At 64.4% G+C, this 57,671-nt stretch carries 39 protein-coding genes, 1 tRNA gene and 1 pseudogene (1 of these 41 running past the window's edge); 11 read left to right on the top strand and 30 right to left on the bottom strand.

Going from position 1 to position 57,671, the window contains the following annotated elements; translation table 11 throughout:
- The 5 genes from LLH00_12090 to LLH00_12070 all read right to left on the bottom strand — a co-directional run.
- On the bottom strand, window positions 1-353 hold the 5' portion of the coding sequence (locus LLH00_12090) for a PqiC family protein (GenBank protein MCE5272006.1). The gene continues 280 nt to the left of window position 1, outside the view; the window shows 353 of its 633 coding nt (coding positions 1-353); its start codon is at window positions 351-353; its stop codon lies beyond the left edge, outside the window.
- A 61-nt stretch (window positions 354-414) separates the two neighbouring features.
- On the bottom strand, window positions 415-1,680 hold the full coding sequence (clpX, locus tag LLH00_12085; GenBank protein ID MCE5272005.1) for an ATP-dependent Clp protease ATP-binding subunit ClpX: 1,266 nt from the start codon (window positions 1,678-1,680) through the stop codon (window positions 415-417).
- A gap of 36 nt (window positions 1,681-1,716) precedes the next feature.
- A complete protein-coding gene (clpP, locus tag LLH00_12080) occupies window positions 1,717-2,301 on the bottom strand; it encodes an ATP-dependent Clp endopeptidase proteolytic subunit ClpP (protein ID MCE5272004.1) in 585 nt (194 codons plus the stop codon).
- 19 nt (window positions 2,302-2,320) lie between these two features.
- On the bottom strand, window positions 2,321-3,601 hold the full coding sequence (tig, locus tag LLH00_12075; GenBank protein ID MCE5272003.1) for a trigger factor: 1,281 nt from the start codon (window positions 3,599-3,601) through the stop codon (window positions 2,321-2,323).
- A gap of 34 nt (window positions 3,602-3,635) precedes the next feature.
- Window positions 3,636-3,720, bottom strand: a tRNA-Leu gene (locus LLH00_12070).
- Between the two features lie 186 nt (window positions 3,721-3,906).
- Between LLH00_12070 and LLH00_12065 the strand changes: the two genes are divergently transcribed.
- The 5 genes from LLH00_12065 (at window position 3,907) to LLH00_12045 (ending at window position 10,497) form a co-directional block, all read left to right on the top strand.
- Entirely contained in the window at window positions 3,907-5,598 is a 1,692-nt protein-coding gene (locus LLH00_12065; protein MCE5272002.1) for a LamG domain-containing protein, read from the top strand.
- A 163-nt stretch (window positions 5,599-5,761) separates the two neighbouring features.
- Complete coding sequence (locus LLH00_12060; GenBank protein ID MCE5272001.1) at window positions 5,762-6,196, top strand: arsenate reductase ArsC; 435 nt, start codon at window positions 5,762-5,764, stop codon at window positions 6,194-6,196.
- 398 nt (window positions 6,197-6,594) lie between these two features.
- Window positions 6,595-7,203 carry a hypothetical protein gene (locus tag LLH00_12055; protein MCE5272000.1) on the top strand — a complete coding sequence of 203 codons (609 nt, stop codon included), beginning with the start codon at window positions 6,595-6,597 and terminating at the stop codon, window positions 7,201-7,203.
- A gap of 7 nt (window positions 7,204-7,210) precedes the next feature.
- Window positions 7,211-8,374: a hypothetical protein gene (locus LLH00_12050; protein ID MCE5271999.1), complete on the top strand. Its 1,164-nt coding sequence runs from the start codon at window positions 7,211-7,213 to the stop codon at window positions 8,372-8,374.
- 65 nt (window positions 8,375-8,439) lie between these two features.
- A complete protein-coding gene (locus LLH00_12045; GenBank protein ID MCE5271998.1) occupies window positions 8,440-10,497 on the top strand; it encodes a PEGA domain-containing protein in 2,058 nt (685 codons plus the stop codon).
- Window positions 10,498-10,586: 89 nt separating this feature from the next.
- Here LLH00_12045 and LLH00_12040 read toward each other — a convergent pair whose 3' ends face one another.
- Window positions 10,587-11,000 (bottom strand): Ig-like domain-containing protein, encoded by a 414-nt coding sequence (locus LLH00_12040; GenBank protein MCE5271997.1) that lies wholly within the window; start codon window positions 10,998-11,000, stop codon window positions 10,587-10,589.
- 377 nt (window positions 11,001-11,377) lie between these two features.
- Here LLH00_12040 and LLH00_12035 point away from each other — a divergent pair, with 377 nt between their 5' ends.
- Window positions 11,378-13,141 carry a CocE/NonD family hydrolase gene (locus LLH00_12035; protein ID MCE5271996.1) on the top strand — a complete coding sequence of 588 codons (1,764 nt, stop codon included), beginning with the start codon at window positions 11,378-11,380 and terminating at the stop codon, window positions 13,139-13,141.
- A 337-nt stretch (window positions 13,142-13,478) separates the two neighbouring features.
- On the top strand, window positions 13,479-15,296 hold the full coding sequence (locus tag LLH00_12030) for a dockerin type I domain-containing protein (protein ID MCE5271995.1): 1,818 nt from the start codon (window positions 13,479-13,481) through the stop codon (window positions 15,294-15,296).
- Window positions 15,297-15,564: 268 nt separating this feature from the next.
- Here LLH00_12030 and LLH00_12025 read toward each other — a convergent pair whose 3' ends face one another.
- From LLH00_12025 to sprA, 12 genes are all read right to left on the bottom strand, one after another.
- Window positions 15,565-16,635: a class I mannose-6-phosphate isomerase gene (locus tag LLH00_12025; GenBank protein MCE5271994.1), complete on the bottom strand. Its 1,071-nt coding sequence runs from the start codon at window positions 16,633-16,635 to the stop codon at window positions 15,565-15,567.
- Complete coding sequence (gene yihA, locus LLH00_12020; GenBank protein ID MCE5271993.1) at window positions 16,632-17,309, bottom strand: ribosome biogenesis GTP-binding protein YihA/YsxC; 678 nt, start codon at window positions 17,307-17,309, stop codon at window positions 16,632-16,634. The genes LLH00_12025 and yihA overlap by 4 nt, the downstream gene beginning before the upstream one ends.
- Before the next feature lie 183 nt (window positions 17,310-17,492).
- On the bottom strand, window positions 17,493-19,934 hold the full coding sequence (lon, locus tag LLH00_12015; protein ID MCE5271992.1) for an endopeptidase La: 2,442 nt from the start codon (window positions 19,932-19,934) through the stop codon (window positions 17,493-17,495).
- A 149-nt stretch (window positions 19,935-20,083) separates the two neighbouring features.
- A complete protein-coding gene (locus tag LLH00_12010; GenBank protein MCE5271991.1) occupies window positions 20,084-20,992 on the bottom strand; it encodes an MlaD family protein in 909 nt (302 codons plus the stop codon).
- Between the two features lie 46 nt (window positions 20,993-21,038).
- Entirely contained in the window at window positions 21,039-21,857 is an 819-nt protein-coding gene (locus LLH00_12005; protein ID MCE5271990.1) for an ABC transporter ATP-binding protein, read from the bottom strand.
- Between the two features lie 2 nt (window positions 21,858-21,859).
- Complete coding sequence (locus tag LLH00_12000) at window positions 21,860-22,687, bottom strand: ABC transporter permease (protein ID MCE5271989.1); 828 nt, start codon at window positions 22,685-22,687, stop codon at window positions 21,860-21,862.
- A 57-nt stretch (window positions 22,688-22,744) separates the two neighbouring features.
- The gene (locus LLH00_11995; GenBank protein ID MCE5271988.1) at window positions 22,745-23,077 is read right to left on the bottom strand and encodes an STAS domain-containing protein; all 333 of its coding nucleotides are present in this window, start codon (window positions 23,075-23,077) and stop codon (window positions 22,745-22,747) included.
- Between the two features lie 2 nt (window positions 23,078-23,079).
- Window positions 23,080-23,532: an ATP-binding protein gene (locus LLH00_11990; protein MCE5271987.1), complete on the bottom strand. Its 453-nt coding sequence runs from the start codon at window positions 23,530-23,532 to the stop codon at window positions 23,080-23,082.
- Window positions 23,532-24,854 carry a SpoIIE family protein phosphatase gene (locus LLH00_11985; GenBank protein ID MCE5271986.1) on the bottom strand — a complete coding sequence of 441 codons (1,323 nt, stop codon included), beginning with the start codon at window positions 24,852-24,854 and terminating at the stop codon, window positions 23,532-23,534. Before LLH00_11985 ends, LLH00_11990 begins: the two co-directional genes overlap by 1 nt.
- 144 nt (window positions 24,855-24,998) lie before the next feature.
- A complete protein-coding gene (locus LLH00_11980; GenBank protein MCE5271985.1) occupies window positions 24,999-26,363 on the bottom strand; it encodes a sigma-54 dependent transcriptional regulator in 1,365 nt (454 codons plus the stop codon).
- A complete protein-coding gene (locus tag LLH00_11975) occupies window positions 26,360-26,767 on the bottom strand; it encodes a helix-hairpin-helix domain-containing protein (protein ID MCE5271984.1) in 408 nt (135 codons plus the stop codon). The genes LLH00_11980 and LLH00_11975 overlap by 4 nt, the downstream gene beginning before the upstream one ends.
- A 15-nt stretch (window positions 26,768-26,782) precedes the next feature.
- Window positions 26,783-33,019, bottom strand: a complete 6,237-nt coding sequence (sprA, locus tag LLH00_11970) for a cell surface protein SprA (protein MCE5271983.1) — start codon at window positions 33,017-33,019, stop codon at window positions 26,783-26,785.
- A gap of 604 nt (window positions 33,020-33,623) precedes the next feature.
- Between sprA and LLH00_11965 the strand changes: the two genes are divergently transcribed.
- From LLH00_11965 to glgX, 3 genes are read left to right on the top strand one after another with little or no spacing between them, the layout of a single operon-like run.
- Window positions 33,624-35,123 (top strand): LptF/LptG family permease, encoded by a 1,500-nt coding sequence (locus LLH00_11965; GenBank protein MCE5271982.1) that lies wholly within the window; start codon window positions 33,624-33,626, stop codon window positions 35,121-35,123.
- Window positions 35,120-36,223, top strand: coding sequence for an LptF/LptG family permease (locus LLH00_11960; protein ID MCE5271981.1), 1,104 nt, complete (start codon window positions 35,120-35,122; stop codon window positions 36,221-36,223). Before LLH00_11965 ends, LLH00_11960 begins: the two co-directional genes overlap by 4 nt.
- Before the next feature lie 49 nt (window positions 36,224-36,272).
- Window positions 36,273-38,369 carry a glycogen debranching protein GlgX gene (gene glgX / locus LLH00_11955; protein ID MCE5271980.1) on the top strand — a complete coding sequence of 699 codons (2,097 nt, stop codon included), beginning with the start codon at window positions 36,273-36,275 and terminating at the stop codon, window positions 38,367-38,369.
- A gap of 298 nt (window positions 38,370-38,667) precedes the next feature.
- On the opposite strand, the gene LLH00_11950 is transcribed toward glgX, so the two are convergent.
- Entirely contained in the window at window positions 38,668-39,903 is a 1,236-nt protein-coding gene (locus LLH00_11950; protein ID MCE5271979.1) for a hypothetical protein, read from the bottom strand.
- Between the two features lie 211 nt (window positions 39,904-40,114).
- Here LLH00_11950 and LLH00_11945 point away from each other — a divergent pair, with 211 nt between their 5' ends.
- Entirely contained in the window at window positions 40,115-40,969 is an 855-nt protein-coding gene (locus LLH00_11945; protein ID MCE5271978.1) for a DMT family transporter, read from the top strand.
- An 8-nt stretch (window positions 40,970-40,977) separates the two neighbouring features.
- Here the strand turns inward: LLH00_11945 and LLH00_11940 are convergent, their stop codons facing one another.
- From LLH00_11940 to LLH00_11890, 11 genes and pseudogenes are all read right to left on the bottom strand, one after another.
- Window positions 40,978-42,048 (bottom strand): hypothetical protein, encoded by a 1,071-nt coding sequence (locus tag LLH00_11940; GenBank protein MCE5271977.1) that lies wholly within the window; start codon window positions 42,046-42,048, stop codon window positions 40,978-40,980.
- Window positions 42,049-42,711: 663 nt separating this feature from the next.
- Window positions 42,712-43,941 carry a Gfo/Idh/MocA family oxidoreductase gene (locus LLH00_11935; GenBank protein MCE5271976.1) on the bottom strand — a complete coding sequence of 410 codons (1,230 nt, stop codon included), beginning with the start codon at window positions 43,939-43,941 and terminating at the stop codon, window positions 42,712-42,714.
- 212 nt (window positions 43,942-44,153) lie between these two features.
- Window positions 44,154-46,637, bottom strand: coding sequence for a methyl-accepting chemotaxis protein (locus LLH00_11930; protein MCE5271975.1), 2,484 nt, complete (start codon window positions 46,635-46,637; stop codon window positions 44,154-44,156).
- 105 nt (window positions 46,638-46,742) lie between these two features.
- Window positions 46,743-47,239, bottom strand: a pseudogene (locus LLH00_11925) (chemotaxis protein CheW).
- A 504-nt stretch (window positions 47,240-47,743) separates the two neighbouring features.
- Window positions 47,744-50,233: a methyl-accepting chemotaxis protein gene (locus tag LLH00_11920; protein ID MCE5271974.1), complete on the bottom strand. Its 2,490-nt coding sequence runs from the start codon at window positions 50,231-50,233 to the stop codon at window positions 47,744-47,746.
- Window positions 50,234-50,353: 120 nt separating this feature from the next.
- Entirely contained in the window at window positions 50,354-50,857 is a 504-nt protein-coding gene (locus LLH00_11915; protein MCE5271973.1) for a chemotaxis protein CheW, read from the bottom strand.
- A 492-nt stretch (window positions 50,858-51,349) separates the two neighbouring features.
- Window positions 51,350-53,485: a hypothetical protein gene (locus LLH00_11910; protein MCE5271972.1), complete on the bottom strand. Its 2,136-nt coding sequence runs from the start codon at window positions 53,483-53,485 to the stop codon at window positions 51,350-51,352.
- Between the two features lie 83 nt (window positions 53,486-53,568).
- Window positions 53,569-54,999, bottom strand: coding sequence for a glutamate--tRNA ligase (gene gltX / locus LLH00_11905; protein MCE5271971.1), 1,431 nt, complete (start codon window positions 54,997-54,999; stop codon window positions 53,569-53,571).
- 2 nt (window positions 55,000-55,001) lie between these two features.
- Window positions 55,002-55,658 (bottom strand): DedA family protein, encoded by a 657-nt coding sequence (locus LLH00_11900; protein MCE5271970.1) that lies wholly within the window; start codon window positions 55,656-55,658, stop codon window positions 55,002-55,004.
- 33 nt (window positions 55,659-55,691) lie between these two features.
- Complete coding sequence (gene ispF / locus LLH00_11895) at window positions 55,692-56,903, bottom strand: 2-C-methyl-D-erythritol 2,4-cyclodiphosphate synthase (protein MCE5271969.1); 1,212 nt, start codon at window positions 56,901-56,903, stop codon at window positions 55,692-55,694.
- A partial coding sequence (locus tag LLH00_11890; GenBank protein MCE5271968.1) for a DNA repair protein RadA occupies window positions 56,903-57,671 on the bottom strand: 769 nt, incomplete at its 5' end. The genes ispF and LLH00_11890, both read right to left, overlap by 1 nt.

Genomic DNA, 57,671 nt, shown 5'->3' with positions numbered 1-57,671 from the left:
ACCCGTCCCAGGTAGGGCAGACGGTAGACCTCGCGGAAAAGGCCCAGCGCCCGGACATAGTCCGTGGCCAGGTCGGCCAGCAGCTTGTGCGGGGGAAGGCTCCAGCGGCGGTAGTAATCCGGCAGAATCTCGTATCCGCCCTGACGGTAGAGGAAATTGTCCCGCGCGTAAAGCCCCTCGGCCGTCAAATCCTCCACCCCCACGCTGAGAGCGCTGCGGGCGGCCTCGGACGCGGCCTCGGCGGGCACTATCCTGCCCAGGGAATAGTAATGCGTGGGCGGCACCGAGCCACAGGCGGTAAGGCCCAGACAGACCACTGTCAGCAGCAGCGTAACCACTCTGGACATGGGCATGGGATTTCTCCGGTTTCGGTTGCCGCTCCGGAACCCGTCGCAACGGGCGCCGCGGGCCGGCTCAGGCCTGTCTTTTCTGCGCCCGGCCCTTGAGGCTGAATATCGGCTCTTCCCGGTTCTCGATCACCTTGCGCGTGATCACCACTTCCTCGATGTCCTTGCGCGAGGGGGCGTCGTACATAAGGTCGAGCATGGCCTCCTCCAGCACGGCGCGCAGGCCGCGCGCCCCGCTGCCGCGCTTCAGGGCGGTGTCCGCCACCGCCTCCAGGGCCTCGGGGTCGAATTTGAGGTTGATCCCCTCCAACTCGAACATCTTGGCGTACTGCTTGATCAGGGCGTTTTTCGGCTCGCGCAGGATACGGATCAGGGCTTCGCGGTCCAGGTCGGACAGTGGGCTCACCACCGGCAGACGGCCCACCAACTCGGGGATCAGACCGTAGTTGATCAGGTCCTCCGGCTCCACCCGCCGGAAAATATGGTACTTGCTGTCCTCACCGGTCGAGGCCGCGGTGGCCTTGGCCCCGAACCCGATCGCCTGCTGGCCGATACGGCGCTTGATTATGCGTTCCAGGCCGGCGAACGCACCGCCGCAGATGAACAGGATGTGGCGGGTGTTGATCTGGATGTACTCCTGCTGCGGGTGCTTGCGCCCGCCCTGGGGCGGCACCGAGGCCACCGTGCCCTCCAGGATTTTGAGCAGGGCCTGCTGCACGCCCTCTCCGCTCACATCGCGGGTGATCGAGGGGTTCTCGCTCTTGCGGCTGATCTTGTCCAGCTCGTCGATGTAGACAATGCCGCGCTCGGCCTCGCGCACGTTGTAGTCGCTGGCCTGAAGCAGGCGCACCAGGATGTTCTCCACGTCCTCGCCCACGTAGCCCGCCTCGGTCAGCGTGGTGGCGTCCGCAATGGCGAACGGCACGTGCAGAAGGCGGGCCAGGGTCTGGGCCAGAAGAGTCTTGCCCACGCCGGTCGGGCCGATCAGCAGGATATTGCTCTTCTCCAGCTCCACATCCCCGGTGGCGACCTCGTTCTCGGTGCGCTTGTAATGGTTGTAAACCGCCACGGACAGGGTTTTCTTGGCGTGGTCCTGCCCGATCACGTACTGGTCAAGGATCGCCTTGATCTCCTGCGGGCTGGGCAGACGGTGCGGCTTCTCGCGGGCCTGCCGCGACTCGTCCTCCACCAGGATTTCGTTGCACAGGTGGATGCACTCATCGCAGATGAACACGTTCGGCCCGGAAATCAGCTTGCGCACCTGTTTCTGGCTCTTGCCGCAGAACGAGCAGAACAACCCGGTTTTGGTGGGTCCATTCGGGCGGTTTTTCATAAAGTCTCACTTGTCTTTCGGGTTTGGATCCATCACCTACCGGTCACGGTGGTGTTCCATAATTTCATCGATCAGCCCGTATTTCTTGGCCTCTTCCGCGCTCATGAAATAGTCGCGGTCCGTGTCCTTCTCCACCCTCTTCAGGTCCTGGCCGGTGTTGTCGGCCAGCACCTGGTTGATCAGCTTACGGGTCTTGAGGATCTCCTGGGTGTAGATTTCCAAGTCCGAGGCCTGCCCCTGTGTGCCGCCCGCGGGCTGATGGATCATCACCCGGGCGTGCGGCAGGGCGAAACGCTTGCCCTTGGTGCCGCCAGACAGAAGGAACGCACCCATGCTGGCGGCCTGACCCACGCACATCGTGCTCACGTCCGGCTTGACAAAGCGCATGGTGTCGTAGATCGCCAGGCCGCTGGAGACCACGCCGCCGGGGCTGTTGATGTAGATGAAAATATCCTTCTCCGCATCCTCGGCCGCCAGGAACAGAAGCTGGGCGATCACCAGGTTGGCCACCTGGTCGTCGATCGCCGTGCCAATGAAAATAATACGGTCACGCAGAAGGCGCGAGTAGATGTCGTAAGCCCGTTCGACCGAGCCGCTCTTTTCGACCACTATCGGGATCAGAGTCATCGTGGCGTCTCCATTATTCCGTGGTCACGGTCTGGAGGACCGTGTTGTTGCTCTTCAGAAAGTCCAGCACCTTGTCCTCGAGCAGCATCGAGCGCAACTGGTTCATCGAGCGGGCCGAGCGGAAATCCTTCTGCACCTCGGCCACCGGCTTGCCCAGCTGGCTGGCGTACTCCTCGATCTTGGCGCTGATATCCTCCGGGCTGACCTCGATCTTCTCGCGGTGGCTCAGCTCGTGGAAGATGAACTCGCGCTTGAGGCTGGTGATCGCGCCCGGACGGACCGCCTTGCGCAGCTCGGCCTCCTCGAAATCCTGGCCGCGGTTCTGCTGCTTGATGTACTCGGCGCGGCGTGAGACCGCGTCCTCAATCAGCGAGCCGGGCAGCTCGAAATCGTTGGCCGCGATGATCTGGGCCAGCAGGTCATCCTCCACCTGGTGCGCGGCGCGGTGCTCGATCTCGTGCTCCATGTTGTGGCGGATGATCCCGCGCAGCTTATCCAGCGTATCGGCGTGGCTCACCTGGGCGGCGAAACTGTCATCCAGCTCGGGCAGCACTTTCTGGCGCACGCTCTGCACATCCACCCGGTAGCGCACCCGGCGGCCCTTGAGCGATTCCTCGGAGTAGTCGGGCGGGAAATCAACCGTGAGCTCCTGGCCCTCGCCCGGGGTCAGCCCGACCAAGGCGTGGCTGAACAGGGCCGCGGGATCCTCATGGCCGGCCATGACCAACTGGTTCTCGCGCCTGGTGCCCTCCTCAGGCTCGCTCTCGTCGTTCAGGACGCAGAAAGTCATTACCAGGTAATCACCTTTTTCCGCCGCGCCCTCCTTGGGGGCGAAATGCGCGTTCTGCTCCCGGACATCCGCCAGCGCCCGCTCCACATCCTCATCCGTCACCTGGCGCAGCTTCTTCTCCACCTCGAAACCGGTGTACTTCTCGAGTTTCAGCTCGGGGAAGACCTCCACCGTGGCGTCGAAGCTGATACTGTTGTCCTCGCCCACGTTGAGGTTTTCCACCCGCGGCTGGCCCAGCGGATTGATCTTTTCCTGTTCCAGGGCCTCGCGGAAACTGTTGGAGACCAGGTTCTGGACAGTCTCTTCCTTTATGGAATCCTTGAAGCGGCTCTCGATCATGCCCAGCGGGACTTTGCCCGGACGGAACCCCGGAATGCGGGCCTCTTTCCGGAACTGACGGAGCACTTTTTCCCGCTCGGAATTGAACTCCTCGGCCGCGATCTGCACGCTCAGGGTGCGCTCGCACGGCCCGCCGTTCTTGACTTCAACCTTGATGTTTCCCAAAGCTGCCTTATCCTGTCTTGGAGAGTGTGATCATTGGTGCGAAAGGGGGGACTCGAACCCCCACGGGTCGCCCCACAGGATCCTAAGTCCTGCGCGTCTTCCAGTTTCGCCACTTTCGCCAACTCGGCATTATCAGTTTAATAGCAAAAGATACCAGATTGCGGCGATGGTGTCAAGCCGGAAGACTTGAGCCCCTCCCGAACTTCCGCATTATGTCATGGTTTTTCTACCTCTTCGTGAGGCGGCACTATATTATTACGATCTACGTTCCCTGAGATAAACCAACCGCCACCGGGAGAGAGGCGATGCCGCTGAGACAATTCTCCGGGATAAGCTGTCTGTTCGTCTTTCTTTCCGCGTCACTGTCGCTGCGCGCGGCCACGCCCGCCGCAGGGGTGGATTTCTCCAGTCCCGCGCAGCGCGGCTGGAGCGTGGAGGACCCCGCCCGCTGGGAGACAGCCGACAGTACGCTCCGAATGACCGCCCCCGGCGATTCCACCGGCCGCTGGCTCAACCACTGGCTCCGCCTGGACTCCGCCCGCACGCGGGGGGATTTCACGCTCCACACCACGGCCGGGTTCAGCGGCGCGGCCTACCCGATGGAGAACGACAGCACCTATAGCTGGAAAATTTACTACCGGGCCCTGGCGTTCGGCATCGTGGCCGACAGCGCCAACGCCCTGCTGGCCACATTCTGCCGCACCAACGGCGACCTGAACGGCATCCTGCGGCTCAAGGACGGGAAAGAAATCTGGCTCTGCCGCCCCTACTCCGGCCAGGGCGTGGGCCTGGATGTTCACGACCAGCGCTATTACCGGATGACCCGCGAGGGCCGGAAAATAATTGTCTGGGCCGGACACGCGATTGTCTACATGGCTCTGGACACCCTGGACGGAGCGTTGCCGGAGGGCCTCCCGACAGTCTGCGGCCCGGGGCCGGTCGGCCTGGCCGTGTCGAACCTCTCCGTTTCCCCGGACTGGCACGGCCCCATGGCGAGCCACGTCCGGCCGCTGCCGGAAGTCGGAGGCCCGCCCGAGATAAGCAACCTTACCCTGCATTTCGAGCAGGGCTGGCGCGGCCTGTACCTGGGTCCGCTCAACACCGCTTTCTCGGTCGAGGAAGGCGCTATCGCCGGACTGCGGCTGAGCGAGGTGGTGGAGGGTGGCGCCGCGCCCGGGGCGCATTCCTGGGCCGCGATGGGCGGCCAGCTCAACGTACAGAACTACATGATGGGACCCGAGGCCACAATCGAAACCTGGTTCAAGCTGGTCGAGGCGCCGGAAGCCGGGCTGCCCCTGGTACAGCTCATATTCGACGGCTCGACTCAGGACAGCAGCCTGGGCAGCCGCGAGCGCGGCGGGCCGATGGTGTTCCATTACCCCGACAGCTCGCTGGGCCTGCATTTCCACGAGTTCGGCGACATCACGTTCGACCTGCCGGATGTGTTCCGGCTTAACGAGTGGACCCACCTGGCCTGGGTCCGCCGGGGCAAGCGGCACACGATCTACGTGAACGGACGGAGCGTGATCTCGTTCGAGATGCCGCGCTACGGTGAGCGCGCCCTGCACGGCATCCAGCTCACCCTGGGCCAGAACGCCGACCACGATTGGATTACCACTCCTGGGCGGGTCTACGCCCTGTTCGACTGCCTGCAAGTGACAGACAGGGCCCTGACTCCGGAGGAGTTTGTCGACCCGCAGGCGCTGGCCGCGCCGTTTGTCCGGCCATATGGCACCAACCCGTTCAGTCCCTCCGAACTGATACTCCTCTTCAAGGTCGAGGCCGGTAAAAGCCGGCGGGTGGCAGTGAAATGCTTCGACAAGGAGGGCCGGGAGCTTTTCACCTCCTACGAGGGGGCCCTGAAACCCGGCAACTACAATTTCGTTCTGACACCACAGGAGTTACAAGAGCGATTCAAGAGATCCGGGACTTATTTTTTCCGCTGCTATGCGGACGGCGATATGATCCTCGAGCGCAAGTGGATACTGCTGAGATAGCGCTGAGAGGCTGGACGTCGCCGTACCTGATGATCTGGAATAAATCCCCCTCGATCCCCCTGAAAAAGGGGGAGGCGCTTGCCCCGCCCGCTTGCCGAGCCCTTAACTCCCTCCTTTCCCAAAGCCGGGCTGGGGGGATTCAACAAATTCACCGGGAACCGCAATGAGCGACATACTCCGTATCCTGTTCCTCTGCACTGGCAACGCCTGCCGCTCGCAGATGGCCGAGGCCTGGGCGCGCAATCTTCTGGCCGACCGGGTGGAACCGTTCTCGGCCGGGGTGATCGCCGCGGGCCTGAGCGGCAAGACCGTGGCCGTGATGGCCGAGGCCGGGGTGGACATCTCGAAGGCCCGCTCCAAGAGCTTCTCAGAGTTCGAGCATCAGCCGTTCGACTGCGTGGTGGTGCTCTGTCCGAATGTCTGGCGGCTGAACCCCACGTTCCACCGGGCGCGGCGGACTGTCTACGTCCCGTTCGATGACCCGGTGGCGCTCAAGCACACGGTGGACACGCCGGAGAAAGTGCTGGACATCTACCGCCGTGTGCGGGATGAGATCCGCGCCTTCGTGGAGCGCCTGCCGGAGACCCTGCAGTGTTAATAATTCGGCTTCACACGGCTTTTTAGCCTTTTGGGACGACCGGCCGGTACCCTTTCACCTAACTCATTCCGTTCGACTGACCTTCTGGCCAGCACAGAGCCAAGGAATTTCGTAGGGGTGAGATATATCTCGCCCCTACGACAATCCCGGCTTCATCCTTATTCACAATCTTGCATTGAGGGCTCAGACATGCGCGGCCCCCAAAAGCAACTGCGGCGGCCCGAAGGCCGCTCTGGAGTTTCCTTTATACCATTCCCATAAATCCTGCCACGTCTACTCCTCTCTGCTGACCGGCAGCCTCCCATCAAACTCCCTTGTCAATATCCCAACTGGCACGTGATTTGCTCCCTCCGTAAGGCAACAACCGGATATTCCATCCACCCGCCGCAGGAGGACAAATGTATATCAGAAGCCTGCTTTTAACGCTGACACTGGCCGTGGCCGCGCTGGCCGGCTGCTCCGCCCACAAGATGAGCGCCCTGGGCAGCGAGCGGATCATCGAAAAAAGTGGCGACAAGCCCGACTGGGTCAACAAGGTGCCCAAGGAGAACAAGGAATTTTTCTTCTTCCGCGGGTTCAAGACCAGCGCGCTGTCGCTGGAGGACGGGCTCACCGACGCCCGCTCGAACGCCACGCGCCAGGTGCTGGAGATGATCCAGAGCCAGGGCCTGGTCGACTACAAGAAAGCCCGCGTGGAGCACGGCCTGGCCACCAGCCGCGAGGACGTGGGCAGCGTGACCGAGGACGGCCTGAAAATCCTGAGCCGCACCGTGGCCAACGGGGTCAAGGAGCTGGAGACCTACACCGAGAAAACCGAGCGGGTCACGCCCGAGGGCATCCGCTATTTCTACAATGTCTACACCCTGGTGCGCTACCCCAGGCAGGAGTACGAACGCGCCGTGGCCCTGGCCGCCAGCGCGCAGAACAGCCTTCAGCGCTCGGTGAACGACGCGCAGGCGCAGGAGGTTATCGACAGCCTGGACAAGGGTCTGCCCACCAGCAAATGAGGTGGACATGCTCTACTGCCCGAAACGCACCAGGCGCAGCCGGAGAGTGGCGCTCTACGCCGCTTTGCTGACGGCGGTACTTTTCTGCCTGCCCTGGGCAAAGAATGCCCTCTGCGCGCAGACCGTGAAAGTCGAGCGCTCCGCGCGTTCCCGTCCCGACTGGGTGACCCGGGTGCCGGAATCGGACCGACGCTGGATGTATTTCGTGGGCCGCGCCAGCGGTGAGGCGAGCCTGGAGGCGGCCGAGCAGGACGCCGCCGCGGATGCGGTGGCCCAGGCCGTGGCCGCCGCGGGACTCAGCGCCGCATTCTCCTACGAGAGGCTGCGCAGCGAGGCCGGCTTTCTGCTCCAGGACCGTCTCGTCTTAAGCGGTGTGGCCCGCCTCGAGGGCCTCAAAAGGCTCGAAACCTGGTACGAGAAGACCACCCGTCAGGATGCCGGGGGCCGGAAAACAGCTTACGAGGCGCACCTCCTGGTCCGTCTCCCGCAGGATGCATTGGAGAAAGCGCGAATGAAACTGGAACAGGAATCGTCCGAAAGGATAAGCCGGGCGGAAAGCCTGTTGGACCAGGGCAAGCGGATGGAGCACGAGGGTGATATCCACAGCGCCTTAAGCCTCTACCGCGAGGCCTTGGAGCACCTGGGCGGACCGTCGCAGGCCTACCTGCCCGAGCCCTCCCGCCGCGATGAGCTGGCCCGCGAGCTGGGCGGGGCCGCGTTCCACAGCGGCCTGGAGCTGCGCACGCTTGTTCTGCGTTTCGACAGCTCGGACAGCGGGCCGTTCCCGGAAGTGTTGCGGCAGACACTCTATTCGTCTATACTTCTGGAGGGGTTCTCCCCGCTGACCGATTCCGCGGCCGGGGCCGCGGCTCTTCCCCGCCTGCGCGCCGAATGTGTCCGTGCGGGAGTGACCGCGCTGGAGGACGGGTTCAAGGTCTGCCTGTGGAACCTCTCGCTGCAGCTTTCCAGCCCGGTCAGCGGGGAAATGGTCGCCTCTTTCGACTACACGGCCAAGGGTTTCGGGCCGGATGAGACCCGGGCGACGCAGGACGGCCTGCGGAAAATCCGCCTGGAGACCCTGCCCCGTTTCGCCCGCGAGCTGCGCGAGCGCCTTGACCTCACCCTTGGACCCGCACCCGCGGCCGGGGACAAATTCTTTTTCGCCCGATGACCATGACTCTGTGCCGGATCAAAAACACTGCCCCCATCTCGGCCCTCATCCTTGCATGGGGGCTTTTGGCTTTCTGTCCCGACGGAACGCTGCGGGCGCAACAGTCCAGGGACGAGGGACTTCTGCTCTCCGTGCAGGAGTTCCAGGCCCTGGGGGTGGACCCCAGCCTGGCCGCCAGCGTGAGTGACATGCTGCGCTCGGAGCTGGCCCGCTCCGGACGGCTGACTCTCCTCGAGGAAACCGGACGCCTGTACAAAATGCAGCGCCAGTCGGCGCGGTTTCGCGACCTGGTGGATGAGCGCAGCCTGCGCCGTCTGGGAGAGCTGCTCGAGAGCCGCTATGTCCTGACCGGCAGCGTCTCGCGCCTGGACAGCCTGTTCATCCTCACCGCGCGGGTGGTGGATTCCGAGACCGGCGAGGTGCGCGCCTCCGAAAGCGTGCAGCAGAGCGGGGGCGTGGCGGGGGTCGCCTCGGCGGTGCGTAGCCTGGCCCGCGCCGTGCTGGCCCATTTCCCGCTCACCGCGCGCATAAGCGGCGTGCACGGCGACACCCTGACCGCGGAGGCGGGCTTGGAGGACGGCCTCCTGCCCGGACAGGAACTGACCGTGGCCGAGCTCGACCCGGCCGAGCGCTCCCTTCCCGCCTGGGCGCAGCGACCGGCGCGCTCGGCGCGCTACCGGGTGGCGGATGCCGCAGCCCGCACTTGCAGCCTCACCCCACTGATGAAAGTTGCCGGCGGCCCGCTGGGCCAGGGCGCCTGGCTGGTGCTGGAGGGCGCGGGACTGAACGCGCAGAAATCCTCGGGCAGTAGATTGCCTGCGCCGCCTTCCCTGGGGGCCTCGAGCGGCCCCACCGGCGGAGTTCTGATCGAGAGCGAGCCGGCCGGGGCCCTGGTCTGGATCTCGGGGCTGGATGCCGGCCGCACCCCGGTGCGCATGGAGGACCTGGCCGCGGGCCGTCACCCCCTGCTGATCGGCCTGGAGGGCTACAAGGAGATCGACGACTCGGTGAACGTGGTCCCGGATGTGCTCACAAAGTACAAGTTCAGCCTGGAGCGCCGCACCGGGCGGCTGACCATAATCACCAGCCAGCCGGATGTCAGCGTGCGGGTGGACACCCTCACTTTTCAGGTGCAGGGCACGGGACGGATCACATTGCAGGATTTCGCCGAGGGCCCGCACCGTGTCGTGGCCACCTGCCCGGGCTTCGAGACCTGGCAGAAAACCGTGGAGGTCGCGTTCGACCGCGACAGCACGCTCTCGATCGAGCTGACCCCCTATCCGGGCAGCCTGCTCGTACGCTCCAACCCCGCGGGCGCGGACATATTCCTGGACGGGGTGCGGCTGGGGCCGGTCACGCCCTGGAGCCTGACCCGCCTTCCCGCCGGCGCCCACACGCTCAGCCTGCGCCTGACCGGCTACGGCTCGGCGAGCAAGGCGGTGACCGTGGAACCGGGTAAGGACATAGAGGTGAGCCTCACGCTGGAGCGCGGCAATTTCGACCTTCCGACCGAGGGCATGGCCCTGATCCCGGCTGGCAGCCTCACCACCGAAAGCGGTGAAAGCCTGCCCGTGGACTCGTTCTACCTCGACCTGCACGAGGTGACCAACCGTCAGTACGCCTACTTTGTCTCATCGACCAAGCGCAAGGCCCCCGCGCTCTGGAAAGGCGGCTCGGCTCCCGCGGGCGAGGAGGAATTCCCGGTGACCGGGGTGAGCTGGGAGGATGCCGCCGCTTTCGCCCTCTGGAGCGGCAAGCGCCTTCCGACTGAAACCGAGTGGGAGCGCGCCGGCATGGATACTCGCGAGCGGGCTTTCCCCTGGGGCGAGAGCTACATCCCCGGCTCGGCCAATATCTGGAGCGAGGGCCACGGCGGCCCGCAGCCCGCGGGTTCTTTCCCCAAGGACCGCAGCCGTTTCGGAGTGCTGGATCTGGTGGGCAACGTGGCCGAGTGGGTCGAGGCCTGGACCGACAGCACACGGCTGTACCGGGTTTTCCGCGGCGGCAGCTACTACGTGAACCAGGAGGACCCCTCGCTGCTCAGCCGGGATGGCCTCTACCCGGTGAGCTCCAACCGATACGTGGGTTTCCGCTGCGCCCGCGACCTTCACCCGGCGGATTGACTTCCTGCCAGTAAAAAGGGGAGAGCCCTGTACGGCCCTCCCCTTCTCGCATTCACCCGGTTCAATCCGGGTAACTTCAAACTGCAAATCTACTTGGTCTTGAACACCAGCAGGTACGGGATCGCGCTCTTGCCGGAGGCATCCTTGAACCCGGCGAATTTCTGGCTGTTGACCCAGATCACGTAGGTTTTCCCCGGCTCCAGCGTCACCGCCGCCTCGCAGGTCAGGCCATCCGCATTGAATTTCGGCTGTCCCTCCAGCTTCGGGAACGACTCCGGCGACATCTGCACCAGCGAGAAACTGTTGGCATTCATTTGCTTGCTGAACGTGATGCGGACAGTCTTCACAGTCGCGGCATCCACCGCCGTGTCCCCGGACTGCGGCACGGTGCGCACCACCACCGGGGGAAGGTTCTCCACCGAGAGTTCCTGGGCTTGCAGACTGACCGAAGCAGTACCTGTTAACAGCACCACAGCCGCGACCGCCAGAAGCTTGCCAAGCATGGGGCCTCCAGTTTCGGAAACAGAGATTGTCATTCTGTTACAGAACGTAATACTGATATTTTTATGCATTGCCTCAAAAGATGTTGCATCCAAATTACAATTCTTTTATTGCATTCAGGATATTGTATTCATTTAATTCGATAAAAATCCAACAAACACCCCCAACTTGCGCAACGTTTGCATCGCTTCAAGCGCTATGTTCAGCTTGTCCCGACCCTCCCGCGGACGCGCACGCCGAACACGGGTCGGGAAAGCCCACACACTGTCCTTGCCCCGGCCCGCTTTCGCGTCTATAATTGTGCTTTGAACTGCATCCATTCGACAAAAATCCACGCACACCGTTACAAAGCAGTCCGGCCTTTGGGAAGGAGCAGCCCATGCGTTCAGCCAGGATTCTCGCCCCGGTTCTTGCCGTTCTCTTCCTTGTCTGCCTCTGCGCCGCGGCGCACGCCGCGGACACCCCACAGTACCGGGTGAAAGCCGAGTTCGACGTGAAAGTGCCGATGCGCGACGGCGTGCTGCTGTCGGCGGATGTCTACCGCCCGGACACTGCCGGCACTTTCCCCGTGATTCTCGAGCGCACCCCCTACAACAATTTCGACCCGCAGGGGGGCTACATGTGGGCCAGGCGCGGCTATGTCTGCGTGCTGATGGACGTGCGGGGCAAGTACGACAGCGACGGCGCGTTCGTCCCGTTCGTCAACGAGATAACGGATGGCTACGACTCGCAGCAGTGGTGCGGCGCCCAGAGTTGGTCCAACGGCAAGGTCGGCACCCAGGGCGGCAGCTACGTGGGCGCGACCCAGTGGCTCCCGGCGCGCCTGGCCAACGAGCACCTGGCCTGCATGTTCACCGTGGTGGCGGCCAGCGATTACTACCGTCACTGGATATACGAGGGCGGGGCCTACGCCCTGAGCTTCAACAGCATGTGGGGCGCTCTGAGCGTCCCGGCCCGCGTGGGCCAGGACATGACCGCCCAGCCCATCGACTGGGACGCGCTGTTCCGCACCCTGCCGCTTTCGGACATCCCCAAGGCCCTGGGGCGCAACGTCCCCTGGTACGGCGAGTGGCTGGCCCATCCGACCTACGACGACTACTGGAAAAAGCTCAGCATCGCCGCCACCTACGACAAGATACGCGTGCCCGCGTTCAATATGGGCGGCTGGTACGACGTGTTCCTGCAGGGGACGCTCCAGAATTTCAACGGCCTGCGCGCCAAGGGCGCCACCGAGGCGGCCCGCTCCGGCAGCCGTCTGGTGATCGGCCCCTGGTTCCACGGCTCCACCGGAATGCGCAGGTCGGGCCAGGTGGATTTCGGCGCGGAGGCGTCGTACGACGAGACGCCCGTGGCCGCGCGCTGGTTCGACTACTGGCTCAAGGGTGAGCAGAACGGCCTGGACAAGGACAAACCGGTGCGCCTGTACGTGATGGGCGAGGGCGCCTGGCACGATTACGACGCCTGGCCGCCGGCGGAAGCCGCGCCGGGGGAGTTCTTCCTTCATGCGAAGAAAGGGGCCAACAGCCTCATGGGGGATGGCCGGCTGGACCGTCGCGCCCCGGCGGCCAAGGAGCGCCCCGACACCTACACCTACAATCCGGATGACCCCGTGCCCACCCTGGGCGGCAATGACTGCTGCAACGTGTCCATCGTAACCGAGGGTCCCTACGACCAGCGCCCGGTGGAACTGCGCAACGATGTGCTTGTCTACACCAGCGCCCCGCTGGAAAAGCCCCTGACCGTGATCGGCCCGGTGAGCCTGGAGCTCTGGGTCGCCTCCAGCGCCACCAACACCGATTTCACCGCCAAGCTGGTGGATGTCGACCCCGCGGGCAAGGCGATCAACATCAGCTCCGGCATCCTGCGCGCCCCGTTCAGGGGCGGCTTTGACCGCTGGGAAGAACTGGTCCCCGGCCAGAGCACAAAGCTCACCATCGAGCTGACTCCCACGGCCAACATGTTCCAGGCTGGGCACTGCCTGCGCGTGGAGGTTTCGAGCAGCAATTTCCCGCGCTATGACCGCAACCTCAACACCCCCGGGCCGGATTTCGCGGGCAAGACCGAGTTCAAGCTTGCGGACCAGACCGTATTCCACGACAAGGAGCACCCCTCGCGGCTGATCCTGTCGCTGATGCCCAACTGAGCGGGAAAGAGGGAGGCCGGCCCCAGGCGCTCACCGCCTTCCGGGGTCCTTAGATTGCACGCAGAGAACCTTATCGTAAAAACATTGCTGCGATATGCCGGAGCGGACACGTCTCACCGCTCCGGCTTTTTTCCGCCCCGGCCCTCCACAGCTGGGGCTTTTTTACAAATATGAGAAAGCAATAATAAAGAATGAGAATTCGGCAAAACGCATCAATTGTGTCTTGCTTGTCCTTCAATAAGTTATCTCGTCTTCTCCGCCAGGCACGTTTCTTGACTCCCATCCGGACAGCCTGCTTCAAAGCCCCGCCACTAACGACCCCATAAGGAGCCAGTATATGTCCGCTGTCCGTAACCTGATTGCACTGCTCATCCTGTCAAGCCTTGTCTGCCTTACCGTCGCCCTCGCCGCGCCCGCGGTCCCGAAAGTCGAGCGGGTCAAGCCGCTGGAATCGGTGCGCCTGGACTCGCTGCCCGGCGTATTCTTCACCGAGGACCTGGAAAAGATCACCCGGCTTTCGGAGCGTTTCCAGGACGTGAGCACCAACAACGGCCATTTCGACATCTCCACGCGCGACCCGCTGAGCGGAAAGCACTCGATCCAGCAGGAGTACCTGCCCCTGACCGAATACGGCGCGGGCGAGGACCCGGGCAGCGCGGGCTGGGCCATGCGCTTCTTCGGTGACTCGCCAATGTTCACCTCCAGCATTCCGGACGACCAGAAAAAACCCTGCACCACCCTGGTGGCGCGCTGGTACCACAAGTACGAGGAGGGCTTCCAGCCGCGGGACGGCTACTGGCCGAACAAGAACGCCCGGATGCGCTGCTACGGCTACGGCGATTACAACTCCATCTACGCGGTCTATTTCTGGACCGACGGGCTGGACGGGCACCTCTCGATGGAGGCCAGCACCAAGGCCCCCGGCGCGCACCGCGACTGGGTGCCCAACCACTACACGGACTTTTTCTACTCAGAGGCGCAGAACGTGGGCCGCTGGGTGCACTATGAGATGCGGCTCAGCCTGGGCGAGGGCCGTAACTCCGACCGTCTGCAGGCCTGGGCGGATGGCCTCCTGATCTGCGACGTGGCCGGGCACGACATTGCCTCCGGCTATCGCGAACAAACGATCAACGCCATGATGTGGGACTGCTACTGGAACGGCGGCAGCCCCAGGCGCCAGAGCCGTTTCTATGATGACCTGGTGATGAGCACCGAGCCGGTGGGGCCGCTGCGCACCGGGCCGAACCCGGTGATAGTAAAAAGCGGGTTCACCGGGGATGCGATGGATGCCGTCCAGGCGGGCTGGGAGGTGGAGGTCGCCGAGGGCCGTCAGCTGCCCATGCGCGCAATCCAGACCATTGACGGGGTGGTGACGCGCTACGACAATCCCAAGCTCGACTGCACCGTGGTCTGGCGCGGAGCGGTTGAGGGCGCGGCCAACCAGGTTACAGTAGACACGCTCTCCGGCGCGTTCAGCGGGCCGCGCGCGGGACAGAACGGGCTGGCCCCCAACACGCTGCATTTCGTGCGGGTGCGCCAGCGCGACAGCTCCGGCGCCTGGTCCGACTGGTCCGGCTGGCACTCGGGTTTCGCCACGGTCTGGGCCGAGGGCACTGCGCCTCAGGACCGCTCCCTCCCGGCCGGCTACATGCGCGAAACCTCCGCCGCGATCATCGACCCCGATTCAACCGCGCCCTCGATCCAGGGCGCCGCCGGCCCGGCCAGCAGCGCGGACACCCACGGCCCCTACACAGTTAACGCGCAGGTGAGCGATGAGCATCTGATGGACGTTTATCTCTACTATCGCGCCGCGACTGACACAATCTACCAGCGCGTGACGATGACCGCCGGGGCGGACAGCCGCTACAGCGGCGGTATTCCGGGGTTCCCCGCCGGGACGCAGGTTTTCTACTACATGCGCGTCCGCGACCTTAAGTGGAACACCACCTACTGGCCCGCCGATTACGCCAGCGCCCCGGCCTCGTTCAACGTGCTGAACGGGGATGTGAACGGGGACGGTAAAGTGGGGCTGCTGGACATACTCAGCCTGTTGTTGAAAAGCCTTACCGAGCCCTACAACGCAGCGCTTGATTTCAACGCGGACGGCCATTGCAGCGCGGCGGACGCCGTGGCCCTGGCCAGAGGCCTACTATAACCAAAGCTTTGAATTGATTGCAGGGGCACGGCGCGCCGTGCCCCTATTTATTGAGATAAATCCCCCTCGCTCCCCCTTGGTCAAAGGGGGAGGCACTTACCCCGGCATGCGGCCTGGCTCATAAATCCCCCCCTATCCCACAACCGCTGTGTGCGGGTCTCCCCTTTTCCGCAGCCGGGACGGGGGGATTCTATGGAATAAAAAAGGGCGAACGTGAGGTTCGCCCTTTCGGATGTATCAAACTTCCCGGATATTTCATCCCCGCGCCTCAGCGCTGGATGTAGCGCTCGATCTGCTCCAGCGGGAAACCCTTGCGCAACAGCGGCTCGATGAAGCGGCGGTGGGTCGGGTCGATGTAGGCCTTTACGATCCGGCAGCCGTGCCCAGGCGTTATTGTTGCACCCTGGGGCTGCGCCGGCAGGAACACCGTGTCCCCGGTGCGCGCCTCCACTTTCTCCCCGTTCTCCCCGCAAATTTCCGCCGTGCCCCGCACCAGGGTGAGCACGAAGAACGTGCCGCCACCGGTGTCCAGGCGCAGCGTGCTCTCCAGGTCCAGCACCTCGGCGCTGAAATAACGGCAGGAGCAGTAGTGCGTAAAGCTGTTGCCGGCCTCGTGGTAGCTCAGGCCCGCGGCCTTGGCCTCGGTGCGGTCCTCGAAATCGGTCACGTCCAGGCCCTTGCCCAGGTGCAGCGGCCGCGGGCGGCCATCCGCACCCAGGCGTCCCCAGTCGCTCAGACGGTAGGTCATGTCGGAGTTCTGCTCGATCTCCAGGATGATCGTGCCCTCGCCTATGGCGTGCACCACCCCGGTGGGCATGAACAGGAAATCACCCTCCGCCACCGGATGGCTGACCAGCATCTCTTCCAGCCCCGCGCCGGTTTCGAGCGCCCGGCGGAACGCCTCCCGCGTCACCCCCGCGGTCAGGCCGCGCACCACCGTGGCCCCGGGCTTGGCGTACACCACGTACCAACACTCGGTCTTCCCGTACTCGCCGTCATGCTCCAGGGCGTAGGAGTCACTGGGGTGCACCTGCAGCGAGAGGAGCTGGTTCGAGTCGATGAACTTGGTCAACAGCGGAAACACCTCCCCCGGCGCTGGCACCCGGCCCAGAATCTCCTGCGGGTATTTGAGGTACAGCTCGTGGAACGGCGCCCCGGCCAGGGGGCCGTTGACCGGTGCGGTGATATCACCCCGGTAGTCCGAGAGCTCCCAGCTCTCGCCGATCATCTTCCCATCCGGCAGGTCCTTGTTCAGCACGCTCTGCATCAGACGGCCGCCCCAGATTTTCTCCTTGAAAATGGGGGCGAGCAGAAACGGGTACAGTTTCTCTTTGGTCATTCTCGATCATCCCTCTGAATTTGTTGTCCCACGGATGTGCCGCCCGGCGTCTCGTCAGCCTGCGGAGCGACCAGCTCCAGCACGGCCTGCTCCAGCTCCGTCATCCCCAGGCCGCTGGTGGAGGAGGTGAGCAGCACCTGTCCGCGCTCCAGCGCACCGCCCATTTCCTTGAGCAGAGTTGCCACAGCCTGGGACTGCTGCGCGCGTTTCAGCTTGTCGGCCTTGGTCAGGGCGACCAGCGTGGGAATGCCCTTCCCGGCCAGGTAGTGCAGCATCTTACGGTCGCTGTCCATCAGGATATGGCGGCTGTCGACCAGGCAGACCACTCCGCGCAGGCCGCGGCTGCGCTCCAGGTAGCCCTCGATCAGGCGCTGCCACTTCTCGCGCACCTCGACCGGCAGCTTGGTGAAACCGTAGCCCGGCAGGTCGACCAGGTAGAATACACTGTTGGCCAGAAAGAAATGCAGCTTACGGGTCTTGCCCGGAGTGCCGCTCGCCGCGGCCAGCTTGTGACGGCCGCACAGCTTGTTGATGAGCGTGGACTTGCCCACATTGCTGCGCCCGGCGAACGCCACCTGGGGCAGGTCGTCCGGCGGATTGTCTCCCGGCCGCCAGAAAGCCCCGGCCGGCTCGACGGATTTGATTTTCTGGCCGCTGGCCTTCTTCGAGTCCATCCGGGTCCCCACAGGAAATGTGTAATCGAACGGGCGAACAGTGGTCCGCCCGTAAGCACCGCGAACGAATGACTCAACTCGACAAAATAAAGTAAAACGGGCTGTTCCAAAAGACAAAAATACAGGGGCACGGCGCACCGTGCCCCTTCGCAACGATCCTCATTGCAATGGATTACATTCCACTCAATGCTGGTACTGGCTGCCCGGGGCGCTTTCCTGCACCTCACGCGCCGTGGTCGTCGGGCCCAGGCCCGTGGCCGGGGGCAGCGGAGCGGCCAGGGCGATAGCCAGGGCCTCATCCACCGACTCCACGAAACGGATGTCGGCGCGCTCGCGCACCTCGCGCGGCAGCTCCTCCTGGTCCTTGCGGTTGGCCGCCGGCCAGATTATCACGTTCACGCCCGCGCGCAGGGCGGCCACGGTCTTCTCGTTCAGCCCGCCCACCGGCAGCACCCGTCCACGCAGGGTCACCTCGCCGGTCATGGAGACATCCCGCCGCACCGGCACGCCGCTCAGGGCGCTCACTATGGCCGTGGCGATCGCCACCCCGGCCGAGGGACCGTCCTTGGGCGTGGCCCCCTCCGGCACGTGGATATGGATGTCCAGCTTGCGGTAAAAATCCGCCTCCAGCCCGAAATCGCGCCAACGCGAGCGCACGTAGGTCAGCGCCGCCTCGGCCGACTCTTTCATCACATCGCCCAGCTTGCCGGTCAGGGTCAGCTTGCCCTTGCCGTCCAGAGTCGCCACCTCGATCTGCAGCAGCGCCCCGCCCGCGCCGGTCCAGGCCATGCCGTTGGCCAGGCCCACCCGGTCGGCGCCCTCCAGTTCGGTGTCCAGGAACTTGGGCGCGCCCAGGAACTCACCCAGCACGCCGGGGGTGACCCGGATCGGCTTGCGGCGCTTGCGGCCCTCGGCCAGCTTGCGCGCGCTCTTTCGGCAGATCGCCTCGATGGAGCGCTCCAGGGTGCGCACCCCGGCCTCACGGGTGTAGTGCTCGATCACCGAGTCGATGGTCCGGTCGGTGATCTCCACCTGCTCCGGCTTGATCCCGTGGGCCTTGATCTGCTTGGGCACCAGGAACCGGCGGGCGATCTCGCGCTTCTCATCGTGAAGGTAGCCCGGCAAGGTGATCAGCTCCATGCGGTCGCGCAGCGGGTCGGGTATCTGGTGCGCGTAGTTGGCCGTGGTGATGAACATGACCTTGGAAAGGTCGTAGTCCACCTCCATGTAATGGTCCACGAACTGGGTATTCTGCTCCGGATCCAGCACCTCGAGCAGGGCCGAGGAGGGATCGCCCCGGTAGTCGGTGCTCAGCTTGTCGATCTCGTCGATCAGGATCACGGGGTTTATCACCCCGACCCGCTTCATCGACTGGATGATCTTGCCCGGCATGGCCCCGATGTAAGTGCGGCGGTGGCCGCGTATCTCGGCCTCGTCCCGCACGCCGCCCACGGACAGGCGGGTCATCTTGCGTCCCAGCGCCCGGGCGATGGACTGGCCGAGCGAGGTCTTGCCCACGCCCGGAGGCCCGACAAAGCAGAGGATCGGGCCGCGCAGCTCGCCGGCCAGCTTGGCCACGGCGATATACTCCACGATGCGGTCCTTGATCTTCTGCAGGCCGTAATGGTCCTCGTCCAGGATACGGGCCACCTCGTCCACCTCCAGGCGGCTCTTGGTGGCCTCGTGCCAGGGCAGCGAGACGATCCAGTCCAGATAGTTGCGCACCACGGTGGCCTCGGGGCTCATCGCGCTCATGCGCGCGAGCTTGGTGACTTCCTTCTCGGCCTTGGCCAGCACCTCGGCGGGCAGCTTTTTTTTCTGCAACTGGGCGCGCAGCTCCTCGATCTCATCGTAGCCCTCCTCATCGTGGCCCAGCTCGCGGTGGATCGCCTTGAGCTGCTCCTGGAGGTAGAACTCGCGCTGGTTCTTCATGATCTGGCGCTTGACGTTGTCGTCGATCTTGCGCTCCAGGCGCAGGATCTCCATCTCCGCGTTCAGGTACTGGCAGACCAGGGCGAAATGCCGCTCCAGGGATTCGGCCTCCAGGATACGCTGCTTGTCGGTCATGCGGATCAGAAGGTGGCCGGCGATGATGTAGCCCTGGCGCAGAAGGTTGTCCACGTTCTGGGTCGCGGTGAGCAGCTCATCCGGCAGACGGCTGTTGAGCTTGACGTATTCCTCGAACAGGCGCATGGCCTTACGGCTCAGGGCCTGCAGTTCCTTGCCGCCAGCCAGGTCGAACGGCAGCACCTCGAAACGGGCGCGCAGGTATTCCTGGCCCGGCAGGTAACGGCGGATGCGCGCCTTTTCCAGCCCCTCGACCAGCACCTTCAGGGTGCCGTCCGGCAGGCGCACCGATTGCAGAATCCGGCCGACCACCCCCACGCGGTTGAGGTCTTTCCCGGAGGGCTCCTCGTTCTCGCCGTCCAGCTGCGACACCAGCAGGATCAGGCGCTCGGCCAGCATGGCCGACTCGATCCCGGCCACGGAGTTGGGCCGGCCGACCATCAGCGGGATAACCATGTAGGGGAACACCACCACGTCCCTGAGCGGCAGCACCGGCAGGATGTCGGCGGTCTCGAACTCTTCCCCGTCCTTACTGAACTGTAGTCTCGTTTCCGGCATAGCTTTAAAAACCTTCCTACTTGTTGTATGGATACCAGAAGAGCCGCATGCCCTCGCGCCAGCGACAGCGGCCCTGTGCAATACCGAGGCTGTAAAGTGGACCTTTCGGTCGCTTAACCTTGATACCCCGGCCGGGGCCTGAGGTTCGTCTACTCCTGTAACTTGCGTTCTTTCTTGGGGATAGCCCGGATGAGCAGGAACGGGTTGTCCTTGACCGCATCGCTGAGCAGGTGCAGGTCATAGCTGGCCTGGCGGATGTTCTCCAGGGCCTGGGTCAGGCTGCCGGAGTTGGTCGTGAGCAGGGCGTTGGCGCCCTGGGCCGTGGTGTCGATCCGGGCCAGGGTTGTCCCGGCCTGGGCGATCAGCACCTGGGCGCTGCCGGCCAGGCGCTGGAACGAGGTGTCGGCCCCGTCCACGAACCGGCTGATGTTACGCAGCAGGGAATCCATCGAGGCGGCGGCCTCGTTCATGTTGGTCAGCACCTCGCTGACCCGCGGGTTGACCGTGCGCAGCACCGAGTTGGTCTGCTCGATGATCGAGTCGATCCGGGCCGTGTTCTGCGGGCTGAGCAGACTGTGCACCGAGTGCAGGATCGCCTGGACCGTGTCACCCACCGTGTCGAATTTCTCCAGCACGTCCGACAGTTCCAGCATCTCCTTGCTCTGGATCAGGTCGCCGGGCGTCAGCAACTCGGCGCCGCCCGCGCCGGGGTTCAGCTCCAGGTGCTGCTCGCTGGTGATCGAGACGAAGCTGAGGTAGGCGGTCGTGCCGGCCTTGACCGGCAGTCCCTGCGGCACCTCGACAGTCAGCTCCAGGGCGTCACCGCCCTCCAGGAGGCTCACGTCGCTTATTTTACCCACCAGCATCCCGCCCATGCGCACCGGCGAACCGGTCTCCAGCCCTCCGATGTAGGACAGGTGCACCCGGTAATGGTCCACCGGCTTCCAGAACTTGGCCCCGCTGATCCCGACCAGGAATGCGGACAGGATCAGTACTGAGATCAGGATCCAGACACCGGCCTTGATCTCGGAGGAGCGGTAGCGCGCGTTTCTTCCCATGTAGTCGGTCCCGTGGCTGGCGGACAGAGTGGAGCGCCGTAAGGCTTCAGAATCGGTTCTCGGTCAGGGCGCGCACGTAGCGCCCGGTGTCCTGGTCGTCGCGGACCTCGGGCTGGCGCTCGATGAACTGTCGCACCCGCTCGTTGCCGCTGGCGCGGAACTCGGCCAGGGTGCCCGCGAAAATGATGTCCCCGCGGTTCAGCATGATAAGCCTGTCGGCGATGGTGTAGACCGATTCCATCTCGTGGGTCACCACCACGATAGTCATCTTGAGCGCCCGCTTGAGCTTCAGGATAAGCTGGTCCAGGCCGGCGCCGATGATCGGGTCGAGCCCGGCCGAGGGCTCGTCGCAGAACAGTATCTCCGGGTCCATGGCGATGGCCCGGGCGAACGCGGCGCGCTTGCGCATGCCGCCCGACAGCTCCGAGGGCATGTAGTTCTCGAACCCGCTCAGCCCCACCATCTCCAGCTTGATCCGGGTCATGATCTGGATTGTCGATTCCTCCAGGCGGGTGTGCTCCCGGAGCGGCAGGGCCACATTGTCACCCACGCTCATCGAGTTGAACATCGCCGCGCTCTGGAACACCACCCCCACCTTGCGCAGGATGTCGTACAGCTCCGCCTCGCCCATGCGCGTGATGTCCTGGCCCTTGATCAGTATCTGTCCGCCGGCGGGCCGCTCCAGGCCGATGATGTGGCGCAGCAGGGTGCTCTTGCCGCTGCCGCTGCCGCCCAGGATCACCATCGTCTCGCCCCGGCGCACGTCCATGCTCACCCCGTCCAGCACCGGGCGGTCGTTGTAGGCCACGCTCAGGTCGCGCACTTCCAGGATCTTCTCGTCCAGGGCCGGCTCGTGGTTTTCCATGCTCACCACAGGTAGTAGAAAACAGCGGTGAAAAAGGCGTCCGCAAGGATGATCAGAAAAATGGAGACCACCACCGACAGCGTGGTGCGCCGTCCCACCCCCTCGGCCCCGCCCTCGACCGCAAAGCCCATGTAGCAGCCGGTCAGCCCGATCAGCAGGGCGAAGACCCAACTCTTGATCAGGCCGGTCACGATATCCTTGAGCACCAGCGCCTGGATCGTGCGGTTGAGGTAGCGCACAAAACCCAGGTCCAGGTTCAGCACGCCCATGGTGAACCCGCCGCCGATGCCGATGAAATCGGACAGCACAGTCAGGCAGGGGACCATGATCGCCAGGGCCAGCAGCTTGGGCACCACCAGGAACTTGACCGGGTTGAACCCCATCGACCTGAGCGCGTCGATCTCCTCGCCCACCTTCATCGAGCCGATCTCGGCGGCGATCCCGCTGCCCGAGCGCCCGGCCACGATGATCGCGGTCATCAGGGGGCCCAGCTCGCGGGTCTGGGCCACGGCCACCAGGTTGGCGGTGAAAATGGTGGCGCCGAACTGCTGGAGCTGGTAGGCGCTCTGCATGGCCAGGATCAGGCCGATGGAGAACGAGATCAGCGCCACGATGGGCACCGCGCTCACCCCCACCTTGACCATCTCGTCGAACGTGCTGCCCACGCGCAGGCCCTTGCCGGTCAGCGGGGCGACAAAAGTCCAGTAGAGGCTGTCCCGGAGGAGCCGGCGGATGAGCCGCACCTGCTCGAACAGGCCGAAACCCCAACGGCCGATCCGGCCGACAACCGAGACGACCAAGCCCTGTCCGGCCTGTTCCGACTCCGCCATGAAAACATGCTCCGTGTGGGCTTATAGTTTTACGCCGGTCCTCGCCGCGGCATGCTCTCAGCCGGCCGTGGAGGCCTCTTCCCTGGAGGCGAAGATCGAGAAGACCTTGTCCAGGCGTGACAGCTCGAACACCTCGCGCACCGAGGGTTTCAGCCCGGCGATACGGAAACGTCCGCCGTAGCGCCCGGACAGCTGCAAGCCCTCGACCAGGGTGGCCACACCGCTGGAGTCCATGTAGTCCACGCCTTCGAGGTCGATCACTATCAGCGGGACCTTTTTCTTGGCCTGCGCGGTGATCGCCTTGCGCATGCCGGGACTGCTGTAGAGGTCGACATCCCCGCTGACCGAGATTACCGCAAGCTCGCCCTCCCTGTTGACCGAAACTTCCAAGCTCAGTCCCCTTTCCTCTTGCCCAGGTACTTGACCAGGCGCAGCACCGTGCCGCGGTCCTGGTTCGTGCGGTAACGGACCCGGTCCATCACCGAATGGATGAGCATAACTCCCAGCCCCCCGGGACGCACGCTGCGCTGGTCCTGCAGCTCGCGACGGTGCTGCTCCAGGCAATCGTTAAGGCGGGCCAGGTCGATCGCTCCGCCGTAGTCGCGGATCGTGACCACCAGGCGGTCGGGCAGCATGCGCAGACGCACCAGGATATCGCCGTGGTACCCGCCGCCGCCGCAATGACGGATGATGTTGGTGCAGCTCTCATCCACCGCCAGGGTGATCGCGTTGATCTCGCGCGGATCGAACCCCATCACCTCGCAGGCCGCGGCCACGGTCCGCCGGACCAGACGCAGCAGCTTGGGGTTGGAGGGGACCTTGAGGTCGAGATATTCCTGCGGCATTATCCCAGCCACCTCAGGACAAGGACCGTGATGTCGTCGAACTGCTTTTCCGTTCCGCAATGCTCGAGCACCGCAGCGATGATCCGGTCGACCAGCGCGGAGGCCGACCCGTGGAACCCACCGAGCAGCCGCTCGATGCCCTCCAGGGTGAAAACCTCCCCCACGGTGTTCTTGGCGTCCATCACCCCGTCGGAGAACATCACCAGCGTGTCCCCCCGCTCGAGCGTCACCCTGCCCTCGCTGAACTCGGCCGGGTCCTGGATGCCCAGCGGGATACCCTCGCCGCCGGTGAGCCGCCGCAGCCCCGAGCCGCTGCCCTGGCAGAGGTAGGGTGGCAGGTGGCCGGCGTTGACATACGACAGTGTACCGCTGTCCGTGTCCAGGGTCAGGTAGACCATGGTCACGAACATGCCCTGCTGGCTGCGCTCGGTCAGCATCTCGTTCAGGATGTGCATCGTGGGCACCGGTTCCTCGGCCTGGTGGGCATAGAACCGGAAATCGCTCAGCAGGCGCGCCATGTACAGCGCCGCCGGCACACCCTTGCCCGAGACATCCCCGATGGTCAGGCCGAACAGCTCGGGCCGCAGCTCGATGCAGTCGTAGAAATCGCCGCCCACCATGCTGGCGGGAAGGTTGCGCGCGGCGATCTCGAAAAGCCCTTCCTTTGTCATCGAAAACGAGCGCGGCAGAAAACCCTGCTGTATGGTTGAAGCCATTTCGAGTTGTTGCTCCATCAATTGTGATTGCACGAGCCGCTTGTGCATCTGCGCGTTCTGCACCGCCACCGCCACCGCCCGGCAGAACGTCTCGAACAGGCGCAGGTCCTCGGCATCGAAACTCTTGCCGTCCGTGCGGTTGAGAACCTCGGCCACCCCGATCACCCGGTTCTGGACAATCAGTGGAGCGCAGAGAATGCTGCGGGTGATAAAACCGGTCTGGCGGTCCACATCCGGGCAGAAACGCTCATCCCTGGACACATCCGGCACCACCAGCGACTTGCCGGTCTGGGCCACCCAGCCGGCGATGCCCTGGCCGATCTCCAGGCTCATGCCCCCTTTGAGCCTATCGCCCACCTCGCCCAGAGCGATCCTGCACTCCAGACGGCCGGTGGCCTCGTCGATCAGCATCAGGTTGCTGGCCTCGGAGTCCATCACCCGCTGGCTGGTCTCCAGTACACGGCGGATCAACTCGTCCAGCTCAAAAGTGGAACTGATGATTACACTTACCTCGATCATGCTGGAAAAAAACGCCAGCCTGCGCCGCAACGATTCGATCTCACGCTGCTGGCTGGAGACCACCTGCTCGAGCTCGGCTGCCTGCATCGCTCCTCCTGGCGGATATAACGGAATTGTACCGCAGCCGTGGCAATAAATCAAGTGGAAAGCCTGGCGGTCGGGACAATGCCGGGTGCTGACATCCGTTCGGGATACGGTGATGCTGTGGTGGGAACAGCGCCGGTCGGGGTTCTAATGGTAAAGGCCGAACTTCTTCAGCCGGTAGATGAACGTGTCGCGCGACATCGACAGCAGGCGGGCGGCGCGGCTCTGGTTGTTGCCCGAGCGCTCCAGGGCCTGGACCAGGGTCTCGCGCTCGTGCTCCTCCCAGTCCAGCCCCTGCTCCGGGATACGGAACCCCCCCACGGCGCGGGTCTCGCCAACCGGCGAGGCGACCTGGATGTCCTGCCGCTCCAGCCGCGGGCCGACCGCAAAGAGCATGGCGCGCTCGATCACGTTGCGCAACTCGCGCACGTTGCCCGGCCAGTCATGCGACAGCAGGCAATCCGCTGCGGCCGGGCTTAACCCGCTCACCTGCTTGTTGAACTGGACGTTGAACTCGCCGACGAACTTCTCGGCGATGGACAGCACATCCCGGCCCAGGCGGCGCAGGGGCGGCAGCTCGCAGCTGACCACGTTGATCCGGTAGAACAGGTCGTTGCGGAACCGTCCCTGCTCGATCAGGCTCTCCAGCGACTGGTTGCTGGCCGCGATCAGGCGCACTGTCACCTGGCGCTCCACCACCTCGCCGATCCGGCGGAAACTCCGGTTCTCCAGGAACGAAAGCAGCTTGGACTGCACCTCCAGCGGCACCTCTGCGATCTCGTCCAGGAACAGCGTGCCGCCGTCCGCCTGCTCGACAATACCCTCCTTGTCCGCGGCCGCCCCGGTGAAGGAGCCGCGGCGGTAGCCGAACAGCTCGGCCTCGATCAGGCTGGCCGGCACCGCGGCGCAGTTGAGTTCCACGAACGGGGCCTCGGCCAGCGGGCTGTTGTAGTGGATGATCCGGGCGGCCAGGTTCTTGCCGCTGCCGCTCTCACCGCGCAGCATCACGCTGGTCGTACTGGCGCCGGCCAGACGGATGAGCATCTCGCGGCTGGCGCGGATCAACTCATGCTCGCCCAGCAGGGCCGAGGGGATGTAGCGGCTCTTGCGGTCCTTGTTCAGCCCGGCGATACGTGTGCGCAGACGGTCAAGCTCCAGGCTGTTACGCACGGTCAGGAGCAGTTCCTCGAAATTGAGCGGCTTGGTGATGTAGTCGCTGGCCCCCAGCTTGAGGGCCTCCACCGCGGTCTGCACGCTGGCGTGGGCGGTCATCAGGATCACGGGCAGGCGCGGGTTCATGGCCCGTATCTCCTTGAGCAGCGAGATACCGTCCAGCTCCGGCAGCATCAGGTCGGTCAGCACCAGGTCGGGCAGGCCCTCGCGTTTCATGGTCTCCAGGGCCTGGCGCGAGGAGAGGAAACAGCGCAGGCGGTACTCCTGGTCGCTGAACACCTCCTTTAGCAGCTCGACGCAGTCGCGGTCGTCCTCGATTATGTACAGCGTGGCGTTCAAGGTTCACCCGCTTCGAGAGTGTCGCTGAATAGGAGCCGCCCGGCCAGACGGGCCACAGTGGCCGGCCCGATGCCGCGCACGCGGGAGGCCAGGTCGGCCCCGTCACGGAACGGCCCGCCGCTGGACCGCTCGGCCACGATCCGTCCGGCCAGCTCCGGGCCGATCCCCTCCAGGCCGGTCAGTTCCCCGGCCGTGGCGTGGTTGACCGCCACCGGGCCGCTGCGGCGCAGGTACTCACGCTCGAGCATCCGGCGGGCCAGGCTGTCGGACGGCGCGGCGGCGGGCAGACTGCTGCGGGCCGCTGCACGGCGCTCCAGGGCGCCGCCCGCCCAGAACCCGGCCAGGGCCAACGCAGCCAGGACCAGCGCGGCCCGGGCCTCCCATGAATTAAGATACTGCGACACGCGGCCTCGGAGCAATCAGAAATCCAGGGTGACACTCATCTTCATCATGATCGTCACGCGCGTGGTTCCGTTCTTGCGGTCCTTGTTGGTGTTGTAGGAAGCCGACAGGCTCCCGATCACCTGCGCGAAATCGTAGGAAAGGGTGGGCGTGATTGTCAGGTCCTCGGTGTCGCGGTTGATGATCTCCTCCTCAACCTCGCCGACCGCGCTCAAGACCTGGGTCAGGTTCTGCGAGATACGCTTGCGTACATCCATGGCCGCACGCACGTTGCTCTGGATTTTCAGTGCGCGCAACAGCGGCAGGTTGATGCCGTGCGGGGCGCTGAAACTGTACTGCAAGTTGAACGCGTCCTCGTCCGATACGGTCAGGGCTCGGCGGCTCTGGTCCAGAAGCTCGTCCCGCTTTACCGAGCTGCTCTTGGTGTACAGGGTGCGCACCGTGCCGCTCTTGCCCCAGTTGGCCGCCACGCGGGCCTTGGGGTTCCAGCGCTCCTCGCGGCTCATCACTTCCAGACCGGCCGGGTTGTCATCGGATATCTTGATGCTGTTCTCGGTGATGCTCTTTTTCAGCTCGTAGCCCGAGGACACATCGACACTGAACAGGAAACTCCGCACGAACGGCGGCAGGTAGACATTCGAGTAATCGAAAGTCAGCTCCGGCCCTTTCTCGCGGGTGGCGCGATAGCCGTTGATCGTATGGTTGTTGCTGCCCTGCTCGACATAGTTCGAGCCGATCTTGGCGTTGCCGGGCAGACGGATGCCGCTCTGGTAGGCGCGGGTGAAGCTCCAGGTGTAGGAGCTGAAATCCGCGGTGTCGCCCAGGCTGGGCCGCAGACGGGTCGCCTCGTCCAGGCCCTCGAGCCCGAGCTGGTAGAGGAAACCCGGGTTGCGCTCCATTTTTTCCCAGCGATCCTGCTCCCTCTTGGTGGCCTGGAACGACAGCGGATCGAAGCTGTCGAGCATGTAGTTTATCGGATGGAACAGGTAGCGGTCAAAGAACCCCCCACCGCCTTCCGCTCCACCCTTGGCGCCGGCAGCCGCTGCACCCGGCGTGCGCCGCGGCTGCCGCTTGTAGGCCGCTGAGGAGCTGGCCTCCGCCTTCTCGTCTTTCTTGCCCGAGGCCTTGTCCGGGTCGGTGAGACGGACCCCGGCCAGGGACTGACGGAACTGCGGCAGCATGAAACGCAGACCGGCGGTCTGCTGGTTGTCCGCGTCGAACTTGCGGAAATCGCCGTTGTTCCCGAAGCTCTGGGCGTACTGCGGGTTGTGGTCGTTGTTGTAGTTCGCGCTGAAACGGTAAGTCGGCTGCAGCCACGGCAGCGAGCGCGGGCTGAGGTCCAGCGTGGCCTGCTGACGGCGGGCGATCTCGTTGCCGATGTTCATCCCGAGCAGCTTGCTCCCCCGGGCGGTCTCCTGCATGTTCCGCTGGGTCTGGAGGTTGAACGTGCTCTGGATGCTCTGGAACGGTCGGTACTGGACCCGGGCGATGTTGGTCGAGGTGTAGACCGAGTCCAGGCGGAACAGTTTCGAGGTGTTGTCGTAAGACTGGGTTTTGCGGTAATCCGTGGTGGTGGAAAGCTCGAAATCGTTCGGCATGTAACGGAAACGGGCGCCGGCCAGGTCATTGGTCAGCGTGTTGTTCTTGAGGAAATACGGCAGCGGCACGTACTTGGCCCAACCGAAAGCCGAGGGCGGGAACACGGCCACCTCGGCCTCGCGCGGCAGGGTGGCGCGGTAGGCGATACGGCTGTTGATCGACAGCGACGAGTTCAGGTTACGCGGCGCCGTGCGGGTGTTGCTGCTGTAGCTGACCTGGCTGGTCAGACGGTCGAAAAGCAGCTTCGAGGCCAGCGAGGTCCCGCGGCTCTTGGTATAGCTGAAATTGAACGTGTTGGTCTTCGTTTCCGTCTTGTAGAAATCCTTGTTTTGCTGGGATAAGATCGTCACATCCTCGCTTCCTGGATGGAAACGGGGCAGGTCGAGCTGGTACTGGGTGTTGAGGTTGACCGGCAGCCGCAAGCCCCAGTCCTCGGGCGTGAAACGGTCGAGGTTGATCGTGCCGCCGACATTGTACTTGAACGAGCTGGCGGTGGGGATCGATTCGTTCAGGTTCCTGAACTTATTGTCCCGGTTGCTGATGCCGAAACTCAGCCGGCCGAGGTCCGATAGCTGCGCCTCCACCTGCAGACGGGTGTTCAGACCGAACTCCTTGATCACGTCGGTCAGGCGCACGTCATCGATCCAGACCTCGCCCGAGACCGGCACGCCGCTGTTCTCATTGGCCACGCCCACGGTCATGATCGAAATCTTGGTCAACGAGGGATTGCCCTTGATCCGGTAATTGCCGCGCTTGACATCCTGCGTGAAATTCTGGATCTGGTTCAGGTTGAGCGCTCCCTGCAGGCTGTCTTTCAGGGTGAGGAAGCCGCTGAACGGGACATCCACCTCTTTCCAGCCCGTATCCACCGGACAGGAATACTCGTAGAAATTGTCGCGGTCCGTGCCGATACGCAGCAGGAAAATGGGTTTCGGCTCGTAGTAGCCCTGCCGCCCGTTGATGAAAAAGCTCATGGCGGCGTAATCCAGGTAGCTCTGCTGGTTGTTCTCGGCCTTGAGCGCCCAACCCTCGTAGCCGCGCTGGAGGGCCTCAAACTTGATCGCCAGGGCCGCCTCCTGCGCGGTGAAACTCTCGGTGTTGCCGCTCCGGTTGTACTTGTTGATCGTGGCGCTGATCGTGGGCGGCGGATAGTACTCGTTGTTCAGGATCGTGTTGATCGAGCTGATCGTCACCGCGCCGTGGTTGGCCACGGCGCTCAGGGCGGCCTCGCGCGCGGCCTCCTCCTCGCTGGCCGGGGTGTAGAGCGTGTCCGAGGCCAGGGTGTCGACCAGGGTCTCCTCCAGACGGCGGACCACGCCCTCCTCGTTGGGCTTGAACCGGTTGCCCACGAAATTGATCGCCGCGAAATCGACCGTGTCGATCTTGGCGAAATCGTAGAACGACAGGCGCACCTGCAGGATGTTGGACAGCGAGGGGTTGTTTATGTGTTCGTAGTACTGCTCGTACCGGCTGCCTTCCTTGGGTAGCGGGATTTCGAGCAGATACCAGTTGTCGGCGCCCAGGATGTTGACCAGGTCCTTGCGCACCCCGTTCGGGTCGAAATCCACCTGGTCGACCAGCACCTTGCGGTCCACCTCGGGGATGAACACGCCGGGCGGCGGTATGATCTCCATGCGCTCCAGGTCGATGGTGACGCGGAAGAGGCGTTCCTGCTGGTCCAGGGCGCCGTTGTGGTTCAGGTCCTCGGTGTCGAAATTGTTGCCGATCTGCCCCTTGTTGTTGCCCTCGGTCAGGTTCAGGCGGCGCGCGTCCACCCCGCCGTCCAGCGGGCGGTAGTAGTCGTCGTTGCCGTCATCGCCCAGCACATTCGCGCCGTCCGCCCCCTCGACCCCGTCCAGACCGGTGTCTTCGTTGTAGTCCAGCCGGCCGTCGAAATTGCGGTCCTCGGTGTCCAGGTTGCCCACCCCCACCAACTCGCCTTCCTTGTTGAACCGCACCTGGTCCTCATCCACCCGTCCGAAATCGATGATCAGCTTGCCCTGGTCGCGGCCGGTGGCGATATAGACCTGCAGGAACTCGCGGTCGTTCATGCCCAGCACGCCGGTGTCGCTCACCGGCTGGGTCACGCTGCGCCAGCTCTGGCGGCGCTCCAGCTCGTTGTTACCGCGCGGGGTGAAAATGAACGACATCACCTGCACCGGCACGTCGCGGTTCAGCTCGGTGCGGCCCTCTATCCGGCCGTAGACATCCTCTTCGTTGAACCCGTAGCGGTTCTGGGTCAGGTAGTAGGGGTCGAACCACCAGACATCTCCGGCGCGGGCCCTCTCGAACAGGTCGAAATTGCCGTCCGCGGACTTGGGCACGCTGCCCAGGCGCCAGCTCTGGAACGCCATCATCAGGCTCGGGTTCTCGATCTTCGAGGTCTCGAAATCCTCGATGAGCACGCCGCCGCGGGTGTTGGGGTTGGGGTTGCTGAACGCCAGGCCGCCGGTAATGTCCAGCTTGGAGGGTGTGCGGCTCTCCAGCATGGGCAGACGGTTGATCCATTCGGTCAGCCGCTCGCTGTCGAACTCGAACTTGCCGCCGAACTCGCCCAGAATATTGGTCTTGGGCTCATCGCCCAGGCGCACGAACGAGCGGTCCACGCTCTCCACGTTCTGGATGAACAGCGTGCTGGTCAGGTAGTTCTTGCGCTGCGGGTCAAGCTCGTACTCGTTGTGGAAACCGAACAGGCTGGTGTTGCCGGTCTGGAAAAGAGCCACCTGCTCGTAATCCACCTTGATCTCGCTGTTGGGTGGAATTTCCAGTCCGGGTTTAAGCGTGAGCTGGCCGAACTCGTAGTCGATCGTGTAGTCCGTGTCCCGGCGCAGGATCTTGTCGTTCATGTAGATACGCTCTGAGTCCTTGATGATCTGCATCGCGCCCAGCTCGAAAGTGCGGGCCGAGGAGCCCTCGGCGCGGTTGTAGCGCACCACGATGTTGTATTTCTGGTGCTCGAGGGTGTTCAGGCGGCTGGGGTCGTCCTCCACGTACATCTGCTGGTTGCGGGTCAGCAGGTTGAACTCCTTGCCGTCCTCGTCGTAGGGCTTGTTGAACGGCTCCAGCGAGGGGAAGAAGATCAGGCCGTGCTGGAAATCGATGTAGATGCGGTCCACCTTCGTGTCGGCGTCGTTGTCCAGGCCGAAGATGTCGAGGAAGGTGCGGCCGCCCTCATCGTAGCGCGGCGGGGTCTGGTTGGTGAAGATGTCGATCGCAAAGGTCTGCTGGCTGATCTGGGAGCCGCTGCCGAACGAGTAGACGTTGCGCAGCATCAGGTTCCAGGAGGGGTGCTCCGGGCTCATCAGGGCGGTCTTGATGAGCTTCAGGCGCAGCGTGTCCCCGTCGCTCGTGCCCACCTGGCGGCCGCCCTGCTCGGTGTAGATCGTCCCGATCTTCTCATCGTCGGCCACCCAGCCGATGAAGCTGATCGCGATGCCGCACTGTTCGAGCACGAAATCGGTGTTGATCACCATTTCGTTGAAGAAGCCGAACTCGTTGTAGGGGGAATCGGGGTCGATGTTGGTCGGGTCGAGGTACATCACGCCGGGACGGGCCTGGTTCTCGCCCTGGTTGTTGTTTTCGAACTTGTTGTCGTCCTTGAACACCCGCACCTTGGTCGGCCGCTTCGTCTCATCGGCCAGCGGGGCGCCGCCGCGGTCGAGGAACTTGATGTGGCTCGTGGCGATCAGGCCCGGGTCGATCAGCAGGAAATGACGGTTGCGGCTGAAATTGACATCCCGGAAAAATGTCGAGTCGCTGGCCTCGGCGTCCCCGGAGACCGGTATCTTGATGTTCTTCTTGCTGGACTCGCCCTCTTCCTTCGAGGCGATGAACGTGGTGGTCAAGGCTCCCAGGCGGGTCTGGCCCATGATCCCGAAATTGCCGCGCGGGATGTTGGCCGCCACCAGCATGCTGGGCGGCAGGCTCAGGTTGACATCGCCCAGTTGCAGGCTCTGCAGGATCTCGTCCTCCTCGCCCTGGTACTCCACCTCGATCCGGTTGCGGTTGGCAAACTCGTTCTGCGAGTTGTAGTCCACGAACACGTGGATCTTGGTCCCGATCACGCCCTCGATGTTGATCTGCTGGCGCTGGTCCAGTTTCAGGCGCGGGAACTTGCTCTGGCGGCGGAACAGGCCGGTGTCCTCCGGCTTCTGGAACGTGCTGGTGCCGCTCATTTCGGTCACGCTGCGGCCGTGGATAGACAGCGAGCCGGTGCCCTCGCCGATGATCGAGGCCAGGGCCTTGGGCATCAGGTCGGGCAGGTTGATCTCCGGCATCATGCCGCGTTTCTGCTGACTGGCCGCGCTGGCCACTTCGCCGGTGAGGTACTGGTTGGAGATCGCCTCGAACAGGGTGTCTTCCTTGACCTTGGCCCGTTCCTGCAGGAAATCGAAGACCGAGCTGTGGCGCACCTCGAGCACCATCATGCCCTTATCGGAGGGAATGACGATGTCCTCGTTCACGGCCCCGGTTTCCAGGTCGTAATCGATATCCCGGCGGGCCGGCTCTTTGGTGGACAGGATGGGTTGGTAGGTCTTGTAGCCCAGACGGTTGGTGACAGGCTTGGGCAGCTCGACCGGCAGCTTGGTGGTCACATAGGTCGAATCGTCCTGCGCGACCAGTGTCGGGGCGACACAGGCGAGCAGGATCAGCACGCCGGTCAGAATCCCCGGCAGCCGCCGATATCTTTGTCTGGCAGAGTGCAGAAGAGTCATGGTTTTCCACGTTCAGTTCGGTAAGGCCGGGGCCCGGCCCCGGTAAGATCGCCGCTCTCCATAGCACGCTCTTTTCCCGTCGCCCGGCAGCCACTCTGGTCCATCGCCCGGCTTCACCGACGGGAAACCACCTATTATATACAAAAGAGCTCTGGATAACAATAGAACTGGCTGCCGTTTGTTCCGTGCTAATGCGGAAAACCCTCCGCACGGCACGCAGCCCGTCTCCCCCGCAGACCGGGAAACCACACCGCGTGCCGGCAGGACCGAAAGTGTACATTTTGTGTCAGGGGGGGCGAACTGCTGGCGGCGCGGGTGCACCCGGGGCGGACCTCGCCGCCGCCGGGCGCGCGGCCCATGGGGATTAAACCCCGGGCCGCAGGCCATCTCAGGCGCAGAGCCAGAAAATACTTGTTTATTGCCGTCGCCGGGAGTATTCTTTTATCTTCTTGAAAGCCAATTCGATAATTTCAAATTTAATGAAAAGTTCTCGCCGGAGAAAGCCCTCCTCGGCCGGCGGAAACTGTCCACACGGCGTCCGTGAATGAAAGTCATACGAAGATATATTCTGCTCGAACTGGCCGGACCGTTCGTTTTTTCTCTAACTCTCCTGACATTCATACTATTTATGCGGCAGATGGTCCTTTTGTTCCCCAAATTTGCGGGCAAGGACCTGCCCTGGCGGGTGATCGCCGAGCTGCTCGGGCTCAGCCTGCCGTTCATCGTGGCGCTGGTGCTGCCGATGTCGGCGCTGCTGGGGGTGATAATGGCTTTCGGGCGGCTCTCGGCGGACAACGAGATCACCGCGTTCAAGGCCCTGGGCGTGCCGGCCCACCGTCTGATGTGGGCGCCGCTGGGCGCCTCGGTGCTGCTGGCCCTGGGAGCGGTCTGGTTCAACGACCGGGTGCTGCCCGAAACCAACCACCGCTACAAGAACCTTCTGATCGACATCGCCTACCTCAAGCCCACCCTTCAGCTCGAGGAGGGCGTGGTGATGGACGATTTCCCGGGTATGAACCTGATGGTGAACCGCATCCGCTCCGGCCGGGGCAAGAGCCTTCACCCGGTGGACCCGGGTGGGGCCGACCCCCAGACAGTTGAGATCGGCCTGAACGGCGGCGAGGCCCCGGCCGACCTTTTCGGCATCGTGATCACCGAGACCGGCCAGAGCAGCCGGACCATCGTGGCCGACAGCGGCAGCCTGAGTTTCCTGCCCAACCGCAAGGACGCCCTTCTCACCCTGTACGACGGCGAGATACAGGAGCTGGACCCCAACCGCAGCGGACAGCTTCAGCGCGTGTTCTTCGAGCGGCACCGCATCCGCCTGGCGGATGTGGGTGGAGCGCTGGAGCGCGGGCGCGGCAAGACCTACCGCAGCGACCGTGAGCTGAACCTGTCCATGATCGAGGAGCAGGTGAAAGCACGCTACTCCGAGGTGGACAGCCTTGTCCACGCCGCGGCGGCCCTGGTCGACAGCCTCCCGGCGGGTGACTCCACGGCCATGGCCCTGCGCAGCCTATGCGGTCCCGACCTGGCGGCGGGCCTGCGCGCGCGGAAAACCTACCCCACGGCGCTGGTGCGGTTCCCGGCCCCGGGCCGCCAGATCGTGCGGGATGACCCGGCCCTGCGTCTGAGCTCGCTCTTGCGCGAGGCCTCGTTCACCCGGCGGCGGATCGCCTCGCTGGAGGTGGAATGGTGGAAGAAATTCGCCCTCCCCTTCGCCTCGCTGGTGTTCGTGCTGCTGGGCGTGCCGCTGGGCATCCTCACCCGCCGCGGCGGGGCGGGCGTGTCGCTCGCCATCAGCTTCGGCATTTTCCTGGTTTACTGGGTCTGCCTGATCAGCGGCGAGACCCTGGCCGAACGGTTGCTGATGTCGCCGTTCTGGGCCATGTGGGCGCCCAACGCCATTTTCCTGGTGCTGGGGCTGGCGCTGCTCGTGGTGCAGGTGCGGGGGACTCGCTCGCTGGGGCTGGCCGCGGGCGGGCTGAGCCTGTGGCGGACGCGGCGCGTCGCCCGTCCAGCGGAACCGGGGGGGCAGGCATGATCTCACGGGTGCTTTATGGCTACACGGTCCGCGAGTTCCTTAAGGTTTTCATCGCCGCCCTGGCCGGGCTGCTGGTGGTCTGCCTGGTGGGGGACGCCGCCGACCGGCTGAACGATTTCATCGACGCCCAGGCGCCGAGCGCTCTGATCGTGGTGTTCTACCTGAACATGGTCCCGTTCTACGCCATGTATGTGCTGCCGGCGGCCTCGCTGATCGCCACGCTGTTCACCCTCGGCCAGATGAGCCGCCACAACGAGCTGACCGCCATGCTCTCCAGCGGGATCAGCCTGGGGCGTATCCTGCTGCCGATCTATCTGCTGATGCTGCTGCTCTCGGTCGGCTCGTTCCTGGTGGATGAGACCCTGGTCCCGCTGACCAACGAGAACAAGAAAGACATCATGGATTACCGCATAAAGGGCCGTCCGCAGCCCACCGGCGAGGTGCGCCAGAACCTGGACTACCTGGGGGAGGAGGGCCGGCGCTGGAGCGCGGGGGTGTTCCGTCCCCAGAAAGCCGAGCTGGAGGCGGTGCGCCTGCTCCAGTTCAGCGGCCCGGCCGAGGACCTGAGCATCAGCTTCCGGCTGGATACCCCCCGGGCGCGGTTCGACCCGGACAGCGGCTGGGTGTTCTACGACGGCTCCTGCCGCCAGTTCGACCCCGGCGGGAGCCAGGAATGGGCGGTCAGCTTCAAGCGCCTGGTCCTGCCCGGCCTGAGCGAGCGCCCGGCGGATTTCACCATCGAGGTCAAGGAGGCCCAGGTGATGAATTTCCGCGAGCTCACCTCGGCCATCGAGCGCAAGAGGCGCAACGGGATCAAGGTCACCCGCGACGAGGTGGAGCTGTGGCTCAAGACCGCCATGCCGGCGGCCAATTTCATCATCGTGCTGTTCGGTGCGCCCCTGGCCGTGTCGCGGCGGCGCATGGGGCCAGGGATCGGCATGGCCGTGGGCCTCGTGGTCTACATGGCTTTCATGGGCAGTTTCTATGTCACCCGCAGCCTGGGCTACAGCGGGATGATCCCGCCCGTGGCCGCGGCTTGGACCAGCAACTTTCTGTTCGGCCTGGCCGGACTGTTTTTCTTTCTGAAAGTGCGCAAGTGAATGCCGCGGACGGTATGCGCCGCGGGAACGGGAAACGGAGAGCAGGGCTATGAGTGCAGGCAAGAGCGATTTCCAGACCCGGCCGGGCCATCCCCTACCGTTCGGGTCGACCCTCCTGAACGGCGCGTGCCGGTTCAGCGTGTTCAGCCGTAACGCCACCGCGGTGAGCCTTCTTCTGTACGAGCGCCCCGGCGACCCGGCCCCGGCCCGGGAAATCAAGCTCGACCCGCGGCTCAACCGCACGGGTGACATCTGGCATGTCGAGGTGCAGGGCGTGCGCCAGGGCCAGCTCTATCTGTGGCGGGTGGACGGGCCCCGCGACCCGGCCGCCGGGCACCGTTTCGATCCCGACCGCCTGCTCATCGACCCCGGGGCCAAGGCCCTCACCGGCGAGTTCGGCTGGAAGAGCGACAACGACATCGGCACTGTGCGCTGCGTGGTGGTAAACAACGATTTCGACTGGGATGACGACCGTCAGCCCCGTATCCCCCTGCGCGACAGCGTGATCTACGAGACCCACGTGCGCGGGTTCACCCGCCACGGCTCCAGCGGCGTGGCCAGCCCCGGCACGTTCGAGGGTCTGGTGGAGAAAATCGATTATTTCAAGAGCCTGGGCATAACCGCGGTGGAGCTTCTGCCCGTGCACGAGTTCAACGAGAACGAGCTGGTGCTGGACAACCCACTCAACGGCCAGCGCCTGCGCAATTTCTGGGGCTACAGCACGGTGGGCTTTTTCGCCCCCAACGGCCGCTACAGCGCCGGGGACACCGCGCTCGGCGAGCAGGTGACCGGGTTCAAGCGCATGGTGCGCGCCTTTCACCAGGCCGGCCTGGAGGTGATCCTGGACGTGGTGTTCAACCACACGGCCGAGGGGGACGAGACCGGGCCCACGATCAGTTTCCGCGGCCTGGACAACCGTATCTACTACCTGCTGCGCGAGGACGGGAGATATTTCAATTTCTCGGGCTGCGGCAACACGGTCAACTGCAACCACCCGGTGGTGCGCTCCTTCATCCGCAACTGCCTGCGCTACTGGGTGGTGGAGATGCACGTGGACGGGTTCCGTTTCGACCTGGCCTCGATCCTGGGCCGCGACACCAAGGGCTGCCTGATCGAGAACCCGCCGCTGCTGGAGAGTATCGCCGAGGACCCGATCCTGCGCCACGTGAAGATCATCGCCGAGGCGTGGGACGCCGCCGGGGCCTACCAGGTGGGAAGTTTCCACGGCGAGCGCTGGTCGGAGTGGAACGGACGGTTCCGGGACGACGTACGCCGGTTCTGGCGCGGCGAAGCCTTAAGCCGCAACGGGCTGGCCACCCGGATCACCGGCTCCAGCGACCTCTACAGCGCCAGCGGCAAGCTGCCGCGCAATTCGATCAATTTCATCACCGCGCACGACGGGTTCACGCTGTACGACCTGGTCAGCTACAGCCGCAAGCACAACCGGATGAACGGCGAGGGCGACCGCGACGGCGAGGGCAACAACCTGTGCCTCAATTTCGGGCCCGAGGGCCCGAGCGCCGACCCGGAGCTCGAGCGCATGCGCCTGCGGCTGGTCCGCAGCTGCCTGGCCACCCTGCTGCTCAGCCAGGGCGTGCCCATGCTGCTGGCCGGGGATGAGCTGGGCCGCACCCAGCACGGCAACAACAACGCCTGGTGCCAGGACAACGAGATAAGCTGGATCGACTGGGGCCTGCTGGGCAAGAACGGGCACCTGCAGCGCTTCACCTGCAGTCTGGTGGCGCTGCGCCGCGGGCACGGCGTTTTCCGGCGCAACTCGTTCTTCGAGGGGCGGGACCACAACGGCGACGGGCGGGCGGATGTGGAATGGTACGAGCCGGATGGCCGTCCGCTCTGCTGGGGCGAGGACCGTCCGGCCCTGGCCTGTTTCCTGAGCGGCGCGGCCGAGGAGACCGGCCGTGCTGAGGCGGACTGCGATTTCCTGCTCCTGTTCAACGCCGGCCGCAGCGACTGCTATTTCGCCCTGCCGCCCTCAGCCAACGGGGAGCCCTGGCGACGGGTGCTGGACAGCGCGGATGAGAGCGAGGGCTGTATCTGCGGGCCCGGACAGGAGCGGCCGTTACTCGAGGACCAGTCGGTCTACACGGCGCGGGGACGCAGCGTGGTGCTGCTGTCCGCGGGCTGAGGCCGGGGGGGCGCGTGCCTCCACTTTTGCCGAAAGGGGATCGAGGAGGATTTTCCCGATAAATCGGGCGCGGCTCGCTGTGTTTGGGTTGTGTAGGGGCGGGCTTGAAACCCGCCCCTACGCCGTTTGGCTATGCACGCAGCCCGGCGGATCGATGAACATTCTGCGGCCCCCAGGCCCTTTGGTCTTTTCGGGCAAGCCCGAAAGGACTAAAAAAGAACGGGCGGCCACACGGGGCCGCCCCTGCATTCGCATATATCGTATCCGAGTCACCCAGTTGTTACCGGGCGGGCAGGCCTCAGAACCGCAGCCCTGCGCTCAGGCCCGGCCACAGGCGCTTGAACCGTCCGCCGCCCCGGCTGTCGTACACGGACCAGGGGGCGATATCCGCTCCATCGTTCAGCGAAGAGTAGAAATAGTTCAGGCTGGGCCCCAGAGCCAGACAGATCCGTTCGCCCACCGGGTGCTCCCACATCACCCGCGCCCGGAGCAGCCAGTTCACCCGGTCGGTCCAGAACTCGCCCTCGTTGAGGTGCGAGATATCGGCCCCGACCTCGACAAGGTCGCGGCCGGGCAGGAAAAAACGCACTCCCGCGCCCCAGCCCAGGCTCCAGCGCCAGGTGTCTCCCGGGCGCTGGCCCATGAAAACGAGGTTGTAGAACCGGCGGCTGCCGCTGCGGTAGCCCAGGTTGACAAAGCCCGCCTCATCCAGCCAGACCTCGCGCTCCGGCTCCCAACTGCTGTCGTAGCTCACCAGGCCCAGGGGCACGCCGTGCAGTTCCCCGGCCACGTTGACCAGGCCGAGCTGCACGCCCGCGACTTTCTCCCCCACGTTGCACAGGCCGAGCTGAACGCCGCCGAACCGCTCTCCCGCCACGTTAGCCAATCCAGCCAACTGAACCCCGTACGCCTTGCCGTCCACGACACAGACCAGGCCTGAGGTCTGCACACCCGCAAACCCTCCGTCCACTACACAGGCCAGGCCCGAGACCTGGGCGCCTTTGAACCCCCCGTCCGCGACCGCGGCCAGTCCGGCAATCTGCCCGCCGGCGTAGCCGCCGTCCACCACCGTGGCCAGACCGGCCAGTTGAAAGCCTCTCGCGGCCCCATCCTGCACGCAGGCCAGCCCTGCAAGCTGCAACCCGCGCCCCGGTCCATCCGCCACGCAGGCCAGTCCGGCCAACTGCAAGCCGGTGTAGCCGCCCTCCACCACGCAACCCAGCCCGGCCACCTGCACTCCACTCATCTGCCCTGCCACTGCTCCCAGGCCGGCCAGTTGCAGCCCGTACATCTGCGTGTTGTAGCTCGCTCCGCCCAGGGCCAGGCCCAACCCGTGCAGACGGTTGGCGGCGCCGGAGATCAGGCAGAGCGAGAGGCCGTCGACTGTCAGGTCCCGGTTGCGGAAATGACGCGTGGAATCGCCGCGCTCGGGACGCTCCCAGATCGCCAGGTGCAGCGGGCGGCTGCGGGCGTTCGAAACGGCGGGCAGGCAGAGGCAGACAAGCAGCAGTACACAGAGCAGGTGACGGGTCATTCTCGGGCTCCTTGAGGGCTGTATCGTGATTCAGGCTGGGTGTATTATACATAAGACAACCGAGTGAGATGAACGGGTTTCAAAATTTTCGTTCCGCCGCGCGCGGCCGGCCGCAGCTCACAAGGTTTGACTTTTAACCCGGATCGCGTAAGATACTCTCTGCAGTATAACTAAGTGTCGATCACGACGGAGCGCCGGGGGGGAAGGACCGATGCTGCTGGCGTACATAGCTTTGGCCGGACGGATAGTCCTGTCCGGCTACGAGCGGATAATTTTCAAGCAGGCCGGGCACAGTTTCGGCAGCGAGGAGGCGGTGTTCATCATCTTCGTCTGCGGCACGGTGCTCCTGTTGCCGTTCATTCCCCTGGCCGAAGCGCCGCCGAGCTGGTCTTTCCTCTGGCCGTCCCTGGCCAGCGCCACGGTCTATTCGGTCCAGACCGTGCTCTACCTGCGGGCGCTCTCCTCGGGTGAGGCCTCGCTGGTGGGGCCGCTCTACTATTTCAGCCTCTTTTTCCTGCTCATCCTGACCAGCCTGTTCCTGGGCGAACACCTGGGGCTGTTCAAAGTGGGTGGAGTGGTGCTGCTGTTCTACGGGGCCTCGTTCCTCAACCGTCAGGGCAGCGTGCTGCGTTCGCTGCGCTCCCTGGCCGATCACCCGGCCTGCCGCCTGATGCTGTTCAGCTCGGCCCTGGTGGCGGTGGGACGCACCATCGACGCGCACGTGGTGCGGGGGGTCAGTCCCCTGACCTACACCCTCGTGCTCTGTGCCGTCACCGATGTCATCCTGTTCCTGCACCTTCTCTGGCGGGGGAAGCTGACCGGAGCGCTCCGCCTTCTGGCCGCTCACCCCTGGCTGGGCGCAGCCTCCGGGGCGGTAGATGTCTATTCCTACCTGCTGCTGATGTTCGCGGTCGGCCGGATAGAGATGAGCGTGGCCGAGCCCGCCTCCATGCTGGGGCTGGTGGTCACCGTGCTCCTGGCCCGGCTGATCTTCGGCGAGAACATCCGCGGCCGCCTGGTCGGGGTGAGTGTGATGCTGGCCGGGGTGTGGCTGCTCTTTATCTGAATCTCAACCTACTCGTAGCTTCCGGCCCGGCGGGCCGCCTCCAGCACGCGGCGGAACGTTTCGAGACTCACCGACTCGGGGACCGAGTGGTCCGAGGCGAAAATGTAGCCGCCGCCCTTTTTCAGCTCCGGCACCAGACGCTCGATCTCCGCGATAAACTGGTCCGGCTTGTCCCAGAGCGCGCTGTTGATCCCGCCGTGCAGCACCAGCCGGTCTCCGAACTGGTCCTTGACCCTCAACGGGTCCACCCCGGCCTTCACCTCCAGCGGGTTGAGCGCATCCACCCCGATCTCCACGAACTCCGGGATGAACGGACGGATGTCGCCGCAGGAGTGCAGCCGCGCCGGGATACCCCGGGCGTGGGCCCAGTCCACGGCCCGCTTGTGCAGGGGCTTGAGCAGCTCGCGGTACATGTCAACGGAGAAAAACTGGTTGCCCTTGTAACCCAGGTCATCGTACCAGGTGATGCTGTCGAAAGTGTAGCCCGCCTCCCAGACCGTCTCCAGCAGGGCCAGGTTCACCTCCAGGAAATGGCTGAACATGTCCACGCACCAATCCGGGTCCTCGATCAGAGCCACCAGCAGGCGCTCGGTGCCCACGGCCCAGGAGTGAGTGACATCGAACCCGAACCAGACCAGGGCCTCGATCCAGTCGCCGCGCTCACGGGCGGTGCGGTAGCCCGCCTTGAGGCCCTCCCAGTCGATCCGCTCCGGGTCGGGGCTCATCCGGGCGCGGGCGGCGCTCCAGCTCGGACGGTCAACTATGGTGAACGCCTCGTAGTGCGGGGTGGAGGCGATGTGCCGCCACTGCTTGAGGGTAAGGCCCCACTCGGTGGTGTACAGCCTGTACTCGGGGGTTTCCTCCAGCACGCGCTTGGGGTAGCGCGGACTGTTGTCCACGATTATCTGGTAGACCCGGTCCGCCCCGAAAAAGTCCTCCCAGTCCACGCCCGCGGGCAGGCCCTCGCCGCGCCAGCGTTCCAGGGTGGTGGGCCAGGGGAAATCGTAGCACGGGACCCGGTCGGCCTCGCGGTGGCAGTACATGCGCTGGAAACGTTCACGGCTGGTCAGTGCGGTCATGGGTTCACCCTGTCTACAGTGACTTGGATCGTAAAAAGTAATGTTATCGGGAAAATGCCGGACTGCTTTCATCTAACAAAACAGCAAAGCTGTCTGTACTTTCAGTCTTGGCAAAAAATGCCAAAAGCCGTTGTGGATCATACAGAAACGAACCTGCACCGCGATCCGGACAATCGGATGTAGGAACACGGCATGCCATGCCCGATCAACAGGTTCAAATCCCCCCGCTCCCAGTAATGCTCGGTTAGGAACTTACCGTGAGAAGCCGAAAGACTCTGTTCTGCTTTGGTTTCGGCCAAAGCAGCAAAGCCAGCGGGGGCCGCAAACTCGTCCAAACCGCGACTCCGCTTTTGGCTATGGTGTTCACGAAGCACCGATTCCGCTGCCGCGTTGCAGCGGCGGCGCTGCCGCGAATCGCCGCCGCGCTGTGCGGCAACTACAGCCCTGGCCGTTTCAGGCTCGATTACACGCTACCCTGGCGGGAAGCTCAGACAGGTGCGGCCCCCAAAGCCTGAACTGCGGCGGCCTGGCAGCCGCAAACGGGTTTACTCTCCCGGGATATCTGGCGAACGCGTGGTTCGCCCCTGCGAAAGGGCGACAACACGTAGGGGCAATTCATGAATTGCCCCTGCACAGAACCTTGCCACCAGCGCACCGCCTGTCTCAGGCCCGGCCGTAATCCGGGATCTTCATCGTCACTCCGCCGGCCAGCGCGCTCTGGTGGGCGACTATCCCCGGCAGGGTGTAGGCGACAGCCTCGTGGACATCCACCGTGGGAGTGCGCCCGCTCAGGACCGCGTCCACAAACTCGTGGGTGATGAACGTGTGCGAGCCGCCGTGGCCGCTGTCGTGGCGAAGCGTCTCGGGCAGCAGCTCCCAGCGGTTCGGCACCGGGCAGGGCCGCATTTCGATCCGGCTCTCGGAGTAGAGGTTGCGCACCTGTTTCTCTCCCGTGCGCAAGGCCTGGAAACCAGGCTGGTCCTCGGCCTCGGGCCGCGGCATGTAGTAGCTCATCTGCGTGCCCAGGAACTGGCCGCGCTCGACCCCGCCCGAGGCGACGCGCCAGAACACCGACACCCGCGCCGCGTGGCCGCCCGAGGTCTTGAACATGGCGGTCTCGCTCCAGAACGGGTTGTGGTAGACATTGTCCCGGAGCACCTCATTGTCATCGCCCCAGCCGAAAGCGGTCACCTCGGTCAGGCGCTCGCCTGTCACCGGGACGATCATCCCGGTGCAATGGGTCGGGTAGTGCATGGGGGGGAAGCCGTGCCGCCAGGTCGGGCGGCCGTCCGGCTCGAACATCAGCGGCTCCAGCCCGTCGTGATGGTACTCGGCCTCGGAGTAGAAAATCTGGCCGAACTTCTTCTGCGCGGCCCACTCGCGGCAGGCGATGATCTCGCGGCGGTAGAAACTGGTCTCGGCCATCATGTAGGTCAGGCCCGTGGACTTGACCGCCTCCAGGAGCGCGGCGCACTCCGGCTCGTCCATCCCGGCCGGCACGGCGCTGATCACGTGCTTGCCGGCCTTGAGCGCGGCCACAGCCATCTCCACGTGCAGCGGCGCCGGGGTGAACACCGCCACGGCGTCCACCTCGCGGTCCTTCAGCATCTCTCGCCAGTCCTTGTAGCCCCGGTCGCAGTGGTAGGTGTGCTTGAGGGTCTCCAGCGGCTCGTCCAGAATGTCGCAGACCGCGCTCACCCGGCACTGGGGGTGCTCGTGCCAGAAAAACTGCGCCCCAAACCGTCCGCCGATCACACCCAGGCGCAGCAACGGCCCGGTCTTGGCCGGAGCGGCCCCCTGCGCGCCGAGCACGGCTGGCGCGGCCAGGGACGCCGCAGCCGCCGCCATGAAAGACCTCCGGTTCATACGCTCACTGCCGATACGGTCCCGCATCTTGCGCCTCCTCACAGGGTGAGCTTTGTCTGCTCCGAACGGGTGGTCGTGCAAATCTGGAAAGGACGGCAAACCATGAACAGGGCATACTATACAACAAAGAGCGGGGCGGATAAAGGAAATTCAAGGGCCCGAAGGAGGTGTGGGGATGTCCAGCAGGCGGGACAAAAAAAGGGAGAGATCGCTCTCTCCCCCGGGCCGCAGAGCCTGACTCAAAAATCAGTGAACTCGTTCTCTTCCAGCGGGATTAGCTTTTCCGGCGCCACAGTCCGCCCATTGTTGCCGTTCCTGCGCTCCGCGGGTCCGGCCGGGTGCCCCGGCTTGAGCCCCGCTGTCCGTTCGTTTCCAGACCGGGAGATATCTTGCGCCGCAGCCTTGAGCACGGGCCTGGCAGGTGCGGCAGCCGGACGGCTCACGGCTGGAGCTCGCCGTCCCGCCCCTTGCGGGGCACGGTCCTTCGGGGCGGAGGGAGCCGCCGCCGACCTGGAGCTCATGCGGAAAGTGCCGAGCATCCCGCTCAGCTCCACAGCCTGGCTGTTAAGCTCCTCGGCCGCGCTGGCCGATTCCTCGCTGCCTGAGGCATTGGCCTGGGTCACCCGGTCCATCTGGCTCATCGCGGAGGTGATCTGCCCGATCCCCTTGCTCTGCTCGCCCGCCGCCACCGCGATGTCCTCCACCAGCTCGCTCACCCTGGCCGACTCGGAGACGATGTCTTTCAACTGCTCGTCCAGCTCGCCGGTGATCCGCACGCCGGTCTCGGAATTCCGCACGGCTTCCTCGATCATCTCGGTGGTGTTGCGGGCGGAATCGGCGCTGCGCTGGGCCAGGGAGCGCACCTCCTCGGCCACCACGGCGAAGCCCTTGCCCGCCTCGCCGGCCCGGGCCGCCTCCACCGCCGCGTTCAGGGCCAGAAGGTTGGTCTGGAACGCGATCTCGTCGATGGTCTTCACTATGCGGGAGGTCTGCTCCGAGCTCTGCTTGATTTTCTGAATCGCCTCGATCATTCTCTGCATCGACTGGCCGCCGCGGCCCGCCGCGTCACGGGAGTTCTGGGACAGGGCCCGGGCCTGGATCGCTTTGTCCGCATTCTGGCCGGTCATGGAAGCCATCTGCTCCAGGCTGGCGGAAATCTCCTCCAGCGAGCTGGCCTGCTCGCTGGCGCCCGCGGCCAGGCTCTGGCTGCCGGTCTCGATCTGGCTGCTGGCCGCGCCCACCTGCTCCACCGCCGCGCTCACCTGCTGAAGCGCCTCCTCCAGCGCCTCCAGCATGTGGTTGACATTCTGCTTGAAAGCGGCAAACTCACCCTTGTACTGTCCCTCGACCCGAGGGGAGAGGTCGCGCCGCGAGGCGCTCTCCAGCACCGAGGAAATCTCGCGCAGCGGGTCGACCACGGCGTCCAGGGTGCGGTTCACCCCCTCGACGATCCGGGCGTACTCGCCCCGGTGACGGGCGACATCGGCGCGCACTCCCAGCGAGCCCTCCAGGGCCGCCTGGATCAGGCCCTGCACCTCGGTATTCATCTCTTTCAGGCTGTCCACCATCTGCTGCATCGATTTACCCAGGGTGTCCCGTTCCGAGATCACGGCAACCTCGCGGCTAAGGTCGCCCGCGGCGATACTCTCGACCAGGGCGGCCCTTTCGCGCTGGAGAGCCTGCATGCTGCGGAAAGCCCCGGCCAGGCGACCCACCTCGTCCGCGGAGCTGTAATCCAGCTCCGACTGCAGGTCCCCTTTCTGCATGGCCTCGGCCGCGGACATCAGCCTGCGCATCGGCCTGACCACCAGGCGCAGGATCGCCACGATCAGACCGGAAACAGCCAACAGGACCACGCCCAGCCCCAGGAAAGCGGCCCAGACCGCCATGCGGTCGCTGGCGGCGTAGGCCTCCGCGTTGTCCATGCAGAGAGCCACCATCCAGCCGGTCTGCTCGCTGGTGGTGAAAAAGGCGGTCTTTTTCTCCCCTTGCCAGGTGTAGTTGACCAGGCCGGTCTTTTTCTCCCGCATTTCTTTGCCGAAAGTCTCGTTGCTGAGGTCCAGCTTCAAGATATTGGCCTTGTCCGGGTGGACGATCATCATCCCATCCGCGTCGGTCACGTAGACATATCCTGTCTCACCGACCTTGATGTCGCCAATCAGGCGGTCGGAAAAGGCCTCCATGTCCACCGGCCCGCCGATGATACCGATCACCGCACCGTCCTGCTTGAGCGGCACGGTGATCAGCAGCACCGGCTTACCGGTGGCCGGCGACAGCCCCGGCTGGCTGACCCAGGTGACACCCTGGCGGGCTTTCTCGATGTTTTCGGCGTAGACCGGGGTCCTGGCCACCTCGATGCCCACGGCGGAGCCGCCCGTTCCATCCAGGAAAATGGTCCCGTCGGGACGGGCCAGGAACAGGGCCTCGAACATGCCGGACTTCCGGAAATAGGCTTCGAGCCGCTCACGCGCCTCATCCGTACGGTTGCCCGCGCAGGCGTCTACGAACAGTCTCTGGATCGCCAGCAGCTCGACCTGCGAGATCAGGTCCTGACGCCAGTAATCCACATCCTTCGACACCACTTTGACCATTTCACTGGCGTACTTGTCGTTCGTCTGCTCCAGACCGTCGTGTGAAACCCGGAACAGGATCACTCCCATCAGGAGGATCGAAAGGGTGCTCAACGGAACGAGCACGGCAAGAAGTTTCGCTCTGAGACTCACGGTAAACTCTCCTTTTGACTTTTCTCAAGCTTTCGACTGTTGTAACCGACTCGTTTCAGGTGATCAATCGTACGTTCTGCCTGTCTACGGCGGTCCGCCACGGGCTTACGCCGTCACCGCGGGTTCGAATTGCCTCAGCTCCTCGAAAGCGATCACGCGCTCGATATCGAGCAGGATCACCACTTTCTCCTGGCTCTTGCCCAGGCCCTGGATGAACCCTGTATCGACCCCGGAGCCGAAAGAGGGGGTTTCCTCGAATTGGATTCCTCTATGTTCCGCACCTCGGATACACTGTCCACCAGGGCCCCCACGGCGAGAACACCCTCCGCGGAGGCTTTCTCGACCACGATGATGCAGTTCTGGGGGCTGTCCGGCATGCCCGGCATACCGAAGCGCCGTCGCAGATCCAGCACCGGTATGACTTTGCCCCGCAGGTTAATCACCCCGCGGACAAACTCCGGAGCGCGCGGTACGCGGGTGATCCGGGTCAGGCCGATGATTTCCCGGACTTTCAGGATCCCGAGGCCGTATTCCTCAGCGCCCAATCTGAAAGTGAGGAATTTTCCGGCCGGAGCGCCTGTCTTTTCCTCCATGCTTTGCATCCCTGTCCTCCTCGTTTTACCGTCGTTTCACATCTCGACCGTGGCAGCGGCCGCAACTGCGCGACCTACGATCTGCATGGAGGAATAAACTTGGAGAATTTTCATTTATTAGGGCATAGCGTTTTTCAAGTTTTTGTTAGATAAATGCAGTGTAATGATAGAGTTGTTAAACCGGAGCGCGGTCTCAGGCCGGGGGAGAAAGCAGCTCGGGCCGGACATCCGAAAGCCCTGGCGAGCTTTACAGGCTTTTGGAGAAGCTGTTTCAGGGGGGGTATTTCTCAGGACGGGCGGACAGGAGCACGGTCGGCGGGCCGCCACATGCGGTCCGGGGTGCGGGCGCAGCGGTGACATTTGGCAGCAGGCTTCATGGAGTGTTGGTTCGCGGCAGGCCTTGACACTGATCGGATGCAGCTCGAGCGTTTCTGCGGGCGGGGTGTCCGGCAGGCAAACCCGCTGGAAAATAAAAAAGGGGGAGAGTTGCCTCTCCCCCCAATCGGGACCGACTCAGAAATCCTTGAAATCGCTCTCATCCAGTGGTATCACCTCTTCGGGTCGTTTCACCTTGCCTCTATCGCTCTTTTCCTCTCTTCTGGTCTTAGCCCCGTTTCCTCTGGCCAGTATAATCCCGTCACTCTTTTTCGGCCGTTCGGTCTTTTCGGACAGCGCCGCGGGCCGGACCGCGCTCACGGTGGCGACACTTTCCCTGTTCTCCGGATCGGCAAAACGGTAACCGCGTTCAACTCTGTGCGTAATCGCTCTCTGCCCGTCGGATCCGCTCAGGCGGAAAGTGGCGAGCATGCCCTGCAGCTCCTCGGCCTGGCTGCTCAGCTCCTCGGCCGCGCTGGCCGACTGCTCGCTGCTGGAGGCGTTGCTCTGCGTGACCCGGTCCATCTGCGTGACCGCGGTGGTGATCTGCTCGATGCCCTGGGCCTGTTCGGCCGCGGCGGCCGAAATCTCGGACACCAGGTCGCCGACTTTGCCGGCATGCTCCACGATCTCTTTCAGCGCCTCGGCCATCTCAGCGCTGATTTTCACTCCGCCCTCGGCATTTTTCACCGCGCCCTCGATCATCTGGGCCGTATTCTTGGCCGCCTCGGCGCTGCGCTGCGCCAGGGCGCGCACTTCCTCGGCCACCACGGCGAAACCCTTGCCCGATTCCCCGGCCCGCGCCGCCTCGACCGCGGCGTTCAGGGCCAGAAGGTTGGTCTGGAACGCGATCTCGTCGATCGTCTTCACTATCTTGGCCGTCTGGTCGGAACTCTCCTTGATCCGGCCGATCGCCTCGGTCATCTTCGTCATCGATTCCCCACCCTTGAACGCCGAGTCCCTGGCATTCACGGATAGAGCCTGCGCCTGCTTGGCGTTGTCTGCGTTCTGACGGGTCATGGAGGAGAGCTCCTCCAGGCTGGAGGAGATTTCCTCGAGGGAACTGGCCTGCTGGCTGGCCCCAGACGCCAGGGTCTGGCTGCCCACCGCGATCTGGTCGCTGGCCGAGTTCACCTGGTAGACCGCCTCCGCCACCTGACTCATGGCCTGCTCCAGCGAGTCCATCGTGGAATTTACATTGTTCTTGAAATCGGCGAACTCGCCGTTGTATGACCCATCGACCCGGCGGGTCAGGTCTTTTTCCGACGCGGCGTTCAGGACCTCGGAAATCTCCCGCACCGGGTTGACCATCGCATCCAGGGTCTGGTTGATTCCCTCGATTATCCGGGCGTAATCCCCCTTGTGCCGGGCCACATCGGCGCGCACGCTGAGCTTGCCCTGCACCGCGGCCTCGATCAGCGCCTGGACCTCGCGGTTCATGCCTTTCAGACTCTCGGCCATCAGGGCCATCGACTTGCCCAGGCTGTCCCGCTCGGAGGCGATGGTCAACTCGCAGGTCAGGTCGCCCCGGGCGATACATTCGACCACCGCGGCTTTCTTGCGCTGGGCGGCCTGCATGTTGCGGAACGCTTCGGCAAGCTGACCCACCTCATCACCGGAAGTATAGCTGACCCTGGATTCGAGATCGCCTTTTTCCATCGCCTCTGCCGCTGCCATGATATTCTTCATGGGGGAAACAACCAGCTTGCTGATCGGCAGGATTATGAACACCCAGCATAAAACCATTATTACTATACAGAGTACAGTCGCATAATGGCCCAGCTTGCGGCTGGCGGCATAGGTCTCTGAATCAGCCAGGCTCATCGCCACGATCCATCCGCTCTTATCGCTGGTCAGGAAATAGGCCGCCTTGTCCACGCCTTTCCAGTTGTAACTGTACTTGCCGTTCTTAAGCTTTAAGATTTCCCGACCGAAATCCTGCTGCTTCAGGTCCAGAGACAGGATCTGCTCCTTGTCGGGATGGGCCACGACAACACCGTTCTCATCAGCCACGTAGATATAACCGGTCTGGCCGATCTTGGTCTTGTTGACATAAATTTTTGAGAAAGTTTCGAGCTCCACCGGGCAGCCGATGATCCCCACCAGCTTGCCCTCGACCATGACCGGAGCAGTCACAAGGACCACCGGAAGGCCGGTGGCCGGACTCTTGCCAGCGTGACCGAAAAACTCCTCACCCTGCTGCGCTTTCTGGATATTGGGAGCGAACAGCGGAAAGCTGGCCACGGCTACACCAACCGATTTCCCGTCTATCGCGTCCGCGAATATCGTCCCGTCCGGATGCGCCAGGAACAGATTCTCCAGCATCCCATCCTGCTCATAATAGTATTTCAGACGGTTACGGGCCTCATCCAGATTCTGGCCCTGGCAGGCCTCCTCGAACAGCGTGTTCTTGGAGAATATCATGAGCTGGCTCATCTTGACCCGCTGCCACTCGTCCACCTCGTCGGCCTTGATTCTTATCAGCTCGGTAGCGTATTTATCGTTGGTCTGCACCAGTCCTTTGTACGACATCCAGTACAGGATGACAGCCATCGAACCGATTCCGACGATACTCAACGGGATAAGCACGAGCAGTAATTTGGCCTTGAGACTCATCTGCCTTTTCATAACGGGTCTCTCCTCGAATCCGGTTTATAAGGCCCATGCAGAGTAAAGCGTCCCCGATCCATCGAGTGGCCATCCCTGGCCCCGGGGCGGCTTCCCGGCGCGCAACCTGCAAGGCCTTTCCTATTCCTCCTGAGCCACGGAGGATTCGATCTGTGCCAACTCCTCGAACGATATAACCCGATCGATATCGAGCAGTATGATGACTTTCTCCTGCGACTTTCCCATGCCCAAGATGAAACCGGTGTCCACGTCCGTGCCGAACTCGGGGGTTTCCTCGATGTTTGACTGTGCGATATCGCGCACCTCGGAGACGCTGTCCACCAGGCCGCCGATCAGCAGCGAGCGGTCCTGATGCATGACCTCGACCACAATGATACACGTTTCAGCAGTATCATCGACCTGCGACATCCCGAAGCGTGTGCGCAGGTCCATCACCGGAATGACCTTGCCGCGAAGGTTGATGACGCCGCGGATGAATCCCGGGGTGCGCGGCACGCGCGTGATCCGCGTCAGGCCGATGATCTCCTTGACTTTCAGTATCTGGAGCCCGTATTCCTCTTCCGCCAGTTTGAATGTCAGGTATTTCCCCGCGAGCTGGGTTGCCATGGCTTCACCTCTAAGCATCTGACCCTCCAGGATGTTTGTTCCGGCCCGGGTGAGCCTGCGCCGGAGACAGCTTGATGAACATTTTAGGTACACCACAATTTTCCTGATTTTTAAAACAGCAAGTAAAATGCCATAAAATCATCTGTGTCTTATTTGTATATTATCGAACAAATTAGGCTCTTTTTGTCCAAAATGCCCACTGGCGGACTCCTTTGCAGAATTGTCATTTCCGCACGATTTCGCACACACTGTTTGAATTCGGTCAGTTATGCTTTTTGGCTCGATATCAGGAAAAACGGAGCACGGGATAGGGGGGAGAGCGGCAGGCGCGCCAGGTTTTGCGACCGAGGATTCCGCGGCTTTGAATATGGCCGCGGCCACTGTTGCGCAGGGATGGAAAAACCCCGCTGCCTGCCACCGGGGCGGCTTGCAGCGGGGCTAAGGCTTTTGGGGGAGACGGCCGGCAAACAGCGCGAGCCCCGGACCTCGCGAGCCCCTCCGGCTAAAGGCTCAATGCTGGGCCAGGCGCAGCACACCGGCCGGTCCGAACGGCGGCACCTCCACCACCAGGGTCTCATCCCCCTCCAGGCTGGTCCGAAGCGGCACGGGCCAGGAGACCCCGGCCGCCTGCCAGCTCGCCCGCAGCACGGTCCGGGAGTCGGTGGTGCGCAGGCGCACGGTCACTCCGCGGCGCAGGCTCTGGTCCGACAGGCGCACACCCGGCCGGGTCAGCACCACCACCAGGTCGCGCTCGCCGCCGCGCTCGGGCGCGGGGACACGGTAGATCTGGCCGCTCACGCCGTGGCTCAGCTCCAGCGCCCCGGCCTCCAGCACCCACTGGCGGCCGCGCAGGTTGGAGAACAGCGGACGGTAGGCCTTGTCCAGGGTCGGATCGACAGCCAGTTGCTCGTGGGAGGGCAGCACACCCCAGAGAAGCTCGCCCTGCAGGGCGAACTCCACCGCGCCGGGAGCGCCGTAGGGACCGCCCGGCGCGGGCCGTGCCACCAGGGGGCGGAACAATCCAAGGAAAGCCGCCGCGGGTATATCTTCCGGCCGGGCGGGATCGACAGTCAGGATATCCACCCCCCGGCCCAGGGCGGCATGGGGTGGAGCGGCCGCCAGCACCAGCTTGCGCTCCTCGTGCACCCGGTCGATCAGTTGCGCCCCCAGGCCGGTCTGGTTGAACCCCAGGTACCAGGCCGGACGGTTTCCGACCGCGCTCAGGCTGTCGTCGTGGGCCAGGTCCAGGCCCACACTCTCCCAGCCGTCGAAATAGTAGCCGCCGGCCAGCGGATAGAGGTCCATCAGCTTTTTCTGCTGCTCCAGCAGGTTTCGTCCCCAGGGTCCCTCCGCCGCGGCGTGCATGAACAGCTCGCCGCCGCCGCCGTCCAGCTCCGCTCCGCTCTCGTCCCGGGCGATATCCTCGCGCCACTGGCCCAGGGCGATCTCGCGGTCGCAGACCTGGCTGAACGCTCCCTGGACCACCGAGCGCACCTCGGCCTGGGCCAGTCCATCCAGCGCGGCGCGGACTTTCTGCACCGTGACCTGGCTGTAGCGTCCCCCGCCCAGGGTGCAGTCCCAGGCGAAATCATCGAAACGCAGCGCCTGGGGCAGCACCCACTCGCCCGGACGGCGCCAGTTCCAGACTATCTCGGCCAGGGTGATCTCCTGAGTGCGCAGGCTGTTGTAATTGGCCCCGCGCACATCCGGCGGATCGATCAGGCTCAGGGCGCCGTCACGGCGGCCCGCGCCGGCCCGCGACTCGAAATACTCGCGGTAGCGCTCGGCATAGGCGCCCAGCGCCGGACGCCAGTCCGGGTCGACCCCGTAGAGCCAGATACCGGTCTGGAGCTCCTGTCCGGGCCGCACCCCCAGCAGGTCGAACCGCACGCTCAGCCAGTCCTCGCCGCCGCCGGAGGCGGCCAGGCCCAGGGGACGGCCCTCCAGGTCGGCGCTGAACGTGACCCGCACCGAGCGCGACTCCAGCGGCGCCGCCACGGCCAGCCCGGGGCCGCCGGGACGCCAGAACACGGCCAGCGGCACCGCGGTGCGCTCCACCGCCTCACCCGCCGGGCCGCAGGTATACTCGAACGAGGTCCCGCCCTCCAGGTCCAGCGGCTCCTGCCCCGAGGCGGTCCAGAACCGGCAGCCGCGGGTCAGGGGAACCAGGTAGGTCACGCTGACCGAGTGCAGGGTGTCATCGCGCGTGGAAAGCCAGGAGCTGATGAAAACGCCCTCGCGCTGCCCGGAGACCTGCTGCCTCAGACTGAGCACGCTGCCCGGGAAACGCTTTTCCAGCGTAACTCCAGTCTCGCCCTCGCTGAAAGAGGCGACATCGGCTTTCATGCTGCGCTCATCCAGCACCGCCCCGCTCAGACCGTCCTCGATCACCAGGGCCAGCGCCGACAGGACCAGGCTGTCCGTGTTCTCCGGAGCCAGCTCCAGTCCCGGTGGACGCACCCGTCCCCGCGGCACACCGTCACCCGAGCGCAGGGTCAGCGTGACCCCCGCCCCCTCGACCAGAGCGGATTTCTGGGTGACTTTCTTGGGCGGCGGCTCCAGGGTGCAGGACAGCGCGAGCAGCGAAAGGCTCAACAGTGCGCAGGCAGACAGCCTGCCCGCCCGACGGTAGAAGTTGTGTCCCACTGAGACCTCCGGATTGAACCGATCCAAAACCATTTAACGTGCCACACCGGCCCGTCCGTGCGCGGCCGGATAAATTGACAGGCTCAGCCCTGCGCCGTGCGCACGGCATCCCTCAGCAGCCCGGCCACGCGGCGCGGCCCCAGCACGGCCATGATCCGGGGCAGCTCCGGCCCGTGCATCCTGCCGGTCAGGGCGACCCGCACCGGCATGTAAAGCTGCCGACCCTTGACCGAGGCGGCCTGGCCGGCCTGCTTGAGCAGGGCCTTGAACTCCGGTTCTCCGGCGCCCTCCTCCAGCGCCCCGACCACGGTGGCCAGGTTTTCCAGCAGGCCCGTGGGCTGCGCCGCCCGTAGGATCTCCAGCTCCTCCGCTCCGCTCACCGGAGCGTTCCGGCCCTCGAACAACTCGAGCTGGGCCTTTATGTCCTCCAGCAGCTCCAGGTTGTCCCGGCAGGCCGCGGCGATCTGGCGGAACTGACCTTCCGAGAAAGCACCATCGCGCCCGCCGGTGAACTGTTTCAGTATCTCCACCAGGACCGGCTCCTCCAGTGTGCGGATGTGGCGGCCGTTGAGCCAGCGCAGCTTGGTCGGATCGAACACCGCGGCGCTGCGGCCCAGGCGCTCGAAATCGATCTCTGCGCAGAGGCGCTCCACGGAGAGGAACTCCTCGCCCGAAGGCGAGGACCAGGACAGCAGGCTGAGGTAGTTGATCAGCGCCTGGGGCAGGTAGCCCGCCAGGCGGAACTCGCCCACGCTGGTGGCGCCGTGGCGCTTGCTCAGGCGCTGGTGGTCCGGGCCGAGGATCATCGGGATATGGGCGAAATCCGGGACAGCGGCCCGCAGCGCCCGGTAGAGCATCAACTGGCGCGGGGTGTTCGACAGGTGGTCGTCCCCGCGCACCACGTGGCTGATCCGCATCCGGATGTCATCCACCACCACGGCGAAATTGTAGGTCGGACGGCCATCCGCCCGCAGCAGCACGAAATCGCCGATGTTGTCGTGGTTGATCGCCACCTCGCCCTTGACCAGGTCGGCCCAGGCGCTCTCGCCCTCCGGGACCCGCAGACGGATGGAGGGCTCGGTGGCCTCGCCCACCTCAGGCCCGCTCAGCTCGCCCCGGTAGACCGGCTGCTCGCCCGCGGCCAGGCGCCCGGCGCGGAAAGCCTCGAGCTGGCTGTCGCTGGCGTGGCAGACATAGGCCTCGCCGCAGTCCACCAGGCGCTCGGCCGCCTCCCAGTAAAGGGGGCCGCGCTCGCTCTGGCGATAGGGGCCGTAGGGGCCGCCGCAGTCGGGTCCCTCCTGCCAGTCGAGTCCCAGCCAGCACAGGTCCTGAAGGATCGACTCCTCGCTTTCGGGGCTCGAGCGCGCCGTATCCGTGTCCTCGATCCGCAGGATGAACTGGCCGCCGTAGTGCCGGGCCAGCATCCAGTTGAGCACCGCGGTGCGCGCGTTGCCGATATGCAGCAGTCCTGTGGGCGAGGGGGCGAACCTGACCCGGAAAGCACTGTCCGACATGATCAATTCTCTTTCTCTGTGATTCCGTTTTCGGAAGAGTTCCCGGCCCGTTTTTTGAGGAACCTGCGGCGCTCGATCCGGAATATTCTCCAGCCCAGCAGCAGCACCACCACTGCGGCCAGGCCCAGGGCGATGTTCACATCCCGCAGCACGGTCTTGATATAGGCCCAGTTACGCCCCAGCGAATGCCCCAGCCAGACCAGAATCGAATGCTGGACCAGGATCGAGACCCCCACCGGGACAAGGAAACGCCAAAGCTTGAAACGGCTGATCCCGGCGAACAGCGGCACGATGGAGCGCAGCCCTACCAGGAAACGGCTTAAAAACAGCGCCCGGATGCCCCAGCGGCGGTAGAACAGCGCGGCCCGCGGCAGCAGGCGTCCGGCGAACAGGTGTGGGTGACGGCGGATGAAATCGCGCCCGCGGCTGCGCCCGATATAGTAGATCAAGATGTTGCTGGCCAGGTTGCCGAAAGCGGTCCAGAACAGCACCGGCAGAGGCCTCAGGATGCCCAGCCCTGCCAGGTAAGCCCCGAACACCGTGATCGTATCGCCCGGAAAGGGCGGGAACACGTTCTCGATAAACGCCGAAACGCACAGGAAAACATAGATCAGCCAGGGTGGCAGCGCACCCAGCGTATGAAACAGGAACTGTTCCATGGCCTGAAATCTCCCCTTGTACAGTCCTCTGTCTCAGTCGGTCCCGGAGCCGGCCAGGAGCACCACGGCCAGGGCGGCGATCCCCTCGCCGCGGCCGAGCGTGCCCAGGCGCTCGTTGGTCGTGGCCTTGAGGCTCACCCGGTCCTCGTCCAGTCCCAGCACCCGGGCGACATTCGCGGCCATCTGCGGGAAATGCGGGGCCAGCTTGGGGCGCTCGGCGATCACGGTGGCGTCCACATTGACCGGCCGGAACGCGCGCGAGCGCACCAGCTCCAGCGCCCGCGCCATCAGTACCAGGCTGTCGGCGCCCTTGAACGCCGGGTCGGTGTCCGGGAAATGCTTGCCGATGTCGCCCAGGGCCAGCGCCCCCAGCAGGGCATCCGTGATCGCGTGGGCCAGCACATCCGCGTCGCTGTGCCCCTGCAGCCCGAGCCTGTAGTCGATCCGCACCCCGCCCAGGACCAGCGGACGGCCCTCGACCAGAGGATGAATGTCGTAGCCCTGCCCGATCCGTATCTCCATCGCCGCCCCCCTGTCTCCCAGCCTGAACCCGGCGTATTCCAGATCGCCCGGCTCGGTAATTTTCAAGTTGCCCAGGTCCGAGCGCACCACCCGCACGGGCAGTCCCAGGCGCTCGAACAGGGCCGCATCATCCGTGCCCTCGAACCCGGCCCTGAGCGCAGCCCGGTGTGCGGCCAGAATGGCCTCCAGCGGGAATGTCTGCGGGGTCTGGGCCAGCCAGACAGTCTCGCGGTCCAGGGTGCCGGTCACTACCTTCCCATCCGAGCGCTTGACCGTGTCCCGCACCGGCGCGCAGGCCATCGCCCCCTCGCCCGACTCGGTCAACTCATAGGTGTGCCGTATCACGGCCGGGTCGGCCAGCGGGCGGGCGGCATCGTGGATCGCCACCCGGCCGATCCGCACCGGGTCCAGGGCCTCCAGGCCGCTGAGCACGGAGAGCTGACGGCTGGGGCCGCCCGCCACCACGAGCACCCGCCGGCGCTCCTCCTCCGAAAGCGAGTCGCGGAACTCCTCCAGGTTGCCGGTTGGCAGCACCACGGCGATCTGGATCACCTCCGGGATACCGAGAAACAGATCGAGGCTGTGGCGCAGGATGCTCTTGCCCGCGATCTCGATGAACTGCTTGCGCACCGGTCCGCCCAGACGGAGCCCGGAGCCGCCGCCGGCGATCACCGCCCCCCAGCCGGAGCGCGGCGCTGTGTTACGCCCGCTGTCATCGTTCATCAACCCTTGCCTTTCCGCGCGGGGAACGCCGCCCGCACCGCCTCCTGTAAGCTTTCACAGCCCGCCAGGCTCAGGCCGCGCGGCGCCTTGACCCGGTTCAGTCCGGCCGCGGGGCAGACCACGCGCTCGAACCCGAGCTTGGCGCACTCGGCCAGACGACGGTCGAGATGGCTCACCCGCCGCAGCTCTCCGGCCAGGCCCACCTCACCGATAAAAGCCGTGGCCCGGTCCAGTACAGTCTCGCGCAGCGAGGAGCACAGCCCCAGGCAGACCCCCAGGTCCACCGCCGGCTCCAGCACCCTGAGGCCCCCGGCCAGGTTGAGGAACACATCCTGGCTGGCCAGGGGCAGACTGAGCCGTTTTTCAAGAATCGCCAGCATCAGGGCCAGGCGCTTGCTGTCATAGCCGGTGGAAACCCGCTGCGAGGTGCCGTAGCCGCTGGGAGTGACCAGGGCCTGAACCTCCACCAGCAGCGGCCGCGTTCCCTCCACGGTGCAGACCACCGCCGTGCCGGGGCTCTCAACCGCCCTCCCATCCAGAAAATATCCGGAAAGATCGGCCACCTCCGCAAGCCCATCACCCCGCATCTCAAACACGCCGATCTCGTTGGTCGAGCCGAAACGGTTTTTCACCACGCGCAATATTCTGTGGCTCCAGTTCCCGTCCCCCTCAAAATACAGCACCGTGTCAACCATGTGCTCCAGTATGCGGGGTCCGGCCAGGGCGCCCTCCTTGGTCACATGGCCCACCAGGACCACGGTCAGGCCC

It is taken from the genome of bacterium, from assembly GCA_021372515.1.
Taxonomy (GTDB): Bacteria; Gemmatimonadota; Glassbacteria; order GWA2-58-10; family GWA2-58-10; genus JAJFUG01.
Note: the sequence above shows the minus strand (reverse complement) of the source record. Positions and strands in the feature narration are given on the sequence as shown.

Excerpts from the sequence above, each read along its gene's own strand:
- LLH00_11915 (MCE5271973.1), bottom strand. The coding sequence starts at position 50,857 with ATGCTTAGAGGTGAAGCCATGGCAACCCAGCTCGCGGGGAAATACCTG.
- LLH00_11960 (MCE5271981.1), top strand. The coding sequence starts at position 35,120 with ATGATCTCACGGGTGCTTTATGGCTACACGGTCCGCGAGTTCCTTAAG.
- LLH00_11985 (MCE5271986.1), bottom strand. The coding sequence starts at position 24,854 with ATGCAGGCAGCCGAGCTCGAGCAGGTGGTCTCCAGCCAGCAGCGTGAG.
- LLH00_12060 (MCE5272001.1), top strand. The coding sequence starts at position 5,762 with ATGAGCGACATACTCCGTATCCTGTTCCTCTGCACTGGCAACGCCTGC.
- LLH00_11935 (MCE5271976.1), bottom strand. The coding sequence starts at position 43,941 with ATGCGGGACCGTATCGGCAGTGAGCGTATGAACCGGAGGTCTTTCATG.
- gltX (MCE5271971.1), bottom strand. The coding sequence starts at position 54,999 with ATGTCGGACAGTGCTTTCCGGGTCAGGTTCGCCCCCTCGCCCACAGGA.
- LLH00_12010 (MCE5271991.1), bottom strand. The coding sequence starts at position 20,992 with ATGGGAAGAAACGCGCGCTACCGCTCCTCCGAGATCAAGGCCGGTGTC.
- LLH00_11920 (MCE5271974.1), bottom strand. The coding sequence starts at position 50,233 with ATGAAAAGGCAGATGAGTCTCAAGGCCAAATTACTGCTCGTGCTTATC.
- LLH00_12050 (MCE5271999.1), top strand. The coding sequence starts at position 7,211 with ATGCTCTACTGCCCGAAACGCACCAGGCGCAGCCGGAGAGTGGCGCTC.
- lon (MCE5271992.1), bottom strand. The coding sequence starts at position 19,934 with ATGCCGGAAACGAGACTACAGTTCAGTAAGGACGGGGAAGAGTTCGAG.
- LLH00_11900 (MCE5271970.1), bottom strand. The coding sequence starts at position 55,658 with ATGGAACAGTTCCTGTTTCATACGCTGGGTGCGCTGCCACCCTGGCTG.
- LLH00_11940 (MCE5271977.1), bottom strand. The coding sequence starts at position 42,048 with ATGACCGCACTGACCAGCCGTGAACGTTTCCAGCGCATGTACTGCCAC.
- LLH00_12025 (MCE5271994.1), bottom strand. The coding sequence starts at position 16,635 with ATGACCAAAGAGAAACTGTACCCGTTTCTGCTCGCCCCCATTTTCAAG.
- LLH00_12055 (MCE5272000.1), top strand. The coding sequence starts at position 6,595 with ATGTATATCAGAAGCCTGCTTTTAACGCTGACACTGGCCGTGGCCGCG.
- LLH00_11965 (MCE5271982.1), top strand. The coding sequence starts at position 33,624 with ATGAAAGTCATACGAAGATATATTCTGCTCGAACTGGCCGGACCGTTC.
- LLH00_12040 (MCE5271997.1), bottom strand. The coding sequence starts at position 11,000 with ATGCTTGGCAAGCTTCTGGCGGTCGCGGCTGTGGTGCTGTTAACAGGT.
- LLH00_12005 (MCE5271990.1), bottom strand. The coding sequence starts at position 21,857 with ATGGAAAACCACGAGCCGGCCCTGGACGAGAAGATCCTGGAAGTGCGC.
- LLH00_11990 (MCE5271987.1), bottom strand. The coding sequence starts at position 23,532 with ATGCCGCAGGAATATCTCGACCTCAAGGTCCCCTCCAACCCCAAGCTG.
- clpX (MCE5272005.1), bottom strand. The coding sequence starts at position 1,680 with ATGAAAAACCGCCCGAATGGACCCACCAAAACCGGGTTGTTCTGCTCG.
- LLH00_12000 (MCE5271989.1), bottom strand. The coding sequence starts at position 22,687 with ATGGCGGAGTCGGAACAGGCCGGACAGGGCTTGGTCGTCTCGGTTGTC.
- ispF (MCE5271969.1), bottom strand. The coding sequence starts at position 56,903 with ATGAACGATGACAGCGGGCGTAACACAGCGCCGCGCTCCGGCTGGGGG.
- LLH00_12030 (MCE5271995.1), top strand. The coding sequence starts at position 13,479 with ATGTCCGCTGTCCGTAACCTGATTGCACTGCTCATCCTGTCAAGCCTT.
- yihA (MCE5271993.1), bottom strand. The coding sequence starts at position 17,309 with ATGGACTCGAAGAAGGCCAGCGGCCAGAAAATCAAATCCGTCGAGCCG.
- LLH00_11950 (MCE5271979.1), bottom strand. The coding sequence starts at position 39,903 with ATGACCCGTCACCTGCTCTGTGTACTGCTGCTTGTCTGCCTCTGCCTG.
- LLH00_11945 (MCE5271978.1), top strand. The coding sequence starts at position 40,115 with ATGCTGCTGGCGTACATAGCTTTGGCCGGACGGATAGTCCTGTCCGGC.
- glgX (MCE5271980.1), top strand. The coding sequence starts at position 36,273 with ATGAGTGCAGGCAAGAGCGATTTCCAGACCCGGCCGGGCCATCCCCTA.
- LLH00_12065 (MCE5272002.1), top strand. The coding sequence starts at position 3,907 with ATGCCGCTGAGACAATTCTCCGGGATAAGCTGTCTGTTCGTCTTTCTT.
- LLH00_12035 (MCE5271996.1), top strand. The coding sequence starts at position 11,378 with ATGCGTTCAGCCAGGATTCTCGCCCCGGTTCTTGCCGTTCTCTTCCTT.